The sequence below is a fragment of the Psychrobacter nivimaris genome, from assembly GCF_904846365.1.
Taxonomy (GTDB): domain Bacteria; phylum Pseudomonadota; class Gammaproteobacteria; order Pseudomonadales; family Moraxellaceae; genus Psychrobacter; species Psychrobacter nivimaris_B.
The window spans coordinates 57,672-115,342 of the sequence record NZ_CAJHAL010000006.1 but is presented as its reverse complement, the minus strand read 5'-3'; the positions used below and the strand labels follow the sequence as shown (position 1 = coordinate 115,342).

The 57,671-nt window shown below is 43.7% G+C and carries 64 protein-coding genes and 1 tRNA gene (1 of these 65 only partly in view); 27 read left to right on the top strand and 38 right to left on the bottom strand.

What is annotated here, in order from left to right; translation table 11 throughout:
• Positions 1-214: 214 nt before the first annotated feature.
• From JMX63_RS04515 to JMX63_RS04505, 3 genes are all read left to right on the top strand, one after another.
• Positions 215-1,339 (top strand): extracellular solute-binding protein, encoded by a 1,125-nt coding sequence (locus JMX63_RS04515; protein WP_165598551.1) that lies wholly within the window; start codon positions 215-217, stop codon positions 1,337-1,339.
• A 157-nt stretch (positions 1,340-1,496) separates the two neighbouring features.
• The gene (locus tag JMX63_RS04510; RefSeq protein WP_201555878.1) at positions 1,497-3,173 is read left to right on the top strand and encodes an ABC transporter permease; all 1,677 of its coding nucleotides are present in this window, start codon (positions 1,497-1,499) and stop codon (positions 3,171-3,173) included.
• A 124-nt stretch (positions 3,174-3,297) separates the two neighbouring features.
• Complete coding sequence (locus tag JMX63_RS04505) at positions 3,298-4,623, top strand: ABC transporter ATP-binding protein (protein ID WP_201571228.1); 1,326 nt, start codon at positions 3,298-3,300, stop codon at positions 4,621-4,623.
• Between the two features lie 33 nt (positions 4,624-4,656).
• On the opposite strand, the gene JMX63_RS04500 is transcribed toward JMX63_RS04505, so the two are convergent.
• Together JMX63_RS04500 and JMX63_RS04495 are read right to left on the bottom strand one after the other, a co-directional pair.
• Entirely contained in the window at positions 4,657-5,523 is an 867-nt protein-coding gene (locus tag JMX63_RS04500) for a methyltransferase domain-containing protein (RefSeq protein WP_201571227.1), read from the bottom strand.
• Positions 5,524-5,578: 55 nt separating this feature from the next.
• Positions 5,579-5,860, bottom strand: coding sequence for a hypothetical protein (locus JMX63_RS04495; RefSeq protein ID WP_101206189.1), 282 nt, complete (start codon positions 5,858-5,860; stop codon positions 5,579-5,581).
• Between the two features lie 424 nt (positions 5,861-6,284).
• Here JMX63_RS04495 and JMX63_RS04490 point away from each other — a divergent pair, with 424 nt between their 5' ends.
• From JMX63_RS04490 to JMX63_RS04455, 8 genes are all read left to right on the top strand, one after another.
• Positions 6,285-7,979 (top strand): alpha/beta hydrolase family protein, encoded by a 1,695-nt coding sequence (locus JMX63_RS04490; protein WP_201555874.1) that lies wholly within the window; start codon positions 6,285-6,287, stop codon positions 7,977-7,979.
• 108 nt (positions 7,980-8,087) lie between these two features.
• A complete protein-coding gene (locus JMX63_RS04485; protein ID WP_201555873.1) occupies positions 8,088-8,267 on the top strand; it encodes a YdcA family protein in 180 nt (59 codons plus the stop codon).
• 292 nt (positions 8,268-8,559) lie between these two features.
• The gene (gyrA, locus tag JMX63_RS04480) at positions 8,560-11,352 is read left to right on the top strand and encodes a DNA gyrase subunit A (RefSeq protein WP_201571226.1); all 2,793 of its coding nucleotides are present in this window, start codon (positions 8,560-8,562) and stop codon (positions 11,350-11,352) included.
• Between the two features lie 176 nt (positions 11,353-11,528).
• Positions 11,529-12,599, top strand: a complete 1,071-nt coding sequence (gene rarD / locus JMX63_RS04475) for an EamA family transporter RarD (RefSeq protein ID WP_201571225.1) — start codon at positions 11,529-11,531, stop codon at positions 12,597-12,599.
• A gap of 240 nt (positions 12,600-12,839) precedes the next feature.
• Positions 12,840-13,910, top strand: coding sequence for an EamA family transporter RarD (rarD, locus tag JMX63_RS04470; RefSeq protein WP_102078141.1), 1,071 nt, complete (start codon positions 12,840-12,842; stop codon positions 13,908-13,910).
• Positions 13,911-14,103: 193 nt separating this feature from the next.
• Positions 14,104-14,772 carry a glutathione S-transferase gene (locus JMX63_RS04465; RefSeq protein ID WP_057759100.1) on the top strand — a complete coding sequence of 223 codons (669 nt, stop codon included), beginning with the start codon at positions 14,104-14,106 and terminating at the stop codon, positions 14,770-14,772.
• Between the two features lie 94 nt (positions 14,773-14,866).
• Positions 14,867-15,178 (top strand): hypothetical protein, encoded by a 312-nt coding sequence (locus tag JMX63_RS04460; protein WP_102078140.1) that lies wholly within the window; start codon positions 14,867-14,869, stop codon positions 15,176-15,178.
• Positions 15,179-15,282: 104 nt separating this feature from the next.
• Positions 15,283-16,419 carry a ribonuclease Z gene (locus JMX63_RS04455; protein WP_102078139.1) on the top strand — a complete coding sequence of 379 codons (1,137 nt, stop codon included), beginning with the start codon at positions 15,283-15,285 and terminating at the stop codon, positions 16,417-16,419.
• 40 nt (positions 16,420-16,459) lie between these two features.
• On the opposite strand, the gene JMX63_RS04450 is transcribed toward JMX63_RS04455, so the two are convergent.
• A complete protein-coding gene (locus JMX63_RS04450; RefSeq protein WP_406947814.1) occupies positions 16,460-17,431 on the bottom strand; it encodes an ATP-binding protein in 972 nt (323 codons plus the stop codon).
• 192 nt (positions 17,432-17,623) lie between these two features.
• On the opposite strand from JMX63_RS04450, the gene JMX63_RS04445 reads away from it, so the two are divergent.
• The 5 genes from JMX63_RS04445 to JMX63_RS04425 all read left to right on the top strand — a co-directional run bounded on the left by JMX63_RS04445 (position 17,624) and on the right by JMX63_RS04425 (position 21,122).
• A complete protein-coding gene (locus tag JMX63_RS04445) occupies positions 17,624-18,649 on the top strand; it encodes a serine/threonine protein kinase (RefSeq protein ID WP_201571224.1) in 1,026 nt (341 codons plus the stop codon).
• 168 nt (positions 18,650-18,817) lie between these two features.
• Entirely contained in the window at positions 18,818-19,378 is a 561-nt protein-coding gene (locus JMX63_RS04440) for a DJ-1/PfpI family protein (RefSeq protein WP_320157861.1), read from the top strand.
• A gap of 59 nt (positions 19,379-19,437) precedes the next feature.
• The gene (locus JMX63_RS04435) at positions 19,438-19,836 is read left to right on the top strand and encodes a ribbon-helix-helix domain-containing protein (RefSeq protein ID WP_201555863.1); all 399 of its coding nucleotides are present in this window, start codon (positions 19,438-19,440) and stop codon (positions 19,834-19,836) included.
• A gap of 611 nt (positions 19,837-20,447) precedes the next feature.
• On the top strand, positions 20,448-20,852 hold the full coding sequence (locus tag JMX63_RS04430) for a hypothetical protein (RefSeq protein WP_201571222.1): 405 nt from the start codon (positions 20,448-20,450) through the stop codon (positions 20,850-20,852).
• Entirely contained in the window at positions 20,853-21,122 is a 270-nt protein-coding gene (locus JMX63_RS04425) for a NosD domain-containing protein (protein ID WP_201571220.1), read from the top strand.
• 78 nt (positions 21,123-21,200) lie between these two features.
• On the opposite strand, the gene JMX63_RS04420 is transcribed toward JMX63_RS04425, so the two are convergent.
• The 13 genes from JMX63_RS04420 to JMX63_RS04360 form a co-directional block, all read right to left on the bottom strand.
• Positions 21,201-21,695, bottom strand: coding sequence for a glycoside hydrolase family 108 protein (locus JMX63_RS04420; RefSeq protein ID WP_201571218.1), 495 nt, complete (start codon positions 21,693-21,695; stop codon positions 21,201-21,203).
• 64 nt (positions 21,696-21,759) lie between these two features.
• Positions 21,760-22,101 carry a hypothetical protein gene (locus JMX63_RS04415; RefSeq protein WP_201571217.1) on the bottom strand — a complete coding sequence of 114 codons (342 nt, stop codon included), beginning with the start codon at positions 22,099-22,101 and terminating at the stop codon, positions 21,760-21,762.
• Positions 22,101-22,622, bottom strand: a complete 522-nt coding sequence (locus JMX63_RS04410; RefSeq protein WP_201571215.1) for a hypothetical protein — start codon at positions 22,620-22,622, stop codon at positions 22,101-22,103. Before JMX63_RS04410 ends, JMX63_RS04415 begins: the two co-directional genes overlap by 1 nt.
• A gap of 33 nt (positions 22,623-22,655) precedes the next feature.
• On the bottom strand, positions 22,656-22,835 hold the full coding sequence (locus JMX63_RS04405; RefSeq protein ID WP_201571213.1) for a hypothetical protein: 180 nt from the start codon (positions 22,833-22,835) through the stop codon (positions 22,656-22,658).
• Positions 22,835-27,088, bottom strand: coding sequence for a host specificity protein J (locus JMX63_RS04400; protein ID WP_201571211.1), 4,254 nt, complete (start codon positions 27,086-27,088; stop codon positions 22,835-22,837). The genes JMX63_RS04405 and JMX63_RS04400 overlap by 1 nt, the downstream gene beginning before the upstream one ends.
• Complete coding sequence (locus JMX63_RS04395) at positions 27,088-27,663, bottom strand: tail assembly protein (protein WP_201571209.1); 576 nt, start codon at positions 27,661-27,663, stop codon at positions 27,088-27,090. The genes JMX63_RS04400 and JMX63_RS04395 overlap by 1 nt, the downstream gene beginning before the upstream one ends.
• 42 nt (positions 27,664-27,705) lie before the next feature.
• Positions 27,706-28,446: a C40 family peptidase gene (locus JMX63_RS04390; protein ID WP_201571207.1), complete on the bottom strand. Its 741-nt coding sequence runs from the start codon at positions 28,444-28,446 to the stop codon at positions 27,706-27,708.
• A gap of 3 nt (positions 28,447-28,449) precedes the next feature.
• Positions 28,450-29,250, bottom strand: coding sequence for a phage minor tail protein L (locus tag JMX63_RS04385; RefSeq protein ID WP_201571251.1), 801 nt, complete (start codon positions 29,248-29,250; stop codon positions 28,450-28,452).
• Positions 29,250-30,101 (bottom strand): phage tail fiber protein, encoded by an 852-nt coding sequence (locus JMX63_RS04380; protein WP_201571205.1) that lies wholly within the window; start codon positions 30,099-30,101, stop codon positions 29,250-29,252. Before JMX63_RS04380 ends, JMX63_RS04385 begins: the two co-directional genes overlap by 1 nt.
• An 8-nt stretch (positions 30,102-30,109) precedes the next feature.
• Positions 30,110-30,451, bottom strand: coding sequence for a phage tail protein (locus JMX63_RS04375; RefSeq protein ID WP_201571204.1), 342 nt, complete (start codon positions 30,449-30,451; stop codon positions 30,110-30,112).
• Between the two features lie 58 nt (positions 30,452-30,509).
• A complete protein-coding gene (locus JMX63_RS04370; protein ID WP_201571203.1) occupies positions 30,510-30,905 on the bottom strand; it encodes a lipoprotein in 396 nt (131 codons plus the stop codon).
• 45 nt (positions 30,906-30,950) lie between these two features.
• Positions 30,951-34,232, bottom strand: coding sequence for a transglycosylase SLT domain-containing protein (locus JMX63_RS04365; RefSeq protein WP_201571197.1), 3,282 nt, complete (start codon positions 34,230-34,232; stop codon positions 30,951-30,953).
• A 245-nt stretch (positions 34,233-34,477) separates the two neighbouring features.
• Positions 34,478-35,218: a hypothetical protein gene (locus JMX63_RS04360; RefSeq protein ID WP_201571194.1), complete on the bottom strand. Its 741-nt coding sequence runs from the start codon at positions 35,216-35,218 to the stop codon at positions 34,478-34,480.
• Positions 35,219-35,481: 263 nt separating this feature from the next.
• Here JMX63_RS04360 and JMX63_RS04355 point away from each other — a divergent pair, with 263 nt between their 5' ends.
• A complete protein-coding gene (locus JMX63_RS04355; protein ID WP_201571193.1) occupies positions 35,482-35,667 on the top strand; it encodes a hypothetical protein in 186 nt (61 codons plus the stop codon).
• Positions 35,668-35,761: 94 nt separating this feature from the next.
• On the opposite strand, the gene JMX63_RS04350 is transcribed toward JMX63_RS04355, so the two are convergent.
• From JMX63_RS04350 to JMX63_RS04260, 19 genes are all read right to left on the bottom strand, one after another.
• Complete coding sequence (locus JMX63_RS04350) at positions 35,762-36,043, bottom strand: phage tail assembly protein T (RefSeq protein WP_201571192.1); 282 nt, start codon at positions 36,041-36,043, stop codon at positions 35,762-35,764.
• A 47-nt stretch (positions 36,044-36,090) separates the two neighbouring features.
• A complete protein-coding gene (locus JMX63_RS04345; protein WP_201571191.1) occupies positions 36,091-36,456 on the bottom strand; it encodes a hypothetical protein in 366 nt (121 codons plus the stop codon).
• A gap of 71 nt (positions 36,457-36,527) precedes the next feature.
• A complete protein-coding gene (locus tag JMX63_RS04340) occupies positions 36,528-36,950 on the bottom strand; it encodes a hypothetical protein (protein WP_201571190.1) in 423 nt (140 codons plus the stop codon).
• Between the two features lie 21 nt (positions 36,951-36,971).
• Positions 36,972-37,331: a tail completion protein gp17 gene (gp17, locus tag JMX63_RS04335; RefSeq protein WP_201571189.1), complete on the bottom strand. Its 360-nt coding sequence runs from the start codon at positions 37,329-37,331 to the stop codon at positions 36,972-36,974.
• 17 nt (positions 37,332-37,348) lie between these two features.
• Entirely contained in the window at positions 37,349-37,765 is a 417-nt protein-coding gene (locus tag JMX63_RS04330; protein WP_201571187.1) for an HK97-gp10 family putative phage morphogenesis protein, read from the bottom strand.
• Complete coding sequence (locus tag JMX63_RS04325; protein WP_201571186.1) at positions 37,758-38,090, bottom strand: phage head closure protein; 333 nt, start codon at positions 38,088-38,090, stop codon at positions 37,758-37,760. The genes JMX63_RS04330 and JMX63_RS04325 overlap by 8 nt, the downstream gene beginning before the upstream one ends.
• Position 38,091: 1 nt before the next feature.
• On the bottom strand, positions 38,092-38,400 hold the full coding sequence (locus JMX63_RS04320; protein WP_201571185.1) for a head-tail connector protein: 309 nt from the start codon (positions 38,398-38,400) through the stop codon (positions 38,092-38,094).
• 91 nt (positions 38,401-38,491) lie between these two features.
• Positions 38,492-39,739 carry a phage major capsid protein gene (locus JMX63_RS04315; protein WP_201571183.1) on the bottom strand — a complete coding sequence of 416 codons (1,248 nt, stop codon included), beginning with the start codon at positions 39,737-39,739 and terminating at the stop codon, positions 38,492-38,494.
• 78 nt (positions 39,740-39,817) lie between these two features.
• A complete protein-coding gene (locus JMX63_RS04310) occupies positions 39,818-40,564 on the bottom strand; it encodes an HK97 family phage prohead protease (protein WP_201571181.1) in 747 nt (248 codons plus the stop codon).
• Positions 40,557-41,792 (bottom strand): phage portal protein, encoded by a 1,236-nt coding sequence (locus tag JMX63_RS04305; RefSeq protein WP_201571179.1) that lies wholly within the window; start codon positions 41,790-41,792, stop codon positions 40,557-40,559. Before JMX63_RS04305 ends, JMX63_RS04310 begins: the two co-directional genes overlap by 8 nt.
• 1 nt (position 41,793) lies before the next feature.
• Entirely contained in the window at positions 41,794-43,539 is a 1,746-nt protein-coding gene (locus JMX63_RS04300; RefSeq protein ID WP_102094379.1) for a terminase large subunit, read from the bottom strand.
• A gap of 6 nt (positions 43,540-43,545) precedes the next feature.
• Positions 43,546-44,022: a phage terminase small subunit P27 family gene (locus JMX63_RS04295; protein WP_102094380.1), complete on the bottom strand. Its 477-nt coding sequence runs from the start codon at positions 44,020-44,022 to the stop codon at positions 43,546-43,548.
• 104 nt (positions 44,023-44,126) lie between these two features.
• A complete protein-coding gene (locus JMX63_RS04290) occupies positions 44,127-44,573 on the bottom strand; it encodes an HNH endonuclease (protein WP_201571178.1) in 447 nt (148 codons plus the stop codon).
• 135 nt (positions 44,574-44,708) lie between these two features.
• A complete protein-coding gene (locus tag JMX63_RS04285) occupies positions 44,709-45,110 on the bottom strand; it encodes a hypothetical protein (protein WP_201571177.1) in 402 nt (133 codons plus the stop codon).
• A 351-nt stretch (positions 45,111-45,461) separates the two neighbouring features.
• Positions 45,462-47,162, bottom strand: a complete 1,701-nt coding sequence (locus tag JMX63_RS04280) for a primase-helicase family protein (protein ID WP_201571176.1) — start codon at positions 47,160-47,162, stop codon at positions 45,462-45,464.
• Positions 47,162-48,178: a primase-helicase zinc-binding domain-containing protein gene (locus JMX63_RS04275; protein ID WP_201571175.1), complete on the bottom strand. Its 1,017-nt coding sequence runs from the start codon at positions 48,176-48,178 to the stop codon at positions 47,162-47,164. The genes JMX63_RS04280 and JMX63_RS04275 overlap by 1 nt, the downstream gene beginning before the upstream one ends.
• Positions 48,168-48,359 carry a hypothetical protein gene (locus JMX63_RS04270; RefSeq protein ID WP_102094385.1) on the bottom strand — a complete coding sequence of 64 codons (192 nt, stop codon included), beginning with the start codon at positions 48,357-48,359 and terminating at the stop codon, positions 48,168-48,170. Before JMX63_RS04270 ends, JMX63_RS04275 begins: the two co-directional genes overlap by 11 nt.
• The gene (locus JMX63_RS04265; protein WP_201571174.1) at positions 48,346-48,849 is read right to left on the bottom strand and encodes a phage regulatory CII family protein; all 504 of its coding nucleotides are present in this window, start codon (positions 48,847-48,849) and stop codon (positions 48,346-48,348) included. The genes JMX63_RS04270 and JMX63_RS04265 overlap by 14 nt, the downstream gene beginning before the upstream one ends.
• A gap of 41 nt (positions 48,850-48,890) precedes the next feature.
• A complete protein-coding gene (locus JMX63_RS04260; protein ID WP_201571172.1) occupies positions 48,891-49,187 on the bottom strand; it encodes a helix-turn-helix domain-containing protein in 297 nt (98 codons plus the stop codon).
• Positions 49,188-49,405: 218 nt separating this feature from the next.
• Between JMX63_RS04260 and JMX63_RS04255 the strand changes: the two genes are divergently transcribed.
• The 10 genes from JMX63_RS04255 (at position 49,406) to JMX63_RS04210 (ending at position 54,402) form a co-directional block, all read left to right on the top strand.
• Positions 49,406-50,089, top strand: coding sequence for an XRE family transcriptional regulator (locus JMX63_RS04255; protein ID WP_201571171.1), 684 nt, complete (start codon positions 49,406-49,408; stop codon positions 50,087-50,089).
• A gap of 111 nt (positions 50,090-50,200) precedes the next feature.
• Positions 50,201-50,425: a hypothetical protein gene (locus tag JMX63_RS04250; RefSeq protein ID WP_201571169.1), complete on the top strand. Its 225-nt coding sequence runs from the start codon at positions 50,201-50,203 to the stop codon at positions 50,423-50,425.
• A complete protein-coding gene (locus JMX63_RS04245) occupies positions 50,422-51,069 on the top strand; it encodes a hypothetical protein (protein ID WP_201571167.1) in 648 nt (215 codons plus the stop codon). Before JMX63_RS04250 ends, JMX63_RS04245 begins: the two co-directional genes overlap by 4 nt.
• The gene (locus JMX63_RS04240; protein WP_201571165.1) at positions 51,062-51,424 is read left to right on the top strand and encodes a hypothetical protein; all 363 of its coding nucleotides are present in this window, start codon (positions 51,062-51,064) and stop codon (positions 51,422-51,424) included. Before JMX63_RS04245 ends, JMX63_RS04240 begins: the two co-directional genes overlap by 8 nt.
• Entirely contained in the window at positions 51,424-51,951 is a 528-nt protein-coding gene (locus JMX63_RS04235; RefSeq protein WP_201571163.1) for a hypothetical protein, read from the top strand. The genes JMX63_RS04240 and JMX63_RS04235 overlap by 1 nt, the downstream gene beginning before the upstream one ends.
• A 44-nt stretch (positions 51,952-51,995) precedes the next feature.
• The gene (locus tag JMX63_RS04230) at positions 51,996-52,199 is read left to right on the top strand and encodes a hypothetical protein (RefSeq protein ID WP_201571161.1); all 204 of its coding nucleotides are present in this window, start codon (positions 51,996-51,998) and stop codon (positions 52,197-52,199) included.
• Entirely contained in the window at positions 52,192-52,404 is a 213-nt protein-coding gene (locus JMX63_RS04225; RefSeq protein WP_201571159.1) for a hypothetical protein, read from the top strand. The genes JMX63_RS04230 and JMX63_RS04225 overlap by 8 nt, the downstream gene beginning before the upstream one ends.
• Before the next feature lie 202 nt (positions 52,405-52,606).
• Positions 52,607-52,753, top strand: a complete 147-nt coding sequence (locus JMX63_RS04220; protein WP_201571158.1) for a hypothetical protein — start codon at positions 52,607-52,609, stop codon at positions 52,751-52,753.
• A gap of 12 nt (positions 52,754-52,765) precedes the next feature.
• Positions 52,766-52,966, top strand: coding sequence for a TraR/DksA family transcriptional regulator (locus JMX63_RS04215; RefSeq protein ID WP_102094395.1), 201 nt, complete (start codon positions 52,766-52,768; stop codon positions 52,964-52,966).
• 299 nt (positions 52,967-53,265) lie between these two features.
• Positions 53,266-54,402 (top strand): site-specific integrase, encoded by a 1,137-nt coding sequence (locus tag JMX63_RS04210; RefSeq protein WP_201571157.1) that lies wholly within the window; start codon positions 53,266-53,268, stop codon positions 54,400-54,402.
• A gap of 154 nt (positions 54,403-54,556) precedes the next feature.
• On the opposite strand, the gene JMX63_RS04205 is transcribed toward JMX63_RS04210, so the two are convergent.
• From JMX63_RS04205 to JMX63_RS04195, 3 genes are all read right to left on the bottom strand, one after another.
• Positions 54,557-54,641: transfer RNA gene (locus tag JMX63_RS04205), tRNA-Leu, on the bottom strand.
• A gap of 218 nt (positions 54,642-54,859) precedes the next feature.
• On the bottom strand, positions 54,860-56,647 hold the full coding sequence (locus JMX63_RS04200; protein ID WP_201571153.1) for a sigma 54-interacting transcriptional regulator: 1,788 nt from the start codon (positions 56,645-56,647) through the stop codon (positions 54,860-54,862).
• Between the two features lie 99 nt (positions 56,648-56,746).
• Positions 56,747-57,671: the 3' portion of a two-component system sensor histidine kinase NtrB gene (locus JMX63_RS04195; protein ID WP_201555861.1), read on the bottom strand. The gene runs 440 nt beyond the window's last position; only the last 925 of its 1,365 coding nucleotides appear in the window; its start codon lies beyond the right edge, outside the window; its stop codon occupies positions 56,747-56,749.

The following is a 57,671-nucleotide window of genomic DNA, read 5'->3' as shown; positions in this document are numbered from 1 at the left end:
AAATAGTTCTTAAAAATCAATGCTAAAGACTCATCACAGGTATATTTACCAGTTAAACAAATGTATTGATAATTAATCTCACTTCCATTAGTATGTTGCTTTGATATATTATGGCCTGATTACTGCTAGCGCTTAGCAAATCATCGTTATAATCACTGTTGTTTTGTCTCACCATCCGTCTTACTTTTTTTACAGCATTACTATGGGGAAAACCATGTCATTGAACGCTATCAGCGCTAATCTAACCTCTACGAAGCTTATTCTACCTGCAGCCGTATTTGGCATGATGTTGGGTTTGGCAGGTTGTAGTAATTCTTCAACCACAGAAGAGAGCGTAGAAGTAGAGTCAACAGAAACAGGTGCTGAGCAGCAAGCAGCAACTGACGAAGCTACGACTGCTGATGGTCAGACAATTACTATCTACTCATCACGTAATGAGCAGCTGATTAAACCATTGTTAGATCGCTATACTGAGCAAACAGGTGTAAAAGTTGAACTGGTTACAGACCAAACTGGGCCTTTGATGGCGCGTCTAAAAGCTGAAGGTCAGAATACCCCAGCTGATATGCTATTGACCGTTGATGCTGGTAACTTATGGCAGGCTGCAGAGCAAGGCCTATTACAACCAGTATCATCTACTGTATTAGAAGCTAACGTCCCTGCAAAATACCGTGATCCAAAAGGTCAGTGGACAGGTCTGTCACTACGTGCACGTACTATCTTTTATGACCCAAGCAAAGTCACTGCTGACCAGCTATCTACTTATGCCGATTTGGCCGATCCAAAATGGAAAGGCAAATTATGCCTACGCACGTCTAAAAAGGTTTATAACCAATCACTTGTTGCTAGTATGATGGAGCACTTGGGTGAAGAGAAAACGGAAGAAATCGTTCGTGGTTGGGTAGATAATTTAGCCACTGATGTGTTCAGTGATGATACCAGTATGCTTGAAGCCATTGCTGCTGGTCAGTGCGAAGTAGGTGTGGCGAATAGTTATTATTATGGTCGCATACTAGATGAAAAACCAGATTTTCCTGTTAATATATTCTGGGCAAACCAAGGCACAACTGGTACGCACGTAAATATCTCGGGTGCTGGTGTAGTGGCAAGCTCAGACAATCCAGATGGTACGCTTAAATTGATAGAGTGGTTGTCATCTGATGAGGCACAAGGTCTTTATGCCAGCTCAGATAAAGAATTCCCAGTTAAAGAAGGTATTGATGAGTCAGATATGCTTAGATCATGGGGTCCGTTCAATAAAGATGATATCAGTGTGCAGAAGTTTGGTGAGTTACAAACCCAAGCGATTCAATTAATGGACAAAGCAGGTTATAAATAAGGGACTGCCAATCATAGTTTTGCTAATCTCAGAATCATAACCTTTAAGCAGTAGCTCTTAAAGGTTAGTTATTGAAGATAATCTGTCCAGATAATGACGATTTTGAGTTCGGTATAAGCTTACAAGGTCTCTATACGTATGACACGGTAATGATAATATGATCACAACGCCAGACGCGTCTGTTAGTCAAAACGATACTGTCGATGATGGTATTAATGATAAGCAGACTGTCAGCCAAGACCACGCCCTTCGTAAACGTATTATCTCGAAATCAGTCTTAGGGCTGATTTCGTTGTTTATGCTAGTACCGATTTTAATCGTGCTGCTGTCGTGGACTCAGCCAGTAGCAGAGATTTGGACACATATGGCAGATTATGTACTGCCGCAAGTGCTCAAAAATACGGCGATTTTATTGCTTATGGTGACTGTCGTTTCAGGCACTATTGGTACTGCTCTGGCTTGGGTTACTAGTATGTATCGCTTCCCTGGTCAGCGTTTCTTTTCGTGGGCGTTGATGTTGCCACTTGCTATTCCTGCTTATGTATTGGCATTTGTCACTATCGGCATTGTTGATTTTAGTGGGCCGCTACAGACAGCTTTACGCGACTCTGGTATAAGTACTGCCATACCTTCGATAAGGAATGTCTGGGGCGCAGGCTTGATATTATCGCTAGCGTTTTACCCTTATGTATATTTGCTAGCGCGTCAGGCATTTTTGTCACAAGGCAGACGAGCGATAGAAGCGGGACAGATGCTAGGTTTGAGTCGTAGCCGTGTATTTTTTCGTCTGGCATTACCGCAAGCACTACCGTGGATCATTGGCGGCTTGTTGTTAGCCAGTATGGAGACCTTAGCGGATTTCGGGGCAGTATCGGTATTTAATGTCGATACTTTTACTACCGCCATTTATAAAGCATGGTTTGGTTTTTTCAGTTTGACCACAGCGGCTCAGCTAGCAGCCTTGCTCATTGGCGTGATCTTCATTGTGGTATTGTTTGAGCAGTATTGGCAAGCGAAGCGTGGTAGCTCACTGACCCAAGGTAGCAGCCAGCGCTTTAACGCTAGCAAACCTGCTAAGCTCGCCATGACGCTGCTGTGTACGCTGATCTTTTTAGTTGCCTTCTTAATTCCTTTCTTACAGCTCATCTATTGGACAGCATTGAATTTTCGCCAGGATTTTGATGCGCGTTACATTGATTTTGTCACCAATAGCCTCATGATTGCTAGTATGACCACGCTGTTTATTGCCTTTTTGGCCATTATTATTGCGTGGATCAAAAGGCAGTATCCTGATAAATCGACTAAGCTAATGACCACTTTAGCCAATTTGGGCTATGTCGTACCGGGGACTGTGTTGGCGGTAGGGATATTTATACCTATTGCGTGGCTTGATAACCAAATGATTGCCTTTGGTATCACCTCACAGCAAGTGCTTTCTGGCAGTGTCATTGTTATGCTACTGGCGCTATCGACGCGTTTTATGACAGTGAGTTTTCAGCCTGTTGACAGACAACTGCAACGATTGACTGTCAATCAAGAAGCTGCTGCAAAATTACTGAGCGACAGTCCTTATCAGCGCTGGCGTCATGTGATGCTGCCTGTACTTAGCCCTGGTGTATTGACCGCATTATTGATGGGCTTTGTCGAAGTGATGAAAGAGATGCCCATTACGCTAATGACACGGCGTCAAGGCTGGGATACGCTGGCAGTACGAGTGTTTGAAATGACGAGCGAAGGTATGTGGGGACGAGCCGCATTACCGAGCTTACTAATTGTGCTGGTTGGATTGCTTCCTGTTTGGATATTACTGCGTCAAAGCGACAAACACAGCTAGTAACAACAAAGCTAATAGCAATAATTTGATATAAGTTTAACAGCACACTCGTAGTGTCAGCTATATTATAATTTGCTCTGTTTTATCGATGGTTTTACTTACTAATAGCGAACTGGTACCGTCTATGTACACTGATTCAATGAAAGACTCTACAAATTCTAAGTCAGAAAAGGCTCGGGCTAGCCATATGCCTGTAGCAAAATCACCACTGTCACAAAATAGAATCAATCCAGTTCAGTCGAATAAAACTGTAGAACAAAGCAATACCTCACAACAAAATACTGAGAAACATATCGCGACAGATCCTTATTTTAGTGTGCAAAATCTCATCGTAGGCTATGACGATACTATTGTCGTTAATGGTCTATCGTTGATGTTGGAGCAAGGCGAGATTGGTTGCTTCTTAGGTTATAGCGGCTGCGGGAAGACCACAGCGCTTCGAGCAATCGCGGGACTGGAGCAAAGTCGCGGCGGCACTATCTACCTGAACAATCAACGCTTAACAGAGAAAACTGCTCGCCAATCATTTGCAGTTGCGCCAGCCAAGCGTGGCATGGGAATGGTGTTTCAAGACTATGCTCTGTTTGGTCATCTAAGCGTGGCAAAGAACATCGCCTTTGGTCTTAATAAATGGTCAGCTGCTGACAAAAAAGCACGTGTGGCTGAGATGCTAAGCTTAGTCGAATTGACTGAGCATGCGGATAAACGTCCTAATGAGCTTTCTGGTGGTCAGCAGCAACGTGTAGCGCTTGCAAGAGCACTAGCACCCAAACCAAAACTACTATTACTTGACGAGCCGTTCTCTAATCTAGATGTGGTCCTGCGTGAGTCATTGGCAATGAATGTCCGTGATATCCTCAAACGTACCAATACCACCGCGATTTTGGTCACTCATGATCAAAATGAAGCGTTTGCGCTAGCGGATAAAGTAGGGGTAATGGATAAAGGACGATTGGTACAGTGGGCAAGGCCAAGCGAGCTGTATCATGAGCCTGTCAGTCCTTTTGTCGCTGAATTCGTAGGCGAAGGCGCTATGATAGACGGTATCATCAAAGAAGGTCATGTTGAGACGGCGCTAGGTAATATTTATCGCCGCATGGAAGTCTATGATGAATCAGGACAACCACAGTACTGCGAATATGATTATCCAAATGGTACGCCAATCAAAGTACTCGTGCGCCCTGATGACATCATTCATGATGATGACAGTACGCAGACAGCCTTAGTCATTGGGCGTGTGTTTCGCGGTGCCAACTACTTGTATCGACTGCAGTTAGATGACGGACAGACTGTCTTATCCTTGGTTGCGAGCCATCATAATCATGCAATCGGTTCTCATATTGGCATTTTGCCTTTACTAGAGCATGTCGTAGTCTTCGATGAAAAAGACATCAATGCCACTACTTGGTCAGAGTATGATAGATCATCGAGAATGGATGAAGAAGTTTAGCCGTCTTTACAATTATTGAGCTGTCGTCTCAATTTACCGTTTAGCCAAAATGTGTAAGTAACGACCAAGCCATTTATACGGCTCTAATTGTGAGTAGCGTAACTCCATTCTGATCACTGCATCTGGGTCGTTATGCCCGCCACGCTTGAGTGGTGCATAATCATGAAATACCCGCAAGCCACTGCTGCGCACCGTCTGATAGTCATGCGCCGTTAACCAAGACTGAACCTCTTCTTTAGCGACGGGATGATTGGGTGTCAGACTTTTCTTGTTGTCTGCCTTATAGTCTGTATTATCGAGTAGATTAAAATTCCCCATGATAAGGTTACGATAATCAAAGCTTGCAGGATTATAAAAGCACAAAGATAGCGCGCCATCATCTGTTAGATATTGATCAAAGAAGTCCATGACCGCTGCTGGTTCTGCCAACCATTCGAGTAGCGCGTGCGATATGATCAAATCAAACTTATCGTTTTCCTCTTTACCTAGCGTTTCTTCAAGCGCTTGATAAGGGCAAACATACCAAGTGATGTCTAGCTTTTTATCAACTTTTTCTGCGCTCGCTTTTGCCTTCTCAAGCATATTCGCTGATATGTCATTGATGACTACGCTATGACCTTGAGCAGCAAGTTCTATCGCAATTTGCGCAAGCCCTGCACCCACATCCAAGATACGTAAAGGTCGCCCAAGCGCCTCACTCATCTGTGAACTATATTCAAAAATATCACGTCGTAGTACAGCCAATCGAATCTCGCCTTTTAAACCACCATACACTTTCTTTTCGAAATGATCGGCAATGGCATCGAAACTACGATCTGCTCGTTTGTCTTCTGCTCGTTTGTTTTCTGCTGGTATAGAAAGGTTTGAGTCAGGCTGGCTATCTTGATGTTTAATTGTCATAGGTATTTAGATCAATAATTAAGAGGGTCAAATTAATAAAACTATTCAGTATTAACTAGCGTTTCAAACGTCTGTTAATTACCCATTTAAAAACGACCTTCGCTAATACAATAACGACAAATACCACGATAACAAACACCCACATACCATTGCCTTGTAGGTTTTCTTGATAGGCCTTTGACAAGTATGCTGATAAAGCCATAGCGACTAAAAGTGCTCCCCAACGGACATAAGGGACAGCGCGATTGTTATGGTTAGGAAAGCTAGCAACATAATCGCTCGAAAAGCTGTATAGCACCATTGCTAAAATCCAAACAATTGCAAGAATGATATCCATAATAAAAGTAGCCTGTTAGGTCGTTATTTAAGTGCTATAAAAGATGAGTTAGTGTAGCGTTTAGAAATTTTTTGTCCAGTAACACTCAAAAAATAGCTGCATCAAAGTGGTTTAAATCACCATGTGCTTATGAAAAAAGTATGATCGTGAAAGCCAACGGTTTCATTAGCTTTTAAGACATGCCAATTGCCTAAAGCTACTCGTTTTCTAGCGCTGGAGCTATGACGGCTACTTGCATACTTTGTAGTAGCTTTTAATAATATTTTGCGATATAAATAGTAAGGTTTAAGAAACAGTTACGATTGAGTGAATATCATGCCGAATCACTTAATTAATAATTATCGATGGAAAAGACGTGCAAAAAAAATCTACTGCCAAGGACTTTCGGCATATTTTTGGTTTACCACTGCTAAGGATAGCAACCATGATTAAATCTAAATCCACCACGGATACCAATGGCAAGTCATTTGCCAATACTTATCAACTTACCTCCATTACTATCAATAAACCAATAATGTCACGTTGCCTATTATCAATCGCCATTGCCAGTAGTTTATTACTGGTTGGTTGTGGTGATGACGATAACGATAGCATTGTTCGTAATGATACGTCAGTTGAGAGTATCAACGCGTTTAGTACCACTGAAATAGACGATCAAATTAGTCTTAGTGGTACAGCTACCCCTGCTGCTAAATGCGATATCAAAATCAAAAAGGTCAGCTATCCAACGGTTGGCGCAGCAGGTGAGCGAACGAATGCGACCGCAGCATTGATGCTACCAAGTGGTGATAGCGCTGACTGCCAAGGTGACCGACCTATCTTGCTCTATGCGCATGGCACGACTACTGATAAAGACTATGACTTTAGTCAAGTGGCCAACACTCAGAACCCAGCCGTTGGTGAGTCGACATTGATTGCCGCAAACTTTGCGGCGCAAGGTTATATTGTGGTTGCACCAAACTATGCAGGTTACGATGACTCAAAACTTGATTATCATCCGTATCTTGTCGCAGAGCAGCAATCCACTGATATGGCTGATGCATTAGATAGCGCGCGTGAAATCATTGTCAGACAAAAACATGCCAACGACAGCGACTATGCCAACATTGATGACTCAGGTAAGCTATTCATCAGTGGTTATTCACAAGGCGGGCATGTGGCAATGGCCACCGCAAGAATGCTGGAGCAAAACGATGAGCCAGTCACAGCCATTGCACCTCTATCAGGACCGTATGCATTAGCAGCATTCGGTGATGCAATCTTTTCGGGTAACGTCAATATCGGTGCGTCTCGTTTTGCACCATTATTAGCAGGTGGCCTGCAAAAAGCATATGGCAATGTCTATAACAGCACAGCTGATATATTTACTGCCAATTATGCAAACACCCAATTACCAAGTTTATTAAGCTTCGGCGAGCTGGTCGCTGCCAATAAACTACCAGATAATGCATTATTTGAAGCAAAACCCACTGGTAATGCCTTATTAGATCAACTGCCAGACAGTGAATTGCCATTTGCATTCTTAGGTTTTGCAGACGATAATTATCTGATAAAAACAGACTTTCGTGCCGCCTATGTCACGGATGCTTTGCAGAATCCAGACAGCTTAGTGGTAGGTACAGGGTTATTGCCAGCAGCCAACCCACAGAATAATCTACGTAAGGCGCTAAAAGCCAATGATCTACGTGGTTATATACCAAAAATGCCAACCCTATTATGCGGTGGTAACCAAGACCCAACGGTCTATTACGATCTAAATAGCAGTTCAATGGCTGCTATTATTCAAGGGAGTGTCGCACAAAATCCAGCCCTTACCGTTAACGTGACAGTATTAGATGTTGATGCCACGACAGCTAATGATCGTCCTAATACTCCTAATGTTCAACTTATTGGACAGGCGTCTCTGAACCAATGGAATATTAATTCTGTGGTAGCAAGCGTTCAAAGTAACTTTGTTCAAAATCTTCAACGCGTAGTAGATGTAGGAGCACAGCAAGGCATACCTGCAAGCGTTGCTGTATTGGGTAACTATCACGGTGGTCTGGTCAGTACGGCTTGCACGCAAGCCACGCGTGAGTTCTTTGAGCAAAACTTTAATCAAAGTAACAACCCCACTTAATATCACCAAGCGTTTATAAATAATTTATATTTAAATGACGTCAAGAAACTGCATTTATTGAGTGCAGTTTTTTGACGTTTAATGTTTCTCTACTTGAGAAAATAAACAATGAAACCAATCAACACAGCGCTACTGGCCCTAGTATTTGCCTTTACATCTATGAGCCAAGCACAAGCTCGAAATACGCCTTGTTCAGGTAAAATAGGCGGGGTGTCTCATTGCTCAGCAGATGGTAAGTTCGTCTGTAAAAATGGCAAAATCAGTCAATCAAAAAAAACCTGCCATTAGAATTATTTTAGCGTGTGTCAATAATTCAAAATATCACTGCGAATGAACCGCCTAGCTTGATTTTAATGGCAGTCAGAACCCCCTAAATCAGCAAATTTGTGCTAAAATAGCTTCTTTTATTAAACATTAAAACTATCGCTATTTTCCTATTGTTTTGCACGTGTAGCAGTGTTTTTTTATGGTGTCTATTTTGGTCATGACTGCCCATTTATGTGGCAGTATTTTTATATGATCTATGGGTGCCATAAGCGATGTGTCAACGTTAGAAAAAAATGTGAGTGAAGGAGTGTATATGAGCGAATCGGTCAGTCCTATTGGCATCGTAGATGAACTAAAGCAGTCGTATTTGGATTATGCGATGAGCGTGATCGTCTCGCGTGCGCTGCCTGATGTGCGTGATGGGTTCAAACCTGTACACCGCCGCGTGATGTATGCCATGCACGTGCTATCAAACGATTATAATAAACCGTACAAAAAATCAGCACGTGTGGTCGGTGATGTTATCGGTAAGTACCATCCACATGGCGATAGTGCCGTCTATGATGCCATCGTACGTATGGCGCAGGATTTCAGCTTGCGCTATCCAATGGTTGATGGTCAAGGTAACTTTGGCTCGATCGATGATGATCCTCCGGCAGCGATGCGTTATACCGAAGTACGTATGACTAAACTGACCCACCAGATGCTCGCTGATTTGGACAAAGACACGGTCGATTGGGAAGACAACTACGATGGCTCTGAGCGCATGCCAAGTGTGATGCCAGCGCGTATTCCTAACCTATTGGTCAATGGTGCGACGGGTATTGCCGTTGGTATGGCGACCAATATGGCCCCGCATAATCTGACCGAAGTGATTAATGCCTGTCTGGCCTATGCTGAAAACCCACAAGTTTCAGCCGAAGAGCTGATGTCGCATATCTCAGGTCCTGATTTTCCTACAGGCGGTATTATCTATGGCCGCGCGGGCATTTTAGATGCTTATCGTACGGGTAAAGGCCGTTTGCATATCCGTGGTCGCTATCATATCGAGCCGATGAGTAATGCTGGCGTCAACCGCGATCGTGAGCGTATTGTATTTACCGAAGTACCTTATCAGGCCAACAAAGCCAAGCTGATCGAGCGTATCGCAGAGCTTGTTCGTGATAAAAAAATCGAAGGTATTAGCGAAATTCGTGATGAGTCTGATAAAGACGGTATGCGTATCGCTATTGACTTACGTCGCGGTGAGACGGCTGAAGTTATTGTTAATAACCTATTTCTACAAACGCCGCTAGAGTCTAGCTTTAGTATCAATATGGTGGCGCTCGATAATGGTCAGCCAAAACTATTGACCTTGCGTCAGCTTATCGCTGCATTTGTCCGTCATCGTCAAGAAGTGGTGACCCGCCGTACGATTTATGAATTGAACAAAGCCCGCGTTCGTGGTCATTTGCTAGAAGGTCTAACGGTTGCTCTAGCCAATATCGATGAGATTATTGCGACGATTAAAGCGTCAGCAAACCGTGGCCTAGCACGTGAAAGCTTATTAAATAACACGTGGGGTTCAGGTAGTGTCGTTGCGATGCTTACGGCTGCTGGTAGTCAATCGGTACGTCCTGAGTTTATCGATGGCGAAGATCCTAAAGCGCCGTTTGGTCTGATCGAAGGCGAAGAGCGCTATCGCTTGTCACTTGAGCAGGTCAATGCGATTTTAGACATGCAACTGCATCGTTTGACGGGTCTTGAGCAAGACAAGCTGACCGAAGAATACCAAGACCTACTGCGTGAAATCGCACACTTAGAGTCTATCCTTGGCGACTTTGATAAGCTGATGGCGATTATCTCTAATGAGATGATCGAGATTCGTGATAACTTTGGTGATGAGCGCCGTACCGATATCATCGATTCACGTATGGACTTTAGTCGCGAAGACCTTATCCCTGAGCAAACGGTCGTCATGACGGTATCGCGTACTGGCTACGCCAAAACTCAGCCGATTGATGATTATGTTGCACAGAAACGCGGCGGTAAAGGTAAGTCTGCTACGGCAATGAAAGAAGACGATGTAATCGATCATTTAGTCGTGACATCAACGCATTCTACGGTACTGTGTTTCACTGATAGTGGACGTGTCTTTAGTCTACGTGGTTTTGAAGTGCCGATTGCTAGTCGCGGTGCTCGTGGTCGTCCATTGGTTAATCTAATTGGCCTAAATAGCGACGAAACCGTTACAACCATACTACCAATTCCAAAAATTGTGGAAGATACATCAGTAGTAAGTGAAGTATCAGAAGTAAGCAATGATGACGATTCGGTAGAAGATAGCAACCAAGCAGAGCCGCCTTTTGTATTCTTTGCTACGGCCAACGGTACAGTGAAGCGGGTAGAGCTGAAGCAGTTTGCCAATATTCGCTCGAACGGTTTGATTGCGGTTGGGTTAGAAGACGGTGATAAATTGGTCAGCGCTCGCATTACCAATGGTAGCCAAGAAGTGATGTTGTTTGCTTCAAGTGGTAAAGCGATTCGTTTTGATGAAAATGATGCGCGTGCGATGGGTCGTACAGCTAAAGGCGTCCGCGGTATGCGTCTGGCTACTGACGAATTTATCAAATCATTAGTCGTTATCGAAGATGATGTACGTGAAATCTTGATTGCTTGTGAAAATGGCTTTGGTAAACGTACCTTTATCGATGAGTTCAATACACAAAATCGTGGCGGTGGCGGTGTGATCGCTATCAAGACCAGTGAGCGTAATGGCGCGTTAGTACGAGCGACCAAGGTTGACTCTACCGATGATATTATCTTAATCTCTGATAAAGGTACGTTGGTTCGTACCCCAGTTGAGCATGTTGCTAGCTCTGGTCGTAATACACAAGGCGTAACATTGATTCGTCTGTCAAAAGATGAAAAACTGGTTGCTATGGCGCGTGTTGAGCACGAAGAGAGCGATGACGAGCTTATCGATGCCATGAGAGAAGACGGTACGTTTGAGGTAGAAGGTCAGGAGAAGATAGATATTGATGCAACAACTGACAATACTGCAACTAATGACATCGATGATGCGATTGATATTGCAAACGATCATAAACCAAGTGACAATCTATAATAGACTAACTATGCATAAGACGATGACGAGTAACAGTCTTGGTAATTAGCTTTTGAGTCTAGTCTCTTAGCATTTTTCTAGAAAAAAGCCTCTGACGTTATCGTCGGAGGCTTTTGTTTTTTCATTCTCATTTTTTCAATACTGTAAATAAGGTTCTATTTTTTAAGGCTGTTGTTATGCTTACGACCAATCAAACTTTTCAGGGAACGGTTGCTTCGGTATCATCGAGCTTTTTATTCTCGATGATGTTTTTGTTTGGACTGTTTATGCTGCCCTTAACAGGGACGCAGGTAGCATCATGGCGTGTGCTCATGATGTTGCTCAGTTTGGTGATATTGGTTAGTTTGACTAAGCAGTGGCAACGTGTTTTTGATTATATAAAGACGCTAAAGACGCCAAAAGAATGGCTAATATTTATACTGCCTGCACCAATCCTAGGTGGACAGATTTGGTTGTTTATGTGGGCACCGGTCAATGGGTTTGGTCTCGATGTCACATTGGGCTATTTTTTATTGCCGCTAGTGATGATTGTGCTTGGTCGATTCTTTTACCATGAATATATGAGTATCTTGCAATGGGCTGCCGCGATATTTGCAGCACTCGGTATCGGCTACGATATTGTTCAGTATGGTTCAGTATCTTGGGTGACACTGTTTGTATGCTTGGGTTATCCACCGTATTATCTGCTACGGCGCACCCTTTCTGTACCACCTATTACGGGTTTGTTATTTGATTTGACGCTGTTGACACCAGTAGTGCTCATCGTGCTTTATATGACTGGCGGTTTTGATGTTGCAGCGCAAGACATGAAGTTCTGGTATCTATTGCCGCTGCTTGGTGCTTTTAGTGCGCTTGCGATGTCGCTGACGATGATTGCTAGTAGTAAGCTGCCAGTATCACTGTTTGGGGCGCTAAGTTATATAGAGCCGATGCTGTTATTCGTATTGTCTATTACTATTTTGAGTCAAAGCCTTGAAGAAGGTGGTTCGCTCTTTATGTACGGCATGATTACGCTTGCGCTACTGGTTATGATGGCTGATAGCATAAAAGGCTATCTCGTTCGTCAGCGTAATGATCGCTTGCATGGCTATAGAGAGCTTCAGATTGGCGGCTTTCCACCGCGTCGTCATTTTATCAATCAGCGTATCGATGGCGTGCTAAAAGCCCATCGTTTTCGCAAGATTCGTCGTTACCAAAAGAAGATGGATAAGATACAACAAAAAATCCAACAACTTGATGCAAAATAAGTATTTACCTGCATTAAATTTACTCAATTTAAAAGTTTAGACACTAGATGAACAGTGGCATTGCTTATTCATTCTGACTTTGACATAATGCCGACCATGATGTAAGCCTAGTACATCAAAAGCGTTCAACTTAGATTGCGCGACGACCTTATATGCAAAAGCCTCAGACGTTCTCGTCTGAGGCTTTTGTTTTTTTTAAAAATTGCCATGGATGTGCCCCAATCTTTAAAGGCTGTTGTGATGCTGACTACTAACCAAACCTCGCAGGGTACAATCACTGCCGTCGCTGCAAATTTTTTATACTCATTGCTGTTCTTATTTGGTCTACTGCTGCAACCATTATCAGGTACGCAAGTCGCTTCGTGGCGCGTGCTGACAATGTTTTTTAGTCTAGTACTGCTGGTAAGCGTATTAAAGCAGTGGCAGCACATTTTTGATTATTTAAAAACACTAAAAAATGCAAAAGAGTGGTTTTTATTTATATTACCCACACCGATTTTGGGTGCGCAAATCTGGATATTCATGTGGGCGCCAGTCAATGGTTTGGGACTTGAGGTAACGTTGGGTTACTTCCTATATCCGATGATTATGATCGTTGTCGGCAGGTTCTTTTATAACGAAGACATGAGCTTACTTCAGTGGGCTGCCATTGTATGTGCAGGTCTGGGTATCGCTTACGATATTTTTGAGTATGGGGCTATTTCTTGGGCGACTTTATTTGTTTGCTTGGGTTATCCTCCTTATTATCTACTACGTCGCAAGTTGGCAGTGCCGCCTATTACTGGTCTTATCTCAGACCTTGTATTGTTATTGCCAGTTGTATTGGTTGCGCTGTATATGAATGGCGGTTTTGAAGTAGCAATCACCAACCATAAGCTTTGGTATCTGCTGCCGTTATTAGGCATTATCAGCACCGCTGCAATGTCACTAACGATGGTGGCCAGTCAGAAGTTGCCTGTCTCACTATTTGGCACTCTGTGCTACCTTGAACCAATATTCTTGTTTATCTTCTCAATCGCAATTTTAGATCGTAACTTACATGATGGTGGCTCGATGCTGATGTACAGCATGATTTTTGTCGCATTGCTGATTATGATTGCCGATAGCGCATTAGGTTATACGGCGCGTAAACGTGAAGACCGCTTACATGGCTACAATGAGCCACAAGTAGGCAGTTTTCCACCACGTCGTCGTCTGAAAAATCGCCGTATCAAAGGCGTGCTAATCGCGCATCGATTCCGCCAGATCAAAAAATATCAGCAAAAGATAGATAAAATGACGCGCAAGATTGAAGCATTACATTTAGATTAATGTTGAAGAGTACACCGTCTGAGATAGTATCGATTCGGTAGGCATAGTTTTCCAGCATGTCTGCCAACTCACAGTATTAAAGAAGTACAAATTACGCTATTATCGAGAGCAGTGGTGCCACAATCGATTAAACGTATGGTGCTATATCTGAGATATTATGCTGATTTACTACAATATATAACTAGGACGGTTTATGTTACATCTTCATCATTTAGCAAACTCGCGCTCGTTTCGTATTATCTGGCTGTTGGAAGAGCTCGGCGCCGATTATAAACTGACTTGCTATGAGCGCAACAAGGCATACCGTGCTCCTGATAGCTTAAAGCAAGTGCATCCGATTGGTAATGCGCCGATATTAGAAGCAGACGATCGTGTGCTGATTGAGTCAGGGTTTATCATTGAATATTTAATTAAGCATTATGATAAAGAAAAGCAGTTCAAACCTGACGATAATAACGAAGCAGCGTGGGAAGCCTACACGTTTTGGCTACACTTTGCAGAGGCTTCATTAATGCCACTGTTGGTCATGCGTTTGGTATTCACAAAAGTAGTGTCTCAGTCGCCGATGCTAATCAAACCTATCAGCAAAAAAATCCAAGGTCAGATTGAAAAAAACATGATCAGTAGCGGTTTGGAGAAGATGCTAGATATGATGGAGCGTCATCTACATGAAAATCACTGGTTTGCAGGTAGTGAATTTAGCGCCGCTGATATTCAAATGCATCTTGCAGTCTTGGGTGCCAATGCTGGTGCAGGTTTAGATCAGAGTAAATATACCAATCTTTTGAACTGGCTCAAACGCTGCGAAGAACGAGATGCCTTTAAGCGAGCAGAAAAAAAGGGTGGCCGTCTGAATTTCTAGAGGATACTGGTATAATCCTCTCTCAACGCTTAAGTAGCCATGTAGACCAAAGGCTTTGTTTATGAATAAACAAAGCCTTTTTTAGGATAATGTTATGACAGACCTAAATACCTCGAATAAAGACAATCTGAAGCAAGATAGCCTAGACAAAGATGACAATCAGTCAGCAACTCAAACATCACTTAATAAGCAAGATACCAGTATGCAAGAAAATAATAGACAACAGATTAATAGCCAACAAGTCTCTATCAAATCGTGGTCACAGAAAATCCTGGTGGTAATTCTGTGTGCGGCGAGCTTCTATGGTGGTTGGAAATCTTACGAATCAAATATGGTAAATGAGTGCACTGCCAATGGCGGACAAATGGTTGAAGGTCAAAAAACCATGATATGCCAATTGTCATAACTAGGGTATATTCTTCGTTTATCTTATTTCTGTCATTGTTTTCATAATGAAGAGACGTTCTCGTACTTCTGAGCCAGTACTCCTGATAAATAAAAGGCATCATTATGCTAAAGCTAACCTTTTTGGGAACCTCTGCAGGTGTACCGACCAAACAGCGTAATGTGACCGCATTGGCCATAGAGTGTCTGAATCCACATACCTCTGGCGTACAGCAAGGAAGTCGTCAACAGAATAATCAGAGTAAGAAATCGCGTCCATGGGTGCTGATTGATTGCGGTGAAGGCACGCAGCAGCAATTACTACGTACCAAACTCTCCTTACATCAATTAGCTGCTATCTGCATCACTCATGTGCATGGTGATCATTGCTATGGTCTACCAGGGTTGCTAGCTAGTGCTGCCATGTCAGGACGCCGTGAGCCATTAACTTTGATTGCCCCAAAAGCGATTGCTACTTTGCTTGATGCCATTACCGCTACTACAGAGCTTTATCTACCTTTTGCTCTCAATTTTATAGCGATTGAAGAGGTATTAGCTGAGCAAGGTGATACGAACAAGGTTAACATTAGCTTAAGTGACCAACAGCAGCTTGATATTGATATCACGCTGCTATCACATCGGGTTGCTTCTCATGCCTTTGGTATTACTCAGACTATTAGCCGCCGCACCCTTAATACAGATAAGCTTGTGGCGGATGGTATTCCAGCAAGTGCACTGTGGGGTAAATTGCAGCAAGGCGAAGATGTCACGACTGAGGACAATAGACAATTGCACTCAGTAGACTATGTCGACGATGAGGTACAGCGGACGCGAGTGGTGGTGGCAGGAGACAATGATGCGCCAAATTTGTTAAGCAAAGCCGTTATCAATGCGGATTTATTGGTGCATGAAGCCACTTATACGCATGAGGTCATGATGGCTATTCAAGCCAGAAACCCTGACTATGACCCAATGCATAGCAGTGCGCATGTGGTGGGCACATTCGCGCAAAAGATGAACCTGAAAAACATCATTTTGACCCACTTTAGCGCTCGCTATCAGGGTTTTGATAATCCAGATAGCGAAACGCCAAATATGGCATATATTCGTTTAGATGCTGAGAGCGTCTACAAAGGTAATCTATGGCTGGCGGCAGATTTTGACCAATATATGGTTGATGGTGCAGTTGAATCGGTAAGCAATCAAGAGAACAGGCAAGAAGAGAGTCGCGTGCAGTATATAGGCTCTGCACGCAGTGATTAGACATCGTTAAGCTTAGATATGATTTAGCGTTAAATATGACCTAGTACTTACTGTCTTCGATAGCCAATTGTGTTTTACCACTCCAAAAACGGCTAAATTGATAAGCAACTCGTCCTGAGCGACCACCACGTTCTGAGGCCCAGCGTAGCGCATCCTTTCTGATCTTATCAGGCATAGATTGACTTTCCAAAATGCCCTTAGCATCACTATCCACATCAGCTGAGATTTTTTGCTGCTCTAAACTCAGATAGTGCTGAACAATATGCAGATAAGTCTGCTGATCCATAGGATGGAAGGTGAGGGACAAACCGAACCGATCTGATAATGACACGGTCTCATCAATGGCCTCATAGGGATTGACTTCATCCGTCTGCCCATTATAGATATCGACATTGTCTTTCATCATCTGCGGTAGCAAGCGACGACGATTACTGGTGGCGTAGACCAGTAGTTTGTCTTGCTCAGAGTCTAGCGAGCCATCGAGTACGCTCTTTAGCGCACGATAGCTTTCGTCTTGACCATTAAAAGCGAGGTCATCGCAGTATACGATATAGCGGCAATGACAATCTGCTGGTAGGGCATTAATAGCAGCACGAATCTTATCCAATACTTGCAGATCATCGCGGGCAACCTCAATAATACGCAAGCCTTCACTATGATGGGCTTGTAGCAAAGCGCGAATCAATGATGACTTACCGGCACCGCGTGTCCCTGACATCAATACATGGTTGGCAGGGTAACCTTTAATAAACTGACGGGTATTCTGTACCAATTTAGACTTTTGCGTATCGATACCATGCAAATCATCTAAGCTCAAAAACAGGTTGACCGACAAAGGTTGCAGGTGACCAGTGCGTCCACCAACCCAGCGATAAGCAAGCTGGCTCGGATCGATTTCAATAGTTGGTGTGACTCGCTCTTGTAAGTACTGACTGAGTAAGTCTAACAAAGGTGCGGGTAGGGCGTAAGTAGGTTGATCAGATGGCATGGTCGGGATAGTTGGTTGTGACATAGTGGCTCTAGCAATTAAGGTTGTCTTTAATACCATACCCAAAAATACAATTAACGCTGCTGAAATTTCAGTGCCTACAATCTTAGTACCTATTAATCGTAGTACTTGTAATCATTATTCGCGCTATTATTATCTTTGGAAATGATACGAATGGGAAGGCAATAATCTCACTATATTATGAGAAACAATACCATGGAAAATAGTGCCAGTAATCCGTCTATTACGCAAGCCTTGCAAGCGCAGGCGATGCAGCTATTGGCCATTATTACCCAAGAACTGGACGCACAATATTTTAGGGAGATAGTGCATCAACGTATTGCTCAGCAAAGCACAGAACAAACGCAAGGTATTAAAACGCAACATATCGACAATACTTATTTCCAAGGTCTAACGCGCGCCCAGCATCCACAATTTGGTAGCGTGATGATTAAATGGCAGTTGAGTGATGGCGCTTATCCTATTGCTTCTGATTTAACTCATGAAGCGAATATTTTAGCTGCTGTAAATGCTTCATCGAAAATCAAAGATAATGCTATCGCACCGCCGCTATTGGCTCATCATTGCGTGGACGTTCAAATACTAGAGCAGTTGCAATACTTAGTTATAGTGGTCACACCTTATTACCCTAATGGTAGCTTGGCGAGTCAGCTGACCGCTTCAAAACACCTGTCACTAATAGCGTCACAAAAGCATCATTTCATCACTCAGGCTGCACACTTGATAGCTAATTTGCATCAGGCTGGCTGGTTACATAATGATATTAAGCCCAGTAATATCTTGATTAAAGGTGCTCACGATGAGTGGTCAGCAGATACTATGAGTAATGGTCTGCCCCCTAGATTATTACTCACTGATTTTGCTTTATCACAACATATGACGATGGCTAATAGCCAACCAAATCCTGCTGGCACACCAGCGTATCTCGCACCTGAGCGCTGGCAAAGTCAGGGTGCAACGGTGCAAAGTGATATCTACGCGTTTGGCGTAATGATGGTTGAGATACTAACAGGAAAACGCCCGTTTCAGGTAAGCGCCAATAGCTATGATAAATTAAAAACGTGGGCGATTCAGCATTGCCAACAGCCTATTCCAAAGCTGTTATCAGAATATAGTCGTTATCAATGTATGGTCGATAAAGCATTGGCGAAGCGGGTAGAGAGACGGTATCAGAGTCTGGAAGAGGTATTGGAGGGTTTAATATTATTAGAAAATAGCTAAGTTTATGATTTTATTTTCAAAAAGTGATTGTTTGTAGTATGCACATGTTACCTAGTCGTTGTTTTTTATGTTTGAATGGATATTCAGACTCATTTTAAGCGAAGTCGCTACAAATTAATTTGGGTTCCCGTATTTCATTACAATATTTCATTACGATACAGTGAGAATATCATGGCTAAAGTACTTATCATTACCGGTGATTTTGTTGAAGATTATGAAAACATGGTTCCGTTCCAAGCGCTTCTAGCGATGGGGCATGAGGTTGATGCTATATGCCCAGATAAAGTGGCAGGTGATAGCATTGCTACCTCAATACACGATTTTGAAGGTGATCAAACTTATACCGAAAAACGCGGTCATAATTTTGTCCTTAATGCGTCTTTTGCTGATATCAATGTAGAAGATTACGATGCCTTGTATTTACCAGGTGGGCGTGCGCCAGAATACTTGCGCTTGAATGCTAAGGTCATTGCAATGATTCAGCATTTCGCAAATACTGATAAACCGATTGCCTCAGTTTGCCATGGGCCACAAATGCTGACGGCTGCTGGCGTATTGAAGGGTAAAAAAGTATCTGCTTATCCTGCGTGTCAGCCAGAAATAGAAATGGCTGGCGCTGAGTATGTCAAGTTGCCTATGGATGGCGCTATTACAGATGGCCAACTGGTAACGGCACCTGCATGGCCTGCCCACCCAGCGATGCTAAAGCAGTTTGTTGCTTTGCTATAAGCATTAATTCGGGTCTGTTGAACGTTCAATAGACCCCAGTATCGAGAGAGGATATATATATGTGCCAACTTTTTATTAGTGCTGACGACAGCTTGTGGAGCTCTAAAACCAAATCACTTCGAATTCAGGGCGTTGTCACCTCAATTCGTTTAGAAGTGTTTTTTTGGGATATATTAGAAGAGTTGTCATTTCGTGATCAAATGACGGTTAATCAACTGATCACTAAGCTATACCTTGAATCTCTCGATGCTGATCATGATATTGGCAATTTCACCTCTTTTTTAAGAGTTTGTTGTTCTCGTTATTTATCTTTAATAGCCGATGGCGATCTTTCTCGCGAAACAAGATTACCTTTAGAAAAAGTCGATGCAAAACATATCATTCAACGTGAAACCCTTCGTAAAAATCAACGTAGTGCATTATTCAATGACAGTGAGGGAAACCTTTCTATTAATTAGGTATGCCTATGGCAAGTGCATGCAAATATTGGCAAAGCGGGTAGAGAGGCGTTATTAAAGTACGGATGAGGTGCTACAGGACTTAAAAAGGCTATAAAAGTAAATTAATATTTCTCATGAGATATTTTATGGTTTTAACACCAAATTCCAGACACAAAAAAACCTGCTAAAAAGCAGGTTTTGATATTTGGTCTAAGATGTACTATCCGAAAATGGTGGGGCTGGAGAGACTCGAACTCTTTTTGATATAGTTTAATATAGATTAATAAAAAATTAATATAATTAAATCATATAGTTAAAATAAGTCGTTTTGATTGATTTAAACTAATCTAATGAAAACTGCGTCAAAAAATGCGTCATGGTTTAAGCTTCATATTTAGGAGTAATATGTTTCACTGCAATAGTGAGAGTTGAAACCGATTACATCACATACTATCAAACGCTATCAAATTCTCACTTAGTAATATCAATGACTTACGATTATGCAGTGTGATTATATGTGATAGTGTTTGACGGCAGGCTGTCAAAAATCATGTCAAGACTAATTCTTCTACCTCATGTACCGTTTAAAGTGCTAATCTTATATCTACAAAATAAATGAGTATGCAATAATGTCTAAAGGTATAGTAATAAAGCGCGGTGGACGAAACAAACTTTCTAATGGATCAATTGATATTGACGGCAAGGATGGTATAGCTATCGAAATGGAAGAGACTTTTGATAATGAAATCGAAGATATTAGAATATCAATTAAAGACTCAACAGAACAGTTTGAAAAAATGAGAGCAGCCATAGCAAATATTCAAGACAATTCAGTTAACTGTGAAACTGGCAACAATTACAAAAGCGATATTTTAAACAAGATATCAGTTTTAATAAATGAAGAACAATCTTCAGTAACATCTATTATTGGGCTGATGGGCTTGCTTAGCAACTGGATTACAATTCAAGGTGCGTTAGCCCCTTTATTAGCCCCATATATTGTTTATCTAACGACATTACTAGGAGCTACATAAATGTGTAGTGGTGCAATCACATTAACCAATACGATAGGATGCGAAATAACAGGAGTAAGAGTTATCGGGTTTGACGTTGGAGTAGAAGCATCCAACTCATACAATCTAAAAATAGAGGATCTAACTGTTAATAACTGTGCTATAGGAGTAAGTCTAGAGGATTGTTGGGATTCAGACATTAAAGATATAAATATAACAAACCAGAATATTGGTTTTAAACTTACGAATTTATCTATAGCAATGATACGCGCATACCATCAAAACATATAGGGTTTGAATTTTACTAACTATCAAACCCTAACGAGATCAAATGTTGCAAAATAGCTATTTAATCTCGTCAGATAATTTTCAATTATCTGCTGCTGCATAACGTAGATTTTTGACAATTCGACGAGCCCAACCTTTACCGAAAGTCTGCCATATTCTTAAATTAGTAAAGAACTCTAGGCGCTCAGCATTGAACAATAATACCACATCATTCTTATCCATAGCTGCAACGGCCGCCAATGTGCGTGGACCAATCAAACCATCATCACTGGCACCGACTGCACGCTGCAAGAATTTAACAGCTTGGCGATTACCGTGATTATATGCAGCGTCGGTTAGTTGCCATGCAATTAGTCTATCTAGTTGATCGCCTTTAACCGCTTTATAGTATGACTTCTCAGTGATTTGCTTGGCAAGTGACTTGGGTAGCTTTCGCATATCACCCCAATAGCCGTGTGCGTTCGCAACACGCTTGGTCACACCATACATAGTTTCGCCGCCAGGGTCATTGGGATGGTTGACGTAACCACCTTCATGATCCATTAATCTATCAAAAATCATGTCATAGATGCTCATGTTATTTACCTTATTTTAGACATTAAAAAAGCCCCCAGATTGAGGCTGTGATTAATGTGATTTATTATTTATCTATATTTTCAACCACCTTCTCACCGATTTTATCCGCAACTTGAGCTGCAAATTTTGGACTCACAATATCTAGTGCAACAAGCAAGTAACCAGAAAACGCACCTGCTGGAATTGATATTAAGCAAAGCGGTAGTAAGTAAGTCAGACCGAATTTCTTTTGCAGCACCTCAGCGATCGCGCTACCCGCTACGATCGCTGTGAAAATTAGAATTATTGATACTTTTACGTCATAGCCCTTTTTGTTGATGCCATAAATACCGCCAACAAAACCGCCAAACATGCCAAATATTACTTGTGGAGTGAATGAGGTTACGACCTCTGATACCAAGCTCATTACGCCTCCTTAGTAGTGACTCGCTCTTTTAAAATCGCTCGCTTGATGATCTTATTACCTGTGAAAAACATGGCTGCTGCCCATATGCCAAAGACGACTGTTGCTGGTGTTATCATGCCGTGTTGGGCAGCGTAGTAAGCGCCTGTGATCACACCCCACGCCAATGATGAAGCTATCTGACAAAGTCCACTCGCTTTGACTGCTCTTAGTGATGGCACTAGCATTGCTATTACCTGTAGGACACCTAAAACGAAAAATCCTACAAACCACCAAATAGATACTGAGTCAAAAACCCTATAGCTGGGCATTGCTAATCCGCCAGTACCGAAAGCCTTATTGCAGATAAAAACAAGGCTGAAAGTTAGTATGAATAGAGCGTTAATCACTTCAGCAAATGTAATACTGATTGCTAAATACCGCTTTAACTTTACGAGTTTTCTACTTGTTTTGATGGCTGACCCTGAATTGCACAGCCATTTGTTAAATAAAAACATCTTTAGTAGTGTTTGTTTTATATCCATGACGCCCTCAAATTCTGTCGTAAAAAAACCGCCTTAGTTGGCGGGGTCGGTTGTCCATTTGTTGTCTACCCAGTACCACGACTGGTCATAGTCGGGCGGCGGTGTGAGCGTGAAATCTTTATCATCACCCATGTCATATAAAGCTCCGTCAACATTACCATTGTCTCGGTACAGATAAATGCCGCTATCTTTTGAGTATATATATAAAATCACTATCGCTTAGCTCCCATTACGTGTATAGAACGGTCTTCCCTAAAGTACAAAGTCGTATTCCCTCTAGTACTGTTATGTCTAACCCTAACGCTGTAGGTGTGAGTGCCAGATATATTTGAATCAACCATAGTAGGGATTGTCGCCATGTCAAAGTAGGTATCAGCATCAACATTTCTTGAAAAGCTACCCACAACTGTACTACCGTCCCTAAGAACCTCAAAGACAATTGCTCCGTTTATACTACTACCTCCGGTACCTCTAATTAGACCAACCCTAGCGAAAGTAACCTGAATAGAAACATTACCGCCTTCAGGGTCTAAAGATATGCTACCAAAAGTATAGCCCGTGGCAGCGTCAGAACCAATGAGATCCACATTGCCAGAAAAGGTCTGCACTCTAGGCACAATAACCGAATCTTTCTTTATCTTTAGTGTGTCAACTTGCGCATCTCCAATTTTTGCGCTAGTTACTGCTAAGTTATCAATTTGAGCTGATTTAATAGCCGCATCTTTAATTTGTATCGTATCGATCGATGCACGAGGTGCGTAAAAGTTACGCGCATAAGCGCCAGCAGGTACGGTTACGCCATCAATAACTTGTGGCGTAGTCAGTACCATCCAAGGACTTGTGCCACTTACGTCATTAGGCTTACCGACTGGAGCTGATACTGAGAACATGTCAGCTCGTATATCAAAAGCGGAAGGCTGACCAGCATTATTAACAAGTCCATAACCAGCAACCTTGCCGCCGACATCTAACTTTAAGGTGTACTCACCTTTAATGCCGTCAACGACTTGCTTTGTTTCCCGTAGTGACGCTGTGTTACCGCCAACTGTAGCTTCAAGTGTAGTGACTTCACGAGCTAACGCACTGGTTGCCGTGGCCTCCGTCTCGATGCGTTGGACCAACTGAGCATTGCTAGTTGCAACCTCGGATTGCAAATTAGTAATGCGCTCATTAGCCGCATAATTATCACGAGAAACGGTTTTCCAGTACGTCCAATTCGTTGAGCGACTGGCGTTTGCGTACTTCGATGCGTCAGCGTAGCGCGGTTTATAGTCAGAAATAATACCCTCTAGCTTTTCACCTTGAGCTTGAAACTCATCGCCAGTATCTTCTTGAAAGTCGATAAACTCAGTATTAAATTCTGATATAGCAAACCATGCAGGGCTGACGATGGGTGTGCTGTATTCAACCTTGGTGGGGTTTTTATACGTTATCTTGCTACGTGTCCATACATAGTCGCCCTTATTGACTATTGGCGCACTGGCTGTCCAAGTTGTCGGTACAGTAGATTCTGACTGACTAACTCCGTATTGCTCAACAATACTGTCAATACCTTGACCTATTTCGCCTTTTGCACCACTAGCACCGCTATCGCCTTTTGCTCCTGTGATGTTCGTACCGTTAACACTGGGCTTGTAAGTTATAGCACCATCTGCGCCTTTCAGTTTGGTACGGCTGAACATATACTTCGACTGTTGCCATACTGGCGCTGTGGTCTGCCATGTGCCGCCCGTAGGTGTTGTTGCATTGCTAGACAAGTAGTACTCAACATCAGCACTTTCTATAACGCCATCAATACGCTCATTTGCATCAATAATATCTTGTATGCGGTCTGCTGTTTCTTGTCCGATTGCATCCTCATTCTCGCTAATTTTACCGATTTTACTGGTAAGACTGGCGTTGAGTGAGGACTCGTCAATCTGACCTTGTATCAAGTTCATGACTTTATCGGCACTTGCATCAGTCGTACCTGTTACCCATGCTGACCATGCAGACTTAAAGCCTAGCTTATCAACCAAACGCGCACGATAAGACTGTGACAAGTTGCCTTGCAAACCTGTGACCGTATGTGTGTTTGTTGGATAGCTGTACTGACCTAATAATTTGACGTTAGTATTGGGTGCGCTGCCTGTTTCAATTTCAGTATAAGCGGCATCGCCTGAACCTGTACCAAAGCCCCATTTCAATTCCATGCCAAACAACACGCCTGTTGCTGTTAAGCCAATTATGGTAGGTGGCAGACCAACTTTGCCCTGTATAGCTGTTAGTAATGACGTTGTAGGCTGTGATTGCACATCAAAGGCTGATACCGCACGCACTCGTGCTAGATAGTTACCGCTATATACGCCCTCAATTTCTACTGACACGTTGCCAGTGCGTGGTAATTTAATCCATGACCCATCGTCTTTGCGCCATTCCACATCATAAGCGACCGCATCTTTGACTTGCGACCAGCCAATGACCAGCGTTGTGACTGTTTGGCCTTGTACGACACGGTGACGGCTGGTGATTGTTACACTGGTTGGCGCATCAACCACATCAGGATTGACGATAGTGATATTGGTTGGCTGAACGTCTGTACCATAATCAATCACATCATACTTTTGTGGCTCATGTTGTATTGCTGTAATACTAAAAGTTGCATCATCATTCTGCTTACTGTTCATGACACGAAAGCGCATCAGCTTTAAATCGGTCGTTTCAATTGCCCATACGTTCTCGGCTTCTGCTGCTGTAAATGCTGCATTAAGCGTTATCTTACGACCAGAAACTGATTTAATCGTGCGGCGTTCTGACTGTCCGCCGCCGCCATTAACAATAAGTATGTCACCAGCGTTGGCCACAATATCACGATCAACGGTTACAACGTACTGAGCGTCGCTGACAGCTGACACACGGCCGCCGTTGGCACGTCCTGCAAACAACTCATCTGACACATTGATGATATTGCCGACTTGCGGGATAAAGCCGTCTAATCCGACACCAAACGATACTTGGCGTGTCTCTAACTGCTCAGTTTTAAGTGCCCAAAGTCCTGCACGTTGAGCTTGTGCCTGACTGGTGCAGCCAAATGCAGCCAAATCGAGCACTTTAACGCCGAATTTGGCCATTGCTTTTTCGTCACGGATATACTCGTACTCGGTCTCAAAACCATTAAGCGGATTATCCCAAGCGACTTTTGCTAGTGTGTGTCGGTCACGTGCTCGTGTGCCGGTATATTCAAAATTACCATCGATGACATTGGCGCGGGAGAATGTATAAACAGGGTCCTGTGGCACATCTGCATCAAGTACAACTTGCTGACCATTCCAGTAACTCATGGCTCGGAATATACCAGCAATGTTGGACAGCACTTGATAGGCGTCAGCTTGTTTTTGTAGATAGACGTTACACGTAAACCGTGGCTCTAAACCGCCTTGACCGTTCGATACCATCTGATCGCAATATTGACCAAGCGCATATAGTGACCACTTATCAATCATCGTTAAATCTAAACGCTCACCTAGACCGTAACGCCACTGAGTGCACAAATCAAAGTACACCCATGCAGGATTATTGCTATAAGCATCTTTAAATGTACCATCCCAAATACCAGTATAAGTACGAGCAACCGCATCATAGTTGCTTGGCACACGAATAATCATGCCGCGTATGCGAGCTGCCATCTTTGCAATACCGCTAAATGTCTCAGCGTTATACTGCAAGCCGAGTAGAGCAGTGTTTGGGTACCGCAGCTTTACATCAATAACCTCAGCAACGGCATCGATAAACATATCATCTTGCACATATTCGCTTGAATCATTAGCTGTTAAGCGACGCACACGTATCTGCCAACCTGTTGTAGATTTTGGCAAATCAATACGGTGTGTGCGCTCGTAACCTGCGCTGGTCTTGTCCTCAATCTTAGTGTTAAGCACTTCGACGTAAGCACCGCCATTCGTTTGTAAATCAATCGCGTATTGGACTTTATAGCCTTTCACATCACCGCTATTAGGGTCGGTTTTTGACAAGCGATTCCACTTAAAACGGATGCGAACGGCTGATAACTGAGTATCTGTAAACGCTTTGATCCATGGGTTATCACTACGCAATTCAATGTTAATAGGCGTCTCGTTAGATACATCAGGAAAGCCCTTGATATATTCCTGCTCATTAGTGCCTGTACGAAAATCCCAAGTCACACCATCAAAATTTGAGTTACCTGCGTCATCGAGCAGCGGCGTACCATCGAGATAGATTGATTTACCGCCATTGACTAGACCTGCAATCTCACCTTCGCCTAGAATGTACAATATTTTAGCGGTACTGGTGCTTGCCACTGAGTCTTTAGCGATAGACGGCTTGCGTGATTCGCCCGAACCTGCTTTTGCGCCTTTAATTGGCTTTCGATAAACACAATCATGAACCACAAGCCCATTAACACCATCGCCTAGTCCTGAGCCATCATTTCGCCACTTTATAGTCATTATTGATTGTCCTCTGTGTAGATACCTGCACTACCGATTGCCCCGCCAACCGTACGCTCACCGTATGGCAAGCCCACTACATTGCCCTGCGCTACGGTTGTGACTGCGCCGCCAAAGCCGTAGTTTGCCCTATTGCCATCTTCGTCTTGGTTGCCAAGCTCAGGCGTAGGCATGAGTAGTGATGCTGCGCCGCCAACCATTAAGCCGACACCTGCACCAATGGCCCACTGCATACCAGGTACAAAAACGCCGACACCTACTAAGATTGCACCAGCTACTACTTGCAACCACCCAAACGCATCACCGCCTGCGCCCATAATCTTTGGCACAATATGAATAACGCTTGCAGACGTAGCATTACCTATCTCTTTTTCGCCAATATTGCCTTGCTCAGTCTGCTCATCTAAAAACACAGCAAAGCGCATACCGTCTTGCTCAGCTTTTAACATAAACATTTTAAATTCAGGTAATTGGCAAGCAATAGCATGTGTTGCCTCGGCTGCTGACATAACATCGAGCTTGAAAAACTCACCAAATTTATCAGCAAGTACGCCATGAAGATGAATGGTTTTCATAAATTGCGCCTATAAAAAAGCCGCTAATTTAAGCGACTTGTGTTATTTAATTAGTGATTTATGCCTGATGATAATTGCTGCGCGGCGTTGCCATTGCTCACCGTATATTTCGCGTAGAGACTCACGGTTATAGGGGTGATGTAACACTAAGCTATCACCGATAACATCGTCTGTACGCTCAGATTTGAGTGAGCCGTCACCGATAAAGACTATCGCGTGGTTCACATGGACAGTGCGACCTAGGCGACAAAGTATCAAGTCATGTTTTTGGATGGTATCGACCTCAACAAAACCCTCAGCTCTAAAGTTATCAAGATATAAAGGCTCACTGTCTGCTGATTCCCACCATACGTCATCACGGTGATAGTCGCTCAGCGTTATACCAAGCTCGCGCTGATAGTAGTCTTTAACGAGTGTGTAGCAGTCCATTAGGCCATGATGGTACTCACGGCCCAATAACGGCGCTTGATAGCCGTCAGGCTTATGCAGCTCAACGTCGATGCCATTGGTGATAATCCAAGGCTTACCATGCAAATTCATCTGTACGCGGTCTGGCATACTTGGGTTTGTGCTGCCATCAGGATGACTATGAACATAAGCTTTAATCTTACCTTCTTTGGATGCGCCAATCAGGTCCATCGGGCATATCTCAAACTGAGCATGGCTGGCTGCTATGTTGGTGCAGGGGATATACTCTTTGCCAATAATTACACCGCATGACTCACGCGGATATTCAGCATTAGCATGAGCGATAATCGCAGCTTTTATAGAATTGGTTAGCATGGGTTATCCTGATATGAGTGATGAGCTTGGAAAACCGCCAAATGGTAGCGGGTTGTTATCGCCGAAGCGCAGACGACAATCGCTTAGCCTGCCACCGCATTTATCTTTTGATGGATCATCAGTAGGCGTACCATCTTCGGTAAACATAGCTGTACCTGTATAGCCGCATTCCTCACCACGATAGCGTCCATGTACTGCCCAATGGCAATATGATGTGATCTCACGAGTAGGGATGCGTGCACCTTCAAAATCGATAGGGTTTGATAGCTCAAAAGTTACTGCACTGGCGTTCTCAGACGTTTTTTGCTCAACGTACCAAAGCTGTTTGCGATACTCATTAGCGGCTTGTGGATTGCCATCGGTAAAGTTTGCAGCATCTAAGTATTTTGCAAGTGTGTTTATGACAGTTAGTTTTGCGCCTGCAAAATCATCAAATTGTAGGCACATGGCACTGATTGCACCTTGAATACCGTCGATGTTGTTTGCCAGTACAAGGCTTGGCGTTGACGCACGACCATCGCCGCGCATCTCTAAACCGTCTGATTGGATTGGGATTGGGTTGTAGACGTTGCCCTGCCAAATGATATCGCGCCTAATAATATCCTCTGTGCCCGTATTTGCGACTTTGTACGTGCTACTTGCAAATTCAGTCTTACTAGCAAATTTAAAGAGATACTGCCAATCCTCATAGCTCACATGACCATGCCATCGCATGATACCAGCGCCAAGCTTTGTAGCATCAAGTTCATAAAGTGTGACAAGCCCTGTGACTGATAGTTTTTGTAGGTCTGATTCGAGCATGATTACACCTCGCTATCGGGCACTATCGGCTCAAGTGTTACGGAGTCAGTTATTGGTATTTCATTTAGTCGCAAATCAATCCAACGACCATCTGGAATATCAAGCGGCTCGTCTAGATCAGGCTCAAACGTAAATGTTGTCATACTAAAGATGCGTTTGTACGATTTGAGCGTGATAACACCATTAGTCTCAACGAGCGTTACTGCGACTTTAGGGTTTCCGTTGATGTCTTTTGGTAGCTCGATATACCAGCCATCCGTTGATAAGCCGCTGATAGTTGTGATTGTGTAGTCGCCAACATCGTTCTTGGTGTACGTGATATTTTGACTTTCAGCATCACTGTTTAGCTCTACTTTATCAGCAAATACTTTAACGATTGGGCTAGCTGCTTTAATAAACCCGTTACTATCTTTAGTTGTATTTCGGTCTGTGTATAAGTAAAAATCGCTGTAAATATCTTGATAAAACGATCTTATGCAGATTTGATTAGTTGATGCAGTGTAATACGGCAAGTAGATTGCAGCGCCCACTTCTGACGTCTGCTTTGTCAACTTTATACCGAAGTTGTCATATTGCCCCATTTTGCTTGGTACTGATGTAGCACCTGTTGAGTAGCGGAAAAAACCGTTCTTTACTTGCTGAATGGGTATAGATAAGTCGTAATTAATTACACCGCCAAGCGCGCCCCAACCAAATGCTCCAACTTGCATTACGTTGCCAGATGACTCACCAACCGAACGGCTTGCTGCATGACTCTGATCTTCAAAGTTAGTCTTAACCTTGCTCCACAGCAAAAACTCATTATCGCCAGTCGCACCGTTACCTGTGCCAGGATTTGGAACTTGAATAGTCATACTATCTCCTAAACGCTCATAAATTGTTCAAAATTAAGTGATATTTGCCAGTAGTCGCCTTTGCGCTGCGGTGTTGAATAGCTGCTACAGGTGTATTGCTTGGTGTCGCCAAAGGGGTCTGTCCATAGAAAAGGGATCACACCAGCATGCTCATCGATAAAATTCATAATGGGCTTAATAACATTATCAATCTGACCAGTTTTGGTACCTGACCAGTTTCTAGTTTTGTTATTGATTCCAAACGATGAGAGTTGTGCGTAACCATCACCAAACTGGGTTTTATTGACCTTATATTGTGTGGTGGGCGTTGCGCCCATGTCCATCTGCCAGGTAAATGTCTTTATTGCCATTATAATCACCCACTAAAAAGCCCACTGAATAGTGGGCTTATGGTTAGTTTGAAATAGTTTAGAGTGTTGGTAGTAGCTGAAAGTTGCCATTCATATCGCCACGTATGCGATAGTTCTTAATATCACCTTTATTAAGTGTAACATCAACGGCGTCAGTGGCAGATGGGCACAATCCACGTGAAGTATCAAACGACAAGATATGTCTACCGCTTGGCACATGGAGTGTCGCTGATTCAGACGGTCTTAAGCTCGCTGTCTGTTTACCATCAACAAATATGTATGTGTTGCACGCCGATCCAAGAAAGCCACTATCGCGCGTAACAACGACTGTAGCAGATTCAGCGGTTGCGGTGCTATATAGCATAGGCGCAACCGCAACTGATGAGGTTGTTGGTTTGGTGGAGCATGCGCTCAGTGTGGCCACAGCAAACACAGCGAATAGTACTCGTTTCATAATAACCTCTAAGTGAGCAAATTATTATCATATCGACTTTTGTTGTTAACGTCCATATAGCAATCCGCCTTGACGCATTTCTTTGGCTATTTGCTGTTGTATAGCAGCAGATATTACATTACCAAACTCACGACCTCTTTGCTGATCAGATTCAACTGACGACCGACCATCGCCAGTCACTGTGACATTCACATTAATGTTGCCGGTTGATGGGGTAGGCCGCTCATACGTTCCATTGCTCATCGCCTCAAGCTCTGGACGATAGCGTTTAGTAGTAGCTGCATCACTAACGTGTTCTCGACCATGAACATAGCCGACAATCTGGTCTTCTGGTGCGTCTCCTGTATAACCACCCGTTTGATAACCAGGCAGTTCTAGCGTCATTGATGATGCAGCAGTAATGATACGTCCAAACTCAGTGGCGATGGTCGCAGCAGCAGCAAACTTTTGGCTCATTGTTGCGCCTTCAGCCATCGCATCACCGTAAGCATCCCACATATTAAGACCAGCAGATGCCATGACAAAAGCTTGTTGGCCTGCAAATAGCATTTTATAAGCTGTGTTTTGTTCACCTAGCATGGTTTTAAATGATGCTGCTAGGCCACCAGCTGTCGCTTCTGCTTGTGACAGTGTTAACTGGGTTGCGGCTGCTTCAAACTCGTAACGTGCCGCATATTTAGCTTGTTCAGCTTGCTCAACGGCGATGACTTCAGCATCGAGCGCATCTTGTATGACATCGAGACGACCTTGATACTGTTGTGCTAAATCGTAGCTTTCACCAGTGCCATTCATTGCGGCTTGTTGGCCGTTGATAGCGTCACGTGGGCCTTTCTGCAATTCTCGGACATTGTATATTTCAGCACCTGCCAAAGCATTACGCAGGTTCGACTTTTGGTTACTGTCAAGATCAGTGCGCGTATCAATTACGCGTCGCTCTTCAGCATAATACTGACGTAAGCTTCTTAAGTCTGATTGGCCAATACTAGTTAACTGACGCAACTCAGTCTCAAACGCATAGCGACGTTCATCAAGTGCAAATTGCTCAGCTTGATTGAGTGCATCAATTTTAGCTTTGCGCAGCTGCTCATCCATATTGATTGTTAATTGGATTTCGCGGCGTTCAAGCGCATACTGATTACGGATACGGTCTGCATCAGTTTGCTCAGCTTGCTGTGCGTACTGCATCTCACGATCATGATTTAATTCAAGCTGATTGAGCTCGTATTGGGCCTTTTGTTTAATTAAAGCTAAAGCTTGATTACGGGAATCCTCTGTCAACTCAGTATCACGGATAACTTCAGTTGCTCGATACATTGCATTTTGAGCAATGATTTCGCGTTCAGACCTCGCAAAGTCACCAAAAGAAGCTAACTTTTTAGCTTGTGTGTCTTCGTAGTTTGCTAGTTCAATAGCTGCACGTTGTTTTGCGTCTTCAACGAAGGCAATGCGTTCATCTTCATTAAAGCCACTGGCATTAATCTTTTCGATTTTGTCAGCAAGTTGCATCTCAATGCGCGTCGCTTGATTGGCATACTCTAAGCGAATAGCTTCACGTTGTTGAGCTTGCTGCTCAAGAATGCGTAATTGTTCAGCAGCTTGTCGTTCCATCAATGAGGTTTGTGATGAGATGTTTCCAGCTATATTAACGCTACCGTCCAAACCACCTTTCATGAATGCAAGATATGCATTCACTTTCTTGACGTAGTTTTGAGTCTCTTTGAATGGTGGGATTTTATTGCCATACTTAGCGACATTTCCTTCGCCAGCATTGTAACCTGCGAGTGCAAGATCAACAGAGCCGAACTTATTCATCAAGAAGCTAAGATATTTAGCAGCTGCTTCAGCAGATTTGCCAACGTTTGACTCTTGACCTCTTATGCCAAATCGGTCAGCAGTGCCTGGCATAAACTGGAATGCGCCAGATGCACCAACTGGGCTACGAGCATTGGCATTACCACGTGATTCTTGCATACTCACGGCTGATAATAATCCAGTTGGTAGGCCGTATTGTTGCTCTAAGTTGCCATAACTAAACTGTTTTGCTTGGGCCAACACTTTGCTATTTACTGCTTGAGCCTGAATACTTTTCACAGTTGAATTCGCGGCTTTCTCAGCAGACTTGGCAGCGGCTTCAGCAGCTTCTTGTTGGGCTTGATACTGCTGACCTGTGATGCCAAGTGTTCGATTTAGATTAGCCTGGCGCTCGTTTAACTGCACAACTGAGCTAATTGTCTGACTTGCTGTACCGGTACCTAACTTATCTATACGGTTTAATTGATCAGCAGATTTTAGCCAGATGTTTGATATATCACCTGGAATCTCTGCAAAGATTTGGGCAGCAGATCGATTATTTTCTAAGAAGTTTTGGCCCATCTGAAAAAATGCGAACGGGCTATCCCAATCAACGCCATTGCCTAACTGCGCAACACCAGCAGCAAAGCCGCCAATTGCTGTGCCAATAGTTTCAAATACAGTAACCGCACCTACACCAATTTTTGAGACAGACTTTAGCATTTGACCAAAATTATGTCCTGCAATGCGTGCTGCATCAGCGGCATCAGCAGTGCCAACTAGCTCACCAGCGGCATCTGACAATACAGGAATAAAACCAGCGACAAACTGTGTTTTAGCACCGTCTACGGACAGCTCTAATAAATCAACTGTTGCTTGTAACTCTTTAGTCGCCCTTATAGTTTCTGCATCCATGACAGCACCGGCGTTTGCAGCAGCATCTGCCCAAACGTCAAATCCTGCACCGCCATCGGCTAGTAGTGGTATTAAGGTTGTTGCGTCACTAGCCATCGCTTCCATATAAAAAGTCATCTCATTTTGACTGAGATTGGCGCGTTCTAGGTTGTCATAGTATAGCTGTAGTGCTTGTGGTCCTGATAGTTCTCTGAATTGCTCAGCAGTGACGCCGATTTGCGGTGCGATGTTTTCAAAAAAGTCGGCCATACCGCCGCCGCCACTTGATAAAAAGTCACCTATCTTGTCTGACGTGTCTTGAAATATTGCGCCTAGTGCATCTTGTTCGATGCCCATTTTTTTAGCGCCGACGGTATAGCGCTGGATTTCTTTGATAGATGAATTGGCGACATTGGCAGTATGTTGTAGTTCATTTGCCAGTGTGACTTGCTCTACGACAAGTGCAGTGGTCGCTGCGGCTGCGGCACCAATAGATGCACTAACAGCAGGGCCCATTTTATTCGCATATTCGCGCATATCACTGAATGCGATTTTTGTCTGTGAGCGGGCATCAGCGATAGATTGATTAAAACTGGCAGAGTTGGCAGCCAAAATAATTTCAAGACGGGATAAAACTGCCATTTTATATCTCCATAAAAAAAGCCCCATCATTTCTGATAGGGCTTGATCTGGTTCGGTTTCAAATCATTTAGAGGTTGGTTTGTTGAGTATTTCTCATACTGTGTCTAAATTTAAATACACATAATAGCCATAAGGCGGAGTGGTGCATGAGACCCATTGGTTGTGCTCTATGAGATCGTTTACCCATATTTGCGCCCAATTAAGCTGTTGCGAAGGTAGCTTCTGCTTAGGTGAATATTTCATAGTCAGCTCTTAGGAAAAGTATAATTCCTATAGATACGAATTAAACCTTTTGGTTTATCTATATAGATTCTCTGAATGACTTCATCAAGTTTGAACTTATCATCATTATTTTTGTGAAATATATCGATAACATCTGCGTCTTGCATATCATCTTTATAATAAGCAACTTTTCTATCATACAACAAAGGCTTCATTTGGCTACTATCTGTTTTATACCCTATAATTGCTGACTTTGGAATTTGAAAAAACTTAATGTCTTCACTAATGTCTCTACCTTCATCTGCTTTATAAATATTTGTTTTCAAATCAAAGCTTTTAATATCAAAAGAATAGTTAATGCTAGTAAATCCTTTCTTTATGTTTGGATATTTATACCAGCCATGGAAATATAAATTAAGATCTCGATCATATTCGCTAATATGATTTAGCACTTCCTCGTAGCTATTTGCTTTTATCTCGGCAATATTCCCATCATAAGATACCGAAAAATTAGGGCAGTTGAATTTAAAATGGGTGGTATTGCTTCTTATTGAATCGCCGACTTCTATATACTTTGGTGGATCTGGGAAAGCAGTTGGTTCATTCCAATACGCACCAAAATTAAAACGGTCATTCATGACCGTATTAATGCTCAATTTTACATTGTTGCAGTCAACATTGATTTCTTTGATAGGCAATTTTGCCGAAGCGCCGCCACTGTAGAAAACTAGCGCTGTGGCAAACATTAGTAAGAGGCTTTTCATTTGCTATCCTTCATATATAAGCTAAATAAAAATACACTATAGCCTATCAGCAAAGGTTGAGCAATTTCGTAGTAAGGTTAAACAAAGTAGTCGTTGGCCACTAAAAAAGCCCCATCATTTCTGATAGGGCTTTTAGGTTGATATCGATAACTCAAAACTACTTAATTTTTGATAAAAATTTGTATTTCGAGGTTGAATATTTGTTGTCTTATCACCATCTAAGTGTTGCTGGAATATCCCAGTGTTATTTAGAGGTTCAGAGTATGACAAAAACGTATAAACCGGGTCAAAATACTGGTAAAGATGGTGGTATTTATCAAGAAGTAGGTCCTCGTGGTGGTCTTAAAGACAACCATTCCACAGTTAGAGATAATCAAAGACTTCCCCCAACTACAACGCCAGGAAATAGTTGGGTTAGAACAAATAGAACGCCAGATAGCAAACGTTAATCTTAAAAAAGACTGTACCAGCAGTCTTTAATAATGTTTTACAAAAAAGCCGACTGTTTCAGCAGTCGGTTTTTTCGTGCCCAATTTATACTATTTATTCGATATCGTCAAACATTGCTGCCATCTGAGCAGTTTGTCGCTCCAATTTGGCGATTTGTGCTATCTGTTCTCGACGCTTTATTTCGTCGGGTGGTAGTGGATCAGGCTCAAAAGCCAGTATCTCTGACAAGTTGCCTCTATAACCAGTGGATGCGGCTTCTAATCTGGCAGTTTGTACGTCACTACGGTAGCCACCCCACGGGTCAAAGCTATAATAAGCCATCCATTCAATCAGCTCATCGTTTGATAGCTTGGCTGATAGCTCAGCTACTGTCATGCCAAGCTGCAAAGCAAGTTTAAACAGGAAGCGTCGATTGGGACGGCTTAAGAGTTTTTTGCGGCAGCCTCAATTTTTTCGGGACCGATATTGTTGAGCTCGTTGTATTTCTGATGCACCGGTACCGTGATATATGCTGGCCATTTGCTAATTTCTGGAATCTGTTCGTCAGTAAATAAGCGTTCACCTTTATCATCTACGACAGCATAAGCAAAGGTGACTGCGCGCTGTGGGTATTGCTTAAGTTCGCTGTCAGAGTAGTATGCTTTTCTTTCAAACTCTTCACGTTCAGCGACCGTATGGATTTTTACATTGATATCACCATCCAAATGAGGATGGGGCATAGTAATATAGCCAGATGGTAGTTCAGCGACGCTAGCAGTGATAAGGGCAGCAGTTAGTTTTTTTGACATTTTATTATCCTAAGTTTTCAATAGTTGATGAGAGTGAAGCCAACAGTGCTGTCAGCTTCATTTAGTAATGCTTATACAGTGGTTGCGTTGATATTTGAGACGGTCAGTGTGCCTTGCATGCGCAGTTTTTTCTCTTTATCGGTCATCTCTTTCCATTTCATAAGCTGTCCGGTAAAAGCTTTCGTGCGCATGAGTTTGACAAACTCGTACTCAAAATCTGCATAACTGTTGCTTTCCCACATCTCATCAAGCTTTTGGTGAGTAGGGTCGGTTGGGTCATAGACGATTTCAAAATCAATCTGTGAGTTTTTCTTAAAATCTACAACGACTTCGACCTCTTCTTGGTCATCAGTTGCGGTGATCGTGTCGCTGGTCTTCTCAGCGGTTGGCGGCGCACACTCTTGCAAGAGTGAAATCTTGGTAAATGTAGTGCCAGTACCATCTAAGTCGATATTTAATCGATAGAAGCTGTCGACGATGTCTTCTTTGGCCATAACGGCATTCCTTTTGTTTGATTAAAAAATAGTACCCCAGATGCGGATATCTGTGGTCTGGCGGTAGAGATCAGGGTCAGGGAGGGGACCTCGACCATTAAAAGCGGCACCTTCGATGTTTTCACTGATTCGTTGCAGTGCCATTTTCATTGTATCGTTAGCTTCGCCATAAGTAGTGGCGTACACATCGATTTGGATAGACACACGCTCGTGCCCAGTGTGTCCATCGGTGGTAGTAACGTCGATAGAAGTTATCGGTGTGTAGACAATGTATGGTTTGCCTTTGACGGTAGCAGCTGCGGTCTCTGGTATTTTTAATGGATACACGCGGTCGTCCACTAAAGGGTCTAGCACTGATTTGATGAGTTTGGATGCGTCCATGTTTGTCGCTCATATCATTAGTCTTGAGTCAGTTTATCGATGCGTTTGGTCAGCTCTTCGCTGAATAATTTGATAGCAAGCTCGACGTTCTGTTCAAAAGCGGGTCGTAGATAGGGAGTCGCTGCCATTTTGCTGGTGCCGTATTCTTTAAAATGCCAATAGAATGGATAAGGGTTTTTGCGGGATTTCTTAATCTTGACGGTGACTGACGGCATATCTGCATTTTTAATGCGTTGTCGGCCAATTGCTTTTATCAAATCGCCTTCGTCTTTCGGCGCACGTTTTTTGGCGTCTTTCATGATCGGCAGCGCGGCTTTCATTAAAGCGCCTTCGAGCGTCTTTTTCTGCGCTGTAAGGCTCAACTCTGCCAAAGCATCATCTAGTTCACTGAGCCCGAGCACTTCAAACTCAACGTTCATCAAATCATCAGACATTAGACACCTTACAGATAATGATTTTCTTGTTGTCAGTAGGGACGGGCATTACCGTGATTAGCTCGTAAATCTGGCCATCATTCAGATTTTTTATTTTGTCGGTCTGGTTAATATCCGTCTGCAAATCCACATGTAATTTTGCGGTGATCGTCATGCCTTCTGCATGCGCTTGGATAACAGCATTTGCAGATAGCGGCTGCCACTCACAAAAGGTTTGAGAAACTTGGGCGAAGGTGGATATCACAGCGCCATAGTCGTCTTGAGTGGTAGTCGCTCTTAATATGCCGATGGGTGTATCAAGTTTGCCTCGGCTGATTTTTGCCATGTCATACTCCCATCTTGCGATATTTATTCAGCAGACGATCAAGCGCGTGATTCATATGCAGCTGCTCAGTTTGCTGTGCTTCACGGTTTTGGTACAAATCACCGATGACGAGCAGCGCGGCATGTCTTAATGATTCTGATAGCTTGCCAGATGGAGTCAAACAAATATCGTCTGTCAGCTCACGGTCTAGTTCATCAGCAATCAATTGAAATGACGTAGGGATCAGCCCCGCAATATACGTATCATCTATCTCATGTGTGACACGCAGGTGCGATTTGGCTTGTTCAAGCGTGATAGATGCAGTAATCATAGATGATGCCTATATTGAGTTAGGATAAAAAAGACCGCTGGCAGACGTGCTACCAGCAGCTAGGAGGAACGTTTCAAATAATTATCTAATCTTATGGTCCGACGTTAACTAGGTCGCCTGTCACAGCGGCATCAGGCATGACAACACCAAAAGCAGCACGCATCTCAGCGCGGATAGTCACTAGGTTTTTGCGGAAGTTGTCGCCATCTTCAGTAGATAGTTCAACGGTGGCGTCTTGGCGAATATAGCCTTCAGTTGCCATTGTGATATTGCCTGACCAAAATTTGCCTACTGGCATAGCTGGTGACTGCATGACTTTAAGGCCCCAAAGGATTGGTTGCACCGCAGAGCCTGGCGAACCAAAAATATAATGACCGTCGTCGCCCTTAACCTGCTCGATGGCTGCCCAGTCTTGTGGGTTTAGAATGACGGTCTCAGGCGGCAAAAAGTTAGCATAAGCTTTTGCTTTTGCAGTACTGATAGTGTCGATAGCGTTGTCATTGGCGACAATAGTCAAACTATTACCAGCTTTCATCAAGCCTTTAAAGCTTTTGGTATCGCCGTTGATGACCAAATATTCAAGTTTTAAGCGCAAGCCGTAAGACATACGACCTTCGATATACGCAGCTAGTGCAGGAGCGTCGGCTAGCACCTGGTTACTGACACGTATCCAGTGCGCAATAACATCGATTTCTAGTGAATCAGGACCAAACTCAAGCGTTGATTCAGGCTTTAGTTCGCCCTCAGCGACGATATCTGCCATAAAATCAACAGCGCTTTCGCGGACATAAGGGATAAGCGGTACAGTAGTTGGTATCCAATTGATCATATTAACGATGGTCAGCGGGTTTTCAGTAGCCCCGACCATTTTTGAGTCGTTGATATCACCTGCGGTATTGATACTACCTAGCATTACTGTGTTACGGGTTGAGACGCCATCAATTTGCACTTTACCGCGAGACTGCTTGATTGACTTGATCTCTTGCGATAAGCCTTCATTGCGGGAGAGTAGACCGCCGATGCTATTAGCATCAAGCGCACCGTCTTGAACACCGCGTACCATCTTTTGTTCAAACTCTTCAAAGCGGGCTGATAAGTCATTAACGTTTTCAGCCGATTTTTGGAGTTCAGCGATAGCATCGCGCGTTTCAGTATCATCTTTGTTTTCAGCAAGTAGTTTTTGCTTTTTTTCAATCAGCTCATCGAGCGTGGCCAAGCGGGTTTTAAGCTGACCAGCTAACTTTTCATATTCATCTTTAGACGTGCCACCCGCATCACGGGTCATAACACCCATGCCAGACATAGCACCAGCGTTTGCAGCAGTTTTAAAATCACGCATAATATTTTCCTTTAGGCAAAAAAATAGCTACCGGTTGGCAGCATTGTTTAGGGTTTGATTGGTGTTAAAAGAGATGGTTTATTTGTCTAAAAATGCAAAAGGGTCATCGTCTTTGCTAGTATCATCAGCGCTGGTGCCCATGATGCTGTCAAGTTTGGATATAAAGTGCCGTGCATCGGCTTGATCAAGACCTAGCTTGGTCAGCATGTCGCAGGCATCGCGCTCATCGGCTAGGTTGTTAATTGTTTCTGCTTGGCGGTTGATGCGTGCGCTGCGGTCGCTTGGCTCATCAACGACACTGATTTCAAATAAATCTGCGCGTTTGATTAAGATATGACCGTCTTGCTCTTCATAATCCATTTCAGTTGGGTTATAAAAGCAAATGGATAAGCCATCAACAGTAAGGTGACGCATCATTGCAGCAACAGCAGTGGCCAACGGTAACCCTTGAGTGAGTTCGCCTTTGACACGTAAGCCGATATCATCCTCTTCAAATTCTACCCAGCGACCAACACGCATAGCTGCATTTGTGTCAAACATATTGCGCCAACCGTGGTTGTAATACATATGCACGGTTTTTTCGCGATTGTTGAACGCGCTAATCATATCGGCGAACGCACCACGGGCGAATTTCTCGCCATGCAAGTTGATGCTATCCCACTTAACCGCATAGCCTTCAAATGTATAAGTAGCAGCGCCGTCTTTGTCAGGTTCTGCAAAACGTATTTTAGTGTCGATGACTGGAATACGGCGTGTACTGACAGATTGCAGTAGCTCACTGCGGCCATCGCGACAGTGCAGCGTTTGCAGTGAGTGTTTATCCATTACTAGTATCCTCTGATTGGTTCGGTGATGACTGTTTTGCGACAACGCTAAGCGGCGCAAACCCAAGTTGCATATAGAGTTCGTCACCGCCTTCTTGTGGTTTCCAACCTTCAGCACGTCGTACCTCGTTTGGTGTTCGTTGCCCAGATGTGATTTCGGTGTTATACATCTCGACGCGTTCTTTTCGACTTGATCGCAAAATAGCATCAGCGTCAATTTCAAACTGGTATTTGTCCCAGTCTTTACGCGGTATTAGTGTGGTTAGCATTGATAATTCAAGGCGCTCAAGGTAGGGCCGCAAGTTGAATTTATGAAACGCCTCAATGATTGCTGAGATGCCGCTGCCCCAGTTGCTAGATTGCGTACTGTCGTTAATCAAAATACTAGGTACACCAAACATACGCGCAATCTCTTCTAAGCTAAATCTGCGCGTGGCCAATAATTCAATGTCACTAGGCGTCAAACTAATGGCTTCAAACTTCATATCAAGTGGTAACACTGGTATAAAAGTTTCATCGCCGCTGGTTAATTCGCCCATTTCATCGCGAAGTGCTTGGCGCTGTTCGGCAGTTGGTGAGCCCTTTGTCATTAATGCGCCCGTGGGCTTAGCGCCATTACGCATGAGCGACGTTATCTTATCGTCTGACGCATCTGCCACAGCGACGGCTTTGGCAGCGTGTTGCAATGGTGATAAGCCTTTTATACCGTTGCCAAATAGCTTTACATGCCAAATATCAGACTCCTTAAAGTCGCGGCTGAAAGCTGATGTGATCTGGTGGCGGTAAGTAAGAACATCGTCTTTCAAAATAACCGTCATATTCGATGAGTTGATAATATCTAGACTAAGAATACGAGAGCTTTTGTCACCTACGCGTGTAATTCTGACGTATGCATTGCCGTCACTGACCAAGTTGAGCATCAGTTGTTCCATAAACTCAATGCGGTTTTGACGTTTATTGGGTTTATATCTCAGCAGTTTCATGACGTCATGATCTGCTTTGGTGTCTAAATACCCATCTTTGTCTTTGGTATATAAATCAATAGGCATACTAGCAATGGTTTCAGCAAGCAATCTGATTGATGCGAAGACCGCCGTGACGGTCATTGCTGTATCAAAGGTGACGGGCTTGGCTGTTTTAGTGACAGTACGAGTAGCGTTTTGATTGCCGTCAATGGGGTCACGCGGCGCGTAACCAAACCATGCAGCGACGGTTTGTATGAGTGCCATGTTATCCCCTAAAGCTTACAAAGTCGTTTAAGTAGTCGCCAAGCTGTGTCTCAAAATCTTGGCTAGGTAGGTCGCCAGTTTCATCGTAGTATTGTGCGCGGTTGGTCGCGATGATTGCAGCGACCGCGCCGTCAATTTTACTGGCGTCTGATTCCTTACGAGGGAATATATTATCGTTTGCATCTTTTTTGACAGTGACGTTGCCCATGCACCAGCGCAAGATTGGGTTGCCATCGTGATGTACTCGCTTTGAAGTCAAGAGAGCTTGTAAATGTTTCATTGGTTCGCTTAAATAAGCAACACGCTGCGGCACTTCGACCATATTGAGACCTTGCTCATTTAGACGCATGGCCAAATATGTTGCGTTAAAAGGATCGTAACCCGTTTCCTGCATGTCGTATTTTGATGAGTCGTGAATGATATCGCGCTCAATCTTTTCAAAGTCAGTGATGTTACCGTCAGTAACGGTCAGCCAACCTTGGCGCTCCCATTCGATGAAACGTTTCTGATTTGGATTGTTGGCGTTGTCCAATTGGGCACGGTTGATGTAGAAGTTTGCAAATAAGTAATAGTGAGATATATCGTCTACTTTTTTGACAAATAATTTCACGCGTGATGCCAGATCCACTTTAGATGCTAAATCAAGGCCGCCAAAGCAAGGGTATTTATCGAAAAGCCCAGAGACTAATAGCTTATCAGCAGCATCGTCCCAGTCTTGCATGTTGAGCCAACCGCTACGCGCAGCGACCCAGACGCATAAATGCTTAGTTAAGAAGTCAGCTTGTGCATCAGGACTAACAGCAGCGCGTTGGTACTCCGCTTCGAGCGCAGATTTATAAACCGAAACACCATAATTTGGGTTAGCTTTACGCCAACTCTTTGGGTCACGCCAATCATCAGCATCGTCAATCGTGTAGATAATGCCAAAGTAACGGTCATGTGTTTCAAGACCAGATAAGACTTTAGTGACTAAGGTGCGCTGTTCATAGCAAACGCCATCTAAGATAAACCCAGCTGTAGTGATAGCAAATAGCAGGGGCTGCTCACGTGCGCCCATGCCGGTCGCCATGACCTCGTAGGTATCGTTTGATTTATGCGCATGAAGTTCGTCAATAATAGCGCCTTGAACGTTTAGACCGTCCAAGTTGCCCCCGTAATCACGACTGACAGCTTTAAATGTTGATGTGGTGGCAATGGAGCTGACAGCGTGTGCAGTCACTTCTATGCGCATGGCCTTTTGCATATCGGGGCGTTTTCGTACCATGCTTTGCGCGGTTTCAAATACAATGCGTGCCTGGTCACGGGTGGTGGCGGCCGAATAAACTTCCGCACCCATCTCCCCATCAGCAAAACATAGGTATAAGCCGATACCAGCAGCCAATGTAGACTTGGCGTTCTTGCGTGGCACTTCAACATAGGCATAGCGATAGCGACGTTTACCATCAAAATCTACCCAGCCAAACAAGTTGGCCACGATGAATATTTGCCAAGGCTCAAGTAGTATCAATTCGCGCTTGTTTGCCAGCTCACCCTTAACATGAGGCAGTAGCTCTATAAATCGGCAAGCTTTTGCAGCCAACTGACTGTCAAATTCAAACTCAAATGCAGATTCATTCTTTGCGCGTTTAAGATCCGTCAAGTGTCGTTGGCACGCTTGACGCACATAGACGCACGCATCGATAGTGCCGTCGATTACATCCGTTGCGTATTGCGCCGCGATATTAGCGTAGGCAATAGCATCTGACATAGTTTCTTAACCTTGTTTATTAAACTCTCCAAACTCATCATCGCCAAACAAATTGCCTTGAGCGACATCTACTTTGATACTGGAGCGGGCAGCAGGGGATAGACCAAATTCACGGCCTAATGATATGAGCTGTTTTTGCAATGTGTTGCGGATACTGACCAGCGCGGTCTGGACCATAAAACCGTTTGGAGTTTTGCCAATCCAAGTATCGATATCTTCGAGCTTAGTGCAGACATCGCCATAACGCGCTGAGGTTTCGGCATACGCACCAAACAAATCTCCATCAATAACTGATAGCAATCCGAGTGCGACCAATTGCGGTGCTATCTTGTCCCACTGCTTGCGTGATTTGGCGTCGAGCCAGTCGGGGCAGGGTGGTATAGCTAGTGTTGGTTGGGCAGCGTTGCTGGCAGCTTCACGGTCGCTACGGACACGGCTACCTTGCAACACTTTGAGCTGCGTCGGTTTACGTGGACGAGACATAGTGTCACCTGAGAATATTTATTGTTTGAGGGGGTATACCCCCTATAGGGTTTTGACCATGCGAAAATTCTCTTGGGGGCGGTGGTCTCTGTGGGAAATTTTATTTACTTTTTACCCCACCCTCCCTGCCTGAGCTGGGCAATTTCGTAGTCAGATAATTTATTATCGACTGTTGTTGTTTTGATTGAGTGACATGAGTAGCACAGTGGTTGCCAGTTTGACTGATCCCAAAACAATTCCTGATTGCTGCGATGGGGTAGGATGTGATCAACTACGTCAGCACCCGTGATGATGTCATTAGCTTTGCAATGTTTGCATAGCGGATTATCATTCAGAAATAATAAACGAGCTGAGCGCCATCGGGCATCGTATCCGCGCTGGGCAGATGATGGTCTGTTATCTATACGTTTAAGCTTGGCAGGTTCTGCTTGCTTAATTTGGTTGGCTTTTTGATGCTTTGGCTTGGGTTTATGTAGCCTGCAAACGCCATTGGCACCAGCACTGGCGTTGCAACCTGCATGGCTGCAAAGCGTGGTAGGCATCGATGGCATAAGGATTGCTCATAAAGAAAGCCCACTGCGGGGGCAATGGGCTTAACTGGTAATGTTTGGTTGATGCTGCCGTGTGCTTTACGATTAGGCAGGAACTTCGAATATGAGAAATCTTAGGTGAAACTGTTCCATTAATCAAGTAGCCTCTGAATAGCCAGTCACTTGTAATTGTATCTTAGCCCTTGCCGATGCTGCGTTCTGGCTCATATCATTTAGTATAAATTCGATATGATCTGACATCTGATTGCGTGACCATGTGGCTTTAGGGATGTTTGCAAAGGCTGCGCGCTCGTTACCACTCCAAGCATAGCCAGTTGCTTCGTTGATCGGGTACTGGCATTCCACCAATGCGGTACAAACTATCTTGTCGATATGCTTGCTTGGTACTACTGTTGCAAGCTTTGCTGAGTAAGATGCTGATAGTCGAGCTTGGATAGCTGTATCAAAGCCATCGTTCAGATAATGATAGCAGTCTGACTGGTGGTCGTTTAGATTTGCATATGCTTCAGCAGCAGCTCTTAAGTATTCTTGACGCATGATAAATATCCCCCGTTATTTACAGCCAATATAGGAGCGTGTGCATAGTTACGTCAAGATGTGCATAGTTGGTTTTAAACTATGCACATCTACAACACTTGGTATTACTGGCTTATAGGACTGATGTTCATAGTGTGCATAGTGTGCATAGTTATATCTCCGCATGGGAATAAAAAAAATATCTATGATTGTCTTGTATATTAAATAAATAAATATTTCCCGCGCGCGCATACGCAAAAACCCTGCACACTATGCACAGGGTCGCTATAAGCTATATAAGGTAAGGTCTGTAGACGTGCATAGTTGTATTTTAAACCATGCACATGGGGTGCACACTATGCACATGGTTGGCTATTTGGGGTCAAGTTTATGACCGATAGCGTTCTTCATGAGCTGTATTTCTTTGCCAAGCCATAGTTGTTGATTGGCGGCTTGCTGGGTTGGGTAGTTTACTGGCATCTTGACGGCAATAACAGTCGCTTGAATTACTCGATTAACAGTAGGCAGTTGGTATCTTAGCCGCTCTTTGTGTTCGCGTCTACCAATATATGTCATTAATTTTGTTTTGGTGGTACCGCGTTCGCCACCTTTGCGACACCAGTACTGGTAATAGTCATATAGGTCGTCCGTCAGGCAGCTGCAATAAGGTATACCTGCCTCATCATTGACCCAGTCGTCATAGAATACTTCCCAGTTGGGCTGACTTAGACGGATGAGCTGACGTTTGCTGTTGGTCATTAACGCTGGTGTATGTGCTGTTTGGCCTTTTAAGTCAGTCATCATGAGTAGCGTGTAAAAAGCACGTAGCATCTTGTCATCAGTGTCAGATAGTGCTGATGCGACATCATTTAGAATGGGTGCGGGAATCTTTTGCTGTGGATAGCAAACGACATGACGTCTATCGTTTTGCTCAAGTGACAGAGGCATCATGTTGTTAGATAAGAATATCGCATTGACGAAGTTGTCTTGCTGCCAGCCGCTCATGAATTTTTTGCTGATATAGATTGTGTTGCCTGTGATGAGCTGTTTGACCATGCCCATCTGTGAGTAGCGGTCGCTGCCACTGAATATCTCTTCAAATAGTGCGTAGAGTTTGTTTGATACCCAGTCATTGTACTGAGACTCAAGCTGCCCTTGTCCAAGCGTGACAGCATAGTCGCCATAGATACGTGACATGATGCGGTCAAAGAATAACGACTTACCAGCGCCTTGTACTTCACCGTGAAATATCAACGCAGTATCAAGCTTGGTACCAGGTTGCTGTAGTGGGATAGCCAACCATCTAAGCACCCATTCATAGACTTCTTTGTTGCCTTCGCATAAATGCAGTAGTAGGTCAGTGATCGGCTTGCACATTTCCGCAGCAACACTTAACTCAGTCTCGATAGGCTTTAGCGGTAAGCCATCAAACGTGTTGATAGCGATGTCTTTGTCATGCTTGGGTGATTTAGTGCGTGTTGGGTCAAACCAGATATTATCTGCTTTGATAGTGATACGTGCTTCAGATTTGAGCCATATATCATATTCATTGGGCCGTGCTAGCTTGATGGTATCAACAGGCAAACGAATACGCTCAACGTCATCCCATACTTCTTTGGTGCCATAGATAAGGAAGTAGCGCTGAAACATCGACTGTGCTTCGACAGCAAGCATGACATCAAGGTCTTTTGCGACTTCAGACTTTGCAATCTTGCGGTGTGTTGATTTCCACCAAAGGTCGGTTAGTTTCTTATTGCCAATCTCATTGGCGAACTGGGTCTTTGTATACTCAATCTTTTGCTCAGTGTCATAGACTTTGTTGGTGACTTTGCCGATATCAGTGATCTGAGCGTATCGCTTAATCATATTGGCCAAGCGCATCTCTTGCTCAACGTCAGCAGGTACATTGCCGTTATGCTGTGCGATAGGCGCATCAGTAGTACCGTGATCATCATTGGCAGCTTGGGTCACTATTGATTGGTTCGCCAGTGCGTACTTGATTTGACGTGCTACTTCGTTGAGTCCTGCAGCTGCTGCAAGGTCATTAAAATCTGTGTGTTGTTTGCCTTGCATTACGCTGCATCCTTATCTATGTCTAATATGTCGAAGCTTGGCGTGACCATTTCGCCACCAACGGTAACCGCTGCTTGTTTGGCCTTGTAGAGTCCAGCGTTGTACTCGATGAGTGGCTTTGGCTCTTTGCCCTCTGATATGTCCTTATCGCGCATCTTGACCGCTGTGGCGCTATCGTCATCAGCGCAGATAATGATGCGGTGGTCAGGGTATTGAGCACGTATCGACTGTGCCACTGGAATGAGGTTGTTTGCATTAAAAGCCACAATCACCGGCAAGCTGTAGCTCATTGCATCAAACACAGTAGCGCCAGTCGCATACCCCTCGCAGATGAGTATCACGCCACCACCGAACATGGTTGTGCTGCCAATCGTGAAGTAAGCACCGGTGACCAAGCCGCCTTTTAAAAACAGCTTTTCGCTGTCAGGGGCGATGGTTTGTACATTAACCAATGTGATTTGTTGTTTGTCACGGCTGTAGTAGTACATTGGTATGATGAGGTTGTCACTGCTGTCTTGGCGTAATCCAATAGCAGACACGTTTTTGCGTAGTAGATAAGGGTGGTCGTCAGCAGCAGGCTTTGCATTGCCCCAGATGCTCTGAGCGCGACTGGCCGCATCGATACGAGCTTGGCGCTTTTCAGCTTTCTCTACTGCTTCACGCTCGACTTGCTGTGACTGCCACTGTGCACGCTGCTCGTCTGTCACTTCGCTAGTTGTATCAAGTCCGATAGCGCCTGCAATCAGCTTATTGGTTTCATAAACATCAAGCCCAGTGTATTGCTGCACAAGCATAAAGCCATTGCCAGCGCCACACTGCGAGCATATCCAAGTGCCTTCACCGCGCTTGTCATCACAACGGAATCTATTAGAGCCACCGCACATCGGGCATGCTTGATGCTGATGGGCAGCTTTGCTGAAGCTAATGCCAGCAGCAGGGAATATAGTCGAGACATAGTTACCGATAGCTGCTGCGCGAATGGCGTCGAAATCAAGCGGTGTGCGTTTATCTGTCATTGTCGGCATCCTTTTGCTCAATTTGATCATCAACGAAACGCTGTATTATTGAAATAACTACGTCATGTGCTTTCTGGTCTTTTGTTTCATTATCATTCATGAAAGCCCAATAGCCGCCATATTCAACAACTTCAACAATCATATCTTTGTAAGCTTGGTCAGAAATTCTAAGCGTTGCCATTATTTCTCTCCATATTGCGTCCGGCATTTTTTAAGATTGTTTGAATATGACTGATCAATGCATAGCCGTCTTTTTGCATGCTCGCATATTCATCAGGCTCAATAACCTTGTCAGCATAAGCGTCCAATGAGGTGCTATTGAGATCTGCGAACTTTTGACCAAGTAAGGCAATATCAACCATCTCATCGCACTGGTTGTTTTCATCAGGCAGCAAAAACCATCCAGCGTTGCCATGTGCACGGCAAACAGCGTCCATGATTAAAGATGACTGGGTAGCACTTAGGACTTGCTCAATGAGCAATGGTGATAGTGTGTGACAAGTGCGCTTTGGGTTAACTTGCAGCACTGCTGTGTTGTACGTCAGACCAAATGTCTCACAGATACCGCCAAGTGTGCCGCGTGGCTTCATCGCAGCTTGATAGACTGCTGCTTCTAAATCTAATACGCAGTTTTCAGCACGCTGTGCGGCTGTATATTTTTGCTTCGACATATTGCCCCCGTTATTGTCGTTCTTTTATTGCAGTGCTGTTGCTATGCTAGATGTTGTTGATTACTTGGATCGTTGGCTGCTGGTGGAAAAACATCTGGACGTAGATCATGACAACTACAGCCAGCCACTTGGCTAAATGCCAGTACATGCGTCGGCGCAACACCAGCGTCACGATTTACCCAGTTGCTAACTTGAGTTGAATAGGTATGACGGATTTGCATGTCTGCAGGAAGGTTTTTATTAATAACGTCAACTCTGTTATTGATTAGACGAACTAACTCGGCAAGGCTGCCAGCATCTTTGATTGCTTTAGTAATAAGATTTTTATGTTTTAACATTTCGATTGCTCTTAATAACATTTGTAGTTATTAAAACATTTGTTTTATTAAATTGCAATAAGTAATGCAACATTTGAAGTTATACAACAATAACATTTGTTTATATAATAATATTTGTCGAACAAACTAGACTGTCTAACCAGCAGTTACTTAAAAGAAATCAAACTGTCTAACCAGCAGTTGCTTTTATAAAAACCACTAGGGTAGGGATTATCATCATGGCTTTAGGAGCACGCATCAAGCTTGCACGCCAAGCTCGCAATATGACTCAGCAGCAGTTAGCTGATGCCATCAGTTGGGAACAAGGCGCAATAGGCAATGTTGAAAGAAGAGACAGCAAAACGTGCAGTCACACAGCTGATATTGCTGCTGCGTTAAATGTTGACCTTGGATGGTTAAGCACTGGCGACGGACAGATGACAAAATCAGGGAGTGAGGCTGTAATCATAAATCATAAAAATGAGGATGGTTATACAGTGATACCTATATTTACCGATGTGGCGCTGAGCGCAGGAGCAGGCTCATGCCCACCAGATACTCAATACGCAACTGGCTATTCTTATATGCTCACCGAGCGTATAAGAGCGGTAGGAGCACAGCCTGATTGTGTTATGGAGGCTATGGTTAATGGTAGTAGTATGGAGCCGACAATCATGGATAAATCGCCAATAAAAATAGATTCAAGCAAGGCTGATGATGCTATTAGAGACGGCAAGATATACGCATTTGACGTTGGCGGTGATTTAAAAATCAAGAGGCTGCTGAAGACAGCAAGTGGCAACATCATCATACGTTCCGACAATGAAATGTGGGAAGATGAGATCATGAGTAAAGAGGATTTTAAAAAGAATATTAGGATTATAGGGTGGGTATTCGATTGGCCACCAAATGAAAAATGGTAGTTAATAACTTCTATTGTTATATTTATTTATCTAAAATATAACAAATGTATTGACGTTAAATAAAACAAATGTTTTAATTATACCCGTAATCAACAAAACGGGTATATCGCCATGTCAGACATCCATCGCACCGACCGCTTAAAAATGATGCGTTCTCAGTACGAGAACACACGCCTCAAAAGTACGCTCGCTGAACGTAACCAGCAGCTGCACACCACTGAACAGCAACTGACGAATACACAAATCAACTATAAGCATGCGTGCAAAAACACTCGCATGCTTATGGTTTTTTGCGTCTTGTTGATTGTCGTTATGTCATTGGGAGGTGCTGCGTGAGCAAGTTAATCAGCACTTTCGAAATACGCTTTGATGACGAAACCAAAGCTGAAATAGCATCGCTAAAAGGCAAATTAGATGCCGTGGCGCACCGTCTAAACGTTGGCCATGCTATACCGACTGGTGGTCTACTAGCGGTCATGGCTGGTGAAGCGGCTAATGACTCAAATAGCGTGATTGACCGCGAAACCGTCAATGATGTCGATTATCTAAGTACCTCATTAGATGAGAGCGTGCCATATGTTGATAATGCAGTAGACCGAAACGATTGGTTGTCTGAGTCAGTACCACAAATCACTGATGCTGATATGCAGCTTATCTTTATCAAGAACCTATCTGAAGTCCTAATCCAGCGTATGCATAGCATGGACCGCTTTAGTCATGATGACTATACGATTGGTGGTCGTGGCGGTGACGTTATGATTACATGGGATATTGTCTATGACATGGGCGCAGATAGATTTGGGATCATCACTGCGGCAGAAAAAGAGCATTACAGTGCGGTCTTTTTTAAACCTTTATCAATTACTGTCGATACACCTACAGCTTTCCATAAAAACAGTCTGATGGGTAATGCGTTACGCACTATTACCGAAGATGAAATCACTAACTTCCGTGGAGTGATGGAGACTTGGTATGCGTAATATCCAATCATTCAACATCACTGCACAGCTTGCGCTTATTCAATCTAAAGCGCAATTGAGCAATAGCGTAAGCCGCCAAGCGCTAACTGATGCCATCAATACATGGTCAGAGCATCAAGCCAAGTATGACTATGAGCGTAACCAAACCGATTTGGTCGCTATCAATCGAAATATCAGCCTGATCGTGACGCAAGTAACCAACCGTATATGCCGCATTAACCCGCTGGTTTGGACTGAGTTGCTAAAGTTAAACGCTGCGCTCAATGTCGGCATCATCAACAACATCAACTTTGAGCCACGTCCAGTACCAGTCGTGGCTGCGAACACTGATGCCAACCACAGCGAGGTGGCGTAATGTCATTGACTCAATCAGCAAAAAAACATCCTTTATTAGTCAATATCAATGGCGCTGCTCATATTGGCGTGACAACAGCCTGTCAGCGTGTCGCTATGTGCCTGAACGCTCAAGCAATCAGTACCGAAGTGATCAATGTTCGTAGAGGTATTGAAGCTGTTGAATTTGAAGACGACTACATACTTGATAAATACAAGCATTTAGATGTGATCTTGCTAGACCGTCATCACTATACAGCGTCTGCTATCAAGCGTCGGTTACAGCAGCCACTTTGGGTTTGGCAAGAAGATAGCGTAATGCCGAGCCTTAGCGTGCTGCTTAGCTGTCATGGCACTGTATACAAGCGCTTTATTAAATCTAATGAAGATAAGCGCACAGCACTGGGACATCACGAGGCACACCTGTCATGCATAAAAGAGCACTATGGCACATCAAATCATCATGTATTAGATATAGACGGCAAGCATGGTCATCTGTATGCGGCGGGTACGATTAAAAGTTTGATAATGCGGGAGCTGCGGAAATGAGAGTCTCGTTTGTATTAACCAGTAATCAAGATATCAAGTAGGTGATGGAAGATCGTATTCGCGTTCTAGAGCATAACTTTGATATGGAAGTGCAAAGTTTTGCTATTAAGCAGATAAGTAAAGCTGATTTTGACTGTAATTATGAGTCTTTAGGCTCGGAGGAGGTCAAACAGGCTTTATCTGGTTGGGAGTGTGAGTTGCAATTCGAAATTCAGCTTAAGTTTAAGGAGTTAAGCCGCGATGAGTAAAACATTATCACTTAGTCGCCGTGCGCATCTATTCGTTCTAGACAACGAATTATTTATAAAGCTGCAGCGTCAAAACCAAAGAGACCCAAAACGCGATGATTATTACATCATCAAAAAATTTGGATTAGAACGCTTGAAAGAGATCCATGAGTGGTCTGGCAACATCATTAAAGAAAGTGAGAGCAGTAATGTCAAAGCAGATTAAACGAGTCACGTTTGCAAACAATAATTATGGCTTGCAATGGCTTGATGTAAACATGCACAGCTGGGAGATTGTCGGCGCGTGTGGGGAAGGGCGTCACCTGGTGGGCCGAGCATGTCGCTTGGCTGACCGTGGCAATAAAATTGAATATCGCACTGGGTCAACCTACACGGCCATCAATGCGACTGTTGAGAAGATGGGGTAAATGATGGGAGATGCTAATTGTCCAGAATGTGGTGGTGGTTATACCTGCCAAGATTCAGTTGAGGATCGAGAGGTAGTAACAGCTACTTGTCGCGACTGCAAAACTGAGTTTGATGTTGAAGCAAGTGTTTCTTTTAATATGGCTTAATGGGAAATAATTATGGCTGATGATGCTGATCGCGCAAACGACTATGTTGATTTAACAATGACTCAGTATCTGAGTCGAGCGCCAAAGTTTGACAAGCCGTCACTGGCTGAATGCTTGGAATGTGGTGAAGATATACCTGCTAAACGCCAATCAGTGGGTGGGGTTACGCTCTGTGTAGACTGCCAAAGCGTATTTGAGAAAAGGGGGCGGTGATGTTGACTGATAATGAACAGCTTTTAGTAATCACCGGCACTGCTATCTTACTGGGAATGTTGATTGTCACAGTGATTTGGCTAGTATCGATTGAGTTGAATAAAGGGAGTGACTAAGATGGACGTTATTGAAATTATCAAATCAAATGTGCCTTTAGACTGGGTAACTCTCCCCCAATTTGCTAAACTTATCGGTCTACCGCACACACGTCTATACATCGCTAAAGATAAATGGCCTGAAGGTGTGGTGTGGCAAAAGATTGATAACAAGTTATATTTTAGCCTGCGGGGGTGGAATCAGTGGCTGGACCAACAAAGTATCCAACGGGCGTCCGAGTACGAGGCGACAGCGTCCAAATTAATATCCCAATCAGTGGGACGCGTAAATACGTCACTATCCCGCAGCCGCCAACGCCGAAAGGCATCAGCGAAGCGGGTAAATTACGAGCTTACTTAAAAGATGCAGCAAAGTGGGGCACGCTGACGCAAGCCGATGTTGACGCAGCGTGCAATGTAAAGACTAATATAATAGATGATAATAGGGCGCTATTTGCAGACTATGCACAAACATATTTAGACAATCTTAGCAGTGACAACACTGGTACCAGACGAAAGTATAAAGGCATCCTAACTAAGCATTGGATGCCTTTTTTTGCGGCTGTGCCCATTGCTGATATTAATGCAGCAATGGTGCGCAGTGCGCTGAACTCTATTAGTTTTAATGCACCGCGTACCTATAACGATGCACTTATACCATTGCGTGGGGTGTTTGACCTTGCGTTTTTGGATGGCGAAATAGATGATATGCCGACTAAGCGCATACGTAATAAGAAAGTGCAGCGTGATGATCCTGATCCATTTCTCCCAGCTGAGCGTGCTGCGATATTAGACTGGATGAAATCTAACTGGACTGGTAAAAAAGAAATCTGGTATTTGTACTATAAATGGCAGTTTTGGACAGGATGTCGTCCCAGTGAGACATTGGCCATTGATTGGCATGATGTGGATTGGTCACATAACACGGTCAAAATCAGCAAAACACTGACTGGTGGCAAGGTTAGCCACGCAACTAAGACCTATCACATGCGTAATATCCACATAAACGACGTGGCCAAAGATGTTTTGCTCAGATTAAAACAGCTCACAGGCCACCAGACGCGTGTTTTTATCAGTTTACATACTGATGAGGCATGGACGCGCGATCAAAAACTGTCTGAAAAGTTTGCTGATGCGCTGTCTGGTACTGATATGCGAGTACGACCGGCATATAATTGTCGCCATACTTATGCAACAACGATGCTTAATTCAATGATTGAACCTTCAGCAGCCGCTTATCAAATGGGCCACGATATACAGACATTCAAAACTATCTATGCTAAATGGATAAATACCGAGCGCATGAGCAAAGAGATGATGAAGCTAGATTATAGTGATTGACTTGGTACCCTCATCAGTGAGGGAACCAAGCTACTGCGTCAAAACCGTGTCAGAAATTGACGCGGTTTTTATTTATCAAATTTTAGGCAATAAAAAAACCTGCCCGAAGGCAGGTTTAGTATAGGTTTGAGACAATTTATTCACTATCCGAAAATGGTGGGGCTGGAGAGACTCGAACTCTCACACCTTGCGGCGCCAGAACCTAAATCTGGTGCGTCTACCAATTCCGCCACAGCCCCATTTTCGTTACTCTATCATCAAAAGCGGTTAAACTCAAACGCTATCTAGACAGTTAACTGATTCGGTAGTGCGTCTCAGTGGTTGGCTATTATATAGAGTTTTAATTGTTTGGCAACCCCTATTTGCAATTATTTTTAATTATTTATCATTTATTTTCGATATTAATTTTAAGTAATTGATATCAATAATAATTTATTATCGTGTTTTATGCGTTTATTTACTCTTTAGTTGGTACTCTCGGGGCAGAGATATCCAACTGCTGCAATTTGCGCGTCAGAGTATTGCGTCCCCAACCAAGTAAGCTCGCGGCTTCTATCTTTTTGCCGCCGCTATGATTGAGTGCTGCTGTTAATAAAACACGCTCAAACTCAGGGGTTGCTGTTTGCAAAATATCAGTTTCCCCCGTGCTTAACGACTGCTCAGCCCAATCAGCCAATGCTTGCTGCCAACTTTGGTTTTTAGGCAACTGGCTACTTTGATGACTGTTTAACGCACTGCCATTTAATGATCTACCATTTAACACATTGCCATTTTGTGCCAAATGCTCTTGAGCGTCTTCCTCTGTTGGGCCGTGCTCTTCATAAAGCACCGTATTAGGTGAGATGTTTTCAAGTAGCTCTGGTGGCAAGTCTGTCGCCATCACAGTGTCACCAGTAGCCATGACCGTGAGCCATAAACAGACGTTTTCTAATTGACGCACATTACCGCGCCAGTCAAACGTTTGCATAATCTGTAATGCAGCAGGATGTAAATGTTTTGGAGAGGTACTCATTTGTTCTGCAGCAGATTGCATAAAATAGAGGGCTAATGCAGGAATGTCTTCAGGACGTGTACGTAGTGGCGGTAGGGGTAATCGAATGACATTGAGGCGATAAAATAAGTCTTCGCGGAATCGGCTTTGTTTTACCAGCTCTTCTAAGTTTTGGTGGGTGGCTGCGATGATACGTACATCGACCTTGATTGGCTGCTGACCACCAACACGATAAAATTCACCATTGGCCAGTACGCGTAACAGCCTTGTCTGAGTGCTAAAAGGCATGTCACCGATTTCATCTAAAAATAGAGTACCACCGTCTGCTTGCTCAAAACGGCCTTGACGCATCGTCGTTGCACCAGTAAACGCACCTTTTTCGTGACCAAATAGCTCAGACTCGATCAAGTCATGCGGTATGGCTGCCATATTAAGTGCAATAAATGGTTGTTGCTTACGCGGGGAGTGCTGATGTAGAGCACTGGCTACCAACTCTTTACCTGTTCCAGACTCGCCAGTGATTAAGACGGAAATGGGGGATTGAGCCAGTCTGCCAATAGCACGAAACACCGTTTGCATGGCTGGTGACTGTCCAATGATGCCGCTAGGGTTCCCGTTACTTTTGCCTTCGACGGCACCTTTGTTCTTATTGTCTTTGGTTGTCTTACTGGCAGGTGCTGCTTTAGATTTCATCAGGTCTTCGGTGGAAGTGTCAGACGTTGTATTGGTATTGGATTCATCTAAAAGGGAAACAGTTGTTGTTTCTAAGTTGGGCTGATAATTGATGGCTTTATAAATCGTTGCAACCGCGTCATCTAAGTCAAAAGGCTTGGGCAAGTATTCAAAAGCCCCTGTCTGATAGCTATTGATAGCAGAGGTTAGGTCTGAGTGTGCCGTCATAATTACGATTGGCATTTTAGGGAAGTGCTGATGGACCCAGTCGCTAAAAGACAATCCATCCATCATTGGCATACGAATATCGGTTAGTATGACGTCTGGTAATTGCTCGGCTGACTCTTGCTGTTTTAACACATCGTTAAGGCGAGTCCATGCTGCTTGTGCTTGGGTAAAACTGATAACGGTCAATCCAGCATCTTCAAACGTGTCGGCCAACACCATACGTAGGGCTGCATCGTCATCGATTAACCACAATGTTGCAGGGTGGTCGCTGGGTGCATTATTCACAGTTACTATTTGTGATTGTGTTGATTGATCATCGCTTTTAGGTTGGAGGTCGTCGCTATATTCAGTCATGTATTGGGCCTAATCAGCAATTATTGATGGTAAGTTGGGGATTGGGAGTTGAGCGTTATGAAACTTAGCAGCCTTTAATTCATAAATTCATAATTTGTTTTATGTCTCAGTGATGGGTTGAGTAAATGGCAGGTATAGCGTAAATCGGGTTTGCTTATCCTCTTGCTCTTTTGTCGAGCTCACATCAATCATACCATGATGATGACTGATAATATCTTGGACGATGGATAATCCAAGACCTGTACCGGCTGCACGGCTAGTGACCATTGGGAAAAATATTTGACCAATCAAGGCTGGATCAATACCTGAGCCATTATCAGTAATAGTAATTTGCATCACTTGCTTGTGCTGCTGTCCGACGATTGTATGCTGAAAAGCAACCCGCGTTTGAATATGCAATGTCGGTTGATAATCAGAATTGCCCTCAGTTTGTATGACAGATTGTGGTGATTCTTGAGACTCTGAGATTTTATTCTGTTGCAGCGTTTGTTCGAACTCAGTCATCGATTCACAAGCATTATTAATGAGGTTTAAAAACACTTGAATCAGCTGATCCTTATCTGCGCACAACTCTGGCAATGATAAATCATAATCCCGCTGTAACACTACCTGTGGATACTGATTGGTCACTAAGGTTAAGACATGCTCTAGGGGCTCATGGATATTAAGCGTTTGCCAGTTTGGTAGTTGATTGGAACCCAGAAGCTGCCCAATAAGATGGGTCAATCGATCAGTTTCTGAAATAATAATGTCCGTATAGTTGCGCAGCTTTTGATTCATTTTTTGCAAATCATGCTGCGTGTCAGCGTTGGTGGTTGTCAAAGCATTATCAGCGCTAGAGGTGCTAGTAGTAGATGCGTCGCTGAATTTAATGAATTGCCGTTGCAACAGCTGGGCTGCCCCGCGAATACCAGCAAGAGGGTTTTTTATTTCGTGCGCCACCGAGCGTAGCATATGACGGGCCACTGTATACTGCTGTTGTTGGCGCTGCTCCTCAGAGATACGACTTTGACGATCTTTGCCC

Coding starts and splice junctions, on each gene's coding strand:
- JMX63_RS04215 (WP_102094395.1), top strand. CDS start 52,766: ATGGCTGATGATGCTGATCGCGCAAACGACTATGTTGATTTAACAATG.
- JMX63_RS04410 (WP_201571215.1), bottom strand. CDS start 22,622: ATGGATATAAAACAAACACTACTAAAGATGTTTTTATTTAACAAATGG.
- JMX63_RS04265 (WP_201571174.1), bottom strand. CDS start 48,849: ATGTCGAAGCAAAAATATACAGCCGCACAGCGTGCTGAAAACTGCGTA.
- JMX63_RS04305 (WP_201571179.1), bottom strand. CDS start 41,792: ATGGCACTCATACAAACCGTCGCTGCATGGTTTGGTTACGCGCCGCGT.
- JMX63_RS04355 (WP_201571193.1), top strand. CDS start 35,482: ATGACAAAAACGTATAAACCGGGTCAAAATACTGGTAAAGATGGTGGT.
- gp17 (WP_201571189.1), bottom strand. CDS start 37,331: ATGGACGCATCCAAACTCATCAAATCAGTGCTAGACCCTTTAGTGGAC.
- JMX63_RS04450 (WP_406947814.1), bottom strand. CDS start 17,431: ATGTCACAACCAACTATCCCGACCATGCCATCTGATCAACCTACTTAC.
- JMX63_RS04425 (WP_201571220.1), top strand. CDS start 20,853: ATGTGTAGTGGTGCAATCACATTAACCAATACGATAGGATGCGAAATA.
- JMX63_RS04220 (WP_201571158.1), top strand. CDS start 52,607: ATGATGGGAGATGCTAATTGTCCAGAATGTGGTGGTGGTTATACCTGC.
- JMX63_RS04250 (WP_201571169.1), top strand. CDS start 50,201: ATGTCAGACATCCATCGCACCGACCGCTTAAAAATGATGCGTTCTCAG.
- JMX63_RS04260 (WP_201571172.1), bottom strand. CDS start 49,187: ATGTTAAAACATAAAAATCTTATTACTAAAGCAATCAAAGATGCTGGC.
- JMX63_RS04285 (WP_201571177.1), bottom strand. CDS start 45,110: ATGCGTCAAGAATACTTAAGAGCTGCTGCTGAAGCATATGCAAATCTA.
- JMX63_RS04240 (WP_201571165.1), top strand. CDS start 51,062: ATGCGTAATATCCAATCATTCAACATCACTGCACAGCTTGCGCTTATT.
- JMX63_RS04230 (WP_201571161.1), top strand. CDS start 51,996: ATGGAAGATCGTATTCGCGTTCTAGAGCATAACTTTGATATGGAAGTG.
- JMX63_RS04400 (WP_201571211.1), bottom strand. CDS start 27,088: ATGACTATAAAGTGGCGAAATGATGGCTCAGGACTAGGCGATGGTGTT.
- JMX63_RS04315 (WP_201571183.1), bottom strand. CDS start 39,739: ATGCGTGATTTTAAAACTGCTGCAAACGCTGGTGCTATGTCTGGCATG.
- JMX63_RS04200 (WP_201571153.1), bottom strand. CDS start 56,647: ATGACTGAATATAGCGACGACCTCCAACCTAAAAGCGATGATCAATCA.
- JMX63_RS04275 (WP_201571175.1), bottom strand. CDS start 48,178: ATGACAGATAAACGCACACCGCTTGATTTCGACGCCATTCGCGCAGCA.
- JMX63_RS04515 (WP_165598551.1), top strand. CDS start 215: ATGTCATTGAACGCTATCAGCGCTAATCTAACCTCTACGAAGCTTATT.
- rarD (WP_201571225.1), top strand. CDS start 11,529: ATGCTTACGACCAATCAAACTTTTCAGGGAACGGTTGCTTCGGTATCA.
- JMX63_RS04495 (WP_101206189.1), bottom strand. CDS start 5,860: ATGGATATCATTCTTGCAATTGTTTGGATTTTAGCAATGGTGCTATAC.
- JMX63_RS04390 (WP_201571207.1), bottom strand. CDS start 28,446: ATGCTAACCAATTCTATAAAAGCTGCGATTATCGCTCATGCTAATGCT.
- JMX63_RS04370 (WP_201571203.1), bottom strand. CDS start 30,905: ATGAAACGAGTACTATTCGCTGTGTTTGCTGTGGCCACACTGAGCGCA.
- JMX63_RS04485 (WP_201555873.1), top strand. CDS start 8,088: ATGAAACCAATCAACACAGCGCTACTGGCCCTAGTATTTGCCTTTACA.
- JMX63_RS04435 (WP_201555863.1), top strand. CDS start 19,438: ATGTGCCAACTTTTTATTAGTGCTGACGACAGCTTGTGGAGCTCTAAA.
- JMX63_RS04365 (WP_201571197.1), bottom strand. CDS start 34,232: ATGGCAGTTTTATCCCGTCTTGAAATTATTTTGGCTGCCAACTCTGCC.
- JMX63_RS04330 (WP_201571187.1), bottom strand. CDS start 37,765: ATGTCTGATGATTTGATGAACGTTGAGTTTGAAGTGCTCGGGCTCAGT.
- JMX63_RS04280 (WP_201571176.1), bottom strand. CDS start 47,162: ATGCAAGGCAAACAACACACAGATTTTAATGACCTTGCAGCAGCTGCA.
- JMX63_RS04345 (WP_201571191.1), bottom strand. CDS start 36,456: ATGTCAAAAAAACTAACTGCTGCCCTTATCACTGCTAGCGTCGCTGAA.
- JMX63_RS04310 (WP_201571181.1), bottom strand. CDS start 40,564: ATGGATAAACACTCACTGCAAACGCTGCACTGTCGCGATGGCCGCAGT.
- JMX63_RS04395 (WP_201571209.1), bottom strand. CDS start 27,663: ATGAAAACCATTCATCTTCATGGCGTACTTGCTGATAAATTTGGTGAG.
- JMX63_RS04460 (WP_102078140.1), top strand. CDS start 14,867: ATGACAGACCTAAATACCTCGAATAAAGACAATCTGAAGCAAGATAGC.
- JMX63_RS04235 (WP_201571163.1), top strand. CDS start 51,424: ATGTCATTGACTCAATCAGCAAAAAAACATCCTTTATTAGTCAATATC.
- JMX63_RS04430 (WP_201571222.1), top strand. CDS start 20,448: ATGTCTAAAGGTATAGTAATAAAGCGCGGTGGACGAAACAAACTTTCT.
- JMX63_RS04225 (WP_201571159.1), top strand. CDS start 52,192: ATGAGTAAAACATTATCACTTAGTCGCCGTGCGCATCTATTCGTTCTA.
- JMX63_RS04295 (WP_102094380.1), bottom strand. CDS start 44,022: ATGTCTCGTCCACGTAAACCGACGCAGCTCAAAGTGTTGCAAGGTAGC.
- JMX63_RS04500 (WP_201571227.1), bottom strand. CDS start 5,523: ATGACAATTAAACATCAAGATAGCCAGCCTGACTCAAACCTTTCTATA.
- JMX63_RS04420 (WP_201571218.1), bottom strand. CDS start 21,695: ATGAGCATCTATGACATGATTTTTGATAGATTAATGGATCATGAAGGT.
- JMX63_RS04375 (WP_201571204.1), bottom strand. CDS start 30,451: ATGGCAATAAAGACATTTACCTGGCAGATGGACATGGGCGCAACGCCC.
- JMX63_RS04415 (WP_201571217.1), bottom strand. CDS start 22,101: ATGAGCTTGGTATCAGAGGTCGTAACCTCATTCACTCCACAAGTAATA.
- JMX63_RS04510 (WP_201555878.1), top strand. CDS start 1,497: ATGATCACAACGCCAGACGCGTCTGTTAGTCAAAACGATACTGTCGAT.
- JMX63_RS04490 (WP_201555874.1), top strand. CDS start 6,285: ATGATTAAATCTAAATCCACCACGGATACCAATGGCAAGTCATTTGCC.
- JMX63_RS04455 (WP_102078139.1), top strand. CDS start 15,283: ATGCTAAAGCTAACCTTTTTGGGAACCTCTGCAGGTGTACCGACCAAA.
- JMX63_RS04505 (WP_201571228.1), top strand. CDS start 3,298: ATGTACACTGATTCAATGAAAGACTCTACAAATTCTAAGTCAGAAAAG.
- JMX63_RS04360 (WP_201571194.1), bottom strand. CDS start 35,218: ATGAAAAGCCTCTTACTAATGTTTGCCACAGCGCTAGTTTTCTACAGT.
- JMX63_RS04320 (WP_201571185.1), bottom strand. CDS start 38,400: ATGATTACTGCATCTATCACGCTTGAACAAGCCAAATCGCACCTGCGT.
- JMX63_RS04445 (WP_201571224.1), top strand. CDS start 17,624: ATGGAAAATAGTGCCAGTAATCCGTCTATTACGCAAGCCTTGCAAGCG.
- JMX63_RS04465 (WP_057759100.1), top strand. CDS start 14,104: ATGTTACATCTTCATCATTTAGCAAACTCGCGCTCGTTTCGTATTATC.
- gyrA (WP_201571226.1), top strand. CDS start 8,560: ATGAGCGAATCGGTCAGTCCTATTGGCATCGTAGATGAACTAAAGCAG.
- JMX63_RS04350 (WP_201571192.1), bottom strand. CDS start 36,043: ATGACAGTAGCTGAGCTATCAGCCAAGCTATCAAACGATGAGCTGATT.
- JMX63_RS04255 (WP_201571171.1), top strand. CDS start 49,406: ATGGCTTTAGGAGCACGCATCAAGCTTGCACGCCAAGCTCGCAATATG.
- JMX63_RS04380 (WP_201571205.1), bottom strand. CDS start 30,101: ATGACTATTCAAGTTCCAAATCCTGGCACAGGTAACGGTGCGACTGGC.
- JMX63_RS04270 (WP_102094385.1), bottom strand. CDS start 48,359: ATGGCAACGCTTAGAATTTCTGACCAAGCTTACAAAGATATGATTGTT.
- JMX63_RS04300 (WP_102094379.1), bottom strand. CDS start 43,539: ATGTCAGATGCTATTGCCTACGCTAATATCGCGGCGCAATACGCAACG.
- JMX63_RS04325 (WP_201571186.1), bottom strand. CDS start 38,090: ATGGCAAAAATCAGCCGAGGCAAACTTGATACACCCATCGGCATATTA.
- rarD (WP_102078141.1), top strand. CDS start 12,840: ATGCTGACTACTAACCAAACCTCGCAGGGTACAATCACTGCCGTCGCT.
- JMX63_RS04340 (WP_201571190.1), bottom strand. CDS start 36,950: ATGGCCAAAGAAGACATCGTCGACAGCTTCTATCGATTAAATATCGAC.
- JMX63_RS04290 (WP_201571178.1), bottom strand. CDS start 44,573: ATGCCATCGATGCCTACCACGCTTTGCAGCCATGCAGGTTGCAACGCC.